At 59.0% G+C, this 45,524-nt stretch carries 37 protein-coding genes and 1 tRNA gene; 28 read left to right on the forward strand and 10 right to left on the reverse strand.

The genetic code is table 11. The annotated features are described in order from the left end of the window. The 6 genes from HDF15_RS24180 to rplK all read left to right on the forward strand — a co-directional run. A partial coding sequence (locus tag HDF15_RS24180; RefSeq protein ID WP_184257641.1) for a hypothetical protein occupies nucleotides 1–94 on the forward strand: 94 nt, incomplete at its 5' end. 282 nt (nucleotides 95–376) lie between these two features. Further along, nucleotides 377–526 (forward strand): 50S ribosomal protein L33, encoded by a 150-nt coding sequence (gene rpmG / locus HDF15_RS24185; protein WP_014263996.1) that lies wholly within the window; start codon nucleotides 377–379, stop codon nucleotides 524–526. An 83-nt stretch (nucleotides 527–609) separates the two neighbouring features. Beyond that, nucleotides 610–685, forward strand: a tRNA-Trp gene (locus HDF15_RS24190). Between the two features lie 81 nt (nucleotides 686–766). Continuing rightward, a complete protein-coding gene (gene secE, locus HDF15_RS24195; protein ID WP_184260595.1) occupies nucleotides 767–1,030 on the forward strand; it encodes a preprotein translocase subunit SecE in 264 nt (87 codons plus the stop codon). 97 nt (nucleotides 1,031–1,127) lie between these two features. Further along, nucleotides 1,128–1,781: a transcription termination/antitermination protein NusG gene (gene nusG, locus HDF15_RS24200; protein WP_184260598.1), complete on the forward strand. Its 654-nt coding sequence runs from the start codon at nucleotides 1,128–1,130 to the stop codon at nucleotides 1,779–1,781. Nucleotides 1,782–1,952: 171 nt separating this feature from the next. After that, nucleotides 1,953–2,390, forward strand: coding sequence for a 50S ribosomal protein L11 (rplK, locus tag HDF15_RS24205; protein WP_014263999.1), 438 nt, complete (start codon nucleotides 1,953–1,955; stop codon nucleotides 2,388–2,390). A gap of 271 nt (nucleotides 2,391–2,661) precedes the next feature. On the opposite strand, the gene HDF15_RS24210 is transcribed toward rplK, so the two are convergent. Next, entirely contained in the window at nucleotides 2,662–3,936 is a 1,275-nt protein-coding gene (locus HDF15_RS24210; protein WP_184260601.1) for a tetratricopeptide repeat protein, read from the reverse strand. Nucleotides 3,937–4,535: 599 nt separating this feature from the next. Here HDF15_RS24210 and HDF15_RS24215 point away from each other — a divergent pair. The 7 genes from HDF15_RS24215 to rbsK all read left to right on the forward strand — a co-directional run bounded on the left by HDF15_RS24215 (nucleotide 4,536) and on the right by rbsK (nucleotide 12,547). Further along, a complete protein-coding gene (locus HDF15_RS24215; protein WP_184260604.1) occupies nucleotides 4,536–6,206 on the forward strand; it encodes a B12-binding domain-containing radical SAM protein in 1,671 nt (556 codons plus the stop codon). Nucleotides 6,207–7,086: 880 nt separating this feature from the next. Further along, on the forward strand, nucleotides 7,087–7,599 hold the full coding sequence (locus HDF15_RS24220) for an RNA polymerase sigma factor (RefSeq protein WP_260331329.1): 513 nt from the start codon (nucleotides 7,087–7,089) through the stop codon (nucleotides 7,597–7,599). Nucleotide 7,600: 1 nt separating this feature from the next. Further along, entirely contained in the window at nucleotides 7,601–8,497 is an 897-nt protein-coding gene (locus HDF15_RS24225; RefSeq protein ID WP_184260607.1) for a hypothetical protein, read from the forward strand. Between the two features lie 33 nt (nucleotides 8,498–8,530). Next, nucleotides 8,531–9,154 carry an OmpH family outer membrane protein gene (locus HDF15_RS24230; protein ID WP_184260610.1) on the forward strand — a complete coding sequence of 208 codons (624 nt, stop codon included), beginning with the start codon at nucleotides 8,531–8,533 and terminating at the stop codon, nucleotides 9,152–9,154. A gap of 108 nt (nucleotides 9,155–9,262) precedes the next feature. Then, nucleotides 9,263–10,483: an acyltransferase family protein gene (locus tag HDF15_RS24235; RefSeq protein WP_184260613.1), complete on the forward strand. Its 1,221-nt coding sequence runs from the start codon at nucleotides 9,263–9,265 to the stop codon at nucleotides 10,481–10,483. Nucleotides 10,484–10,576: 93 nt separating this feature from the next. After that, complete coding sequence (locus HDF15_RS24240; RefSeq protein WP_184260616.1) at nucleotides 10,577–11,557, forward strand: GRP family sugar transporter; 981 nt, start codon at nucleotides 10,577–10,579, stop codon at nucleotides 11,555–11,557. 48 nt (nucleotides 11,558–11,605) lie between these two features. Then, nucleotides 11,606–12,547, forward strand: a complete 942-nt coding sequence (rbsK, locus tag HDF15_RS24245) for a ribokinase (RefSeq protein ID WP_184260619.1) — start codon at nucleotides 11,606–11,608, stop codon at nucleotides 12,545–12,547. A gap of 8 nt (nucleotides 12,548–12,555) precedes the next feature. Here rbsK and HDF15_RS24250 read toward each other — a convergent pair whose 3' ends face one another. Beyond that, nucleotides 12,556–13,275, reverse strand: a complete 720-nt coding sequence (locus tag HDF15_RS24250) for an SDR family oxidoreductase (protein ID WP_014264007.1) — start codon at nucleotides 13,273–13,275, stop codon at nucleotides 12,556–12,558. 81 nt (nucleotides 13,276–13,356) lie between these two features. Here HDF15_RS24250 and HDF15_RS24255 point away from each other — a divergent pair, with 81 nt between their 5' ends. Continuing rightward, nucleotides 13,357–14,295, forward strand: a complete 939-nt coding sequence (locus HDF15_RS24255; protein WP_184260622.1) for a LysR family transcriptional regulator — start codon at nucleotides 13,357–13,359, stop codon at nucleotides 14,293–14,295. Nucleotides 14,296–14,301: 6 nt separating this feature from the next. Here HDF15_RS24255 and HDF15_RS24260 read toward each other — a convergent pair whose 3' ends face one another. Next, the gene (locus tag HDF15_RS24260) at nucleotides 14,302–15,414 is read right to left on the reverse strand and encodes a radical SAM protein (protein WP_184260625.1); all 1,113 of its coding nucleotides are present in this window, start codon (nucleotides 15,412–15,414) and stop codon (nucleotides 14,302–14,304) included. A gap of 186 nt (nucleotides 15,415–15,600) precedes the next feature. On the opposite strand from HDF15_RS24260, the gene HDF15_RS24265 reads away from it, so the two are divergent. Next, nucleotides 15,601–17,682 (forward strand): phosphocholine-specific phospholipase C, encoded by a 2,082-nt coding sequence (locus HDF15_RS24265; RefSeq protein ID WP_184260628.1) that lies wholly within the window; start codon nucleotides 15,601–15,603, stop codon nucleotides 17,680–17,682. 342 nt (nucleotides 17,683–18,024) lie between these two features. On the opposite strand, the gene HDF15_RS24270 is transcribed toward HDF15_RS24265, so the two are convergent. Further along, nucleotides 18,025–18,909: a sugar phosphate isomerase/epimerase gene (locus HDF15_RS24270; RefSeq protein ID WP_184260630.1), complete on the reverse strand. Its 885-nt coding sequence runs from the start codon at nucleotides 18,907–18,909 to the stop codon at nucleotides 18,025–18,027. A gap of 146 nt (nucleotides 18,910–19,055) precedes the next feature. Between HDF15_RS24270 and HDF15_RS24275 the strand changes: the two genes are divergently transcribed. After that, entirely contained in the window at nucleotides 19,056–19,556 is a 501-nt protein-coding gene (locus tag HDF15_RS24275; RefSeq protein WP_184260633.1) for a DUF2062 domain-containing protein, read from the forward strand. 107 nt (nucleotides 19,557–19,663) lie between these two features. Continuing rightward, the gene (locus HDF15_RS24280; RefSeq protein ID WP_184260636.1) at nucleotides 19,664–21,631 is read left to right on the forward strand and encodes a glycoside hydrolase family 88 protein; all 1,968 of its coding nucleotides are present in this window, start codon (nucleotides 19,664–19,666) and stop codon (nucleotides 21,629–21,631) included. Nucleotides 21,632–21,888: 257 nt separating this feature from the next. Here the strand turns inward: HDF15_RS24280 and HDF15_RS24285 are convergent, their stop codons facing one another. Beyond that, nucleotides 21,889–22,647 (reverse strand): 1-acyl-sn-glycerol-3-phosphate acyltransferase, encoded by a 759-nt coding sequence (locus tag HDF15_RS24285; protein ID WP_184260638.1) that lies wholly within the window; start codon nucleotides 22,645–22,647, stop codon nucleotides 21,889–21,891. Between the two features lie 136 nt (nucleotides 22,648–22,783). Between HDF15_RS24285 and HDF15_RS24290 the strand changes: the two genes are divergently transcribed. Continuing rightward, nucleotides 22,784–23,380 carry a Uma2 family endonuclease gene (locus HDF15_RS24290; RefSeq protein WP_184260640.1) on the forward strand — a complete coding sequence of 199 codons (597 nt, stop codon included), beginning with the start codon at nucleotides 22,784–22,786 and terminating at the stop codon, nucleotides 23,378–23,380. Nucleotides 23,381–23,396: 16 nt separating this feature from the next. Here the strand turns inward: HDF15_RS24290 and HDF15_RS24295 are convergent, their stop codons facing one another. Continuing rightward, nucleotides 23,397–24,953 (reverse strand): hypothetical protein, encoded by a 1,557-nt coding sequence (locus HDF15_RS24295; protein WP_184260643.1) that lies wholly within the window; start codon nucleotides 24,951–24,953, stop codon nucleotides 23,397–23,399. A 165-nt stretch (nucleotides 24,954–25,118) separates the two neighbouring features. Here HDF15_RS24295 and rplA point away from each other — a divergent pair, with 165 nt between their 5' ends. From rplA to HDF15_RS24330, 7 genes are all read left to right on the forward strand, one after another. Beyond that, nucleotides 25,119–25,832 (forward strand): 50S ribosomal protein L1, encoded by a 714-nt coding sequence (gene rplA / locus HDF15_RS24300; protein ID WP_014264016.1) that lies wholly within the window; start codon nucleotides 25,119–25,121, stop codon nucleotides 25,830–25,832. Between the two features lie 88 nt (nucleotides 25,833–25,920). Next, a complete protein-coding gene (gene rplJ, locus HDF15_RS24305; protein WP_184260648.1) occupies nucleotides 25,921–26,640 on the forward strand; it encodes a 50S ribosomal protein L10 in 720 nt (239 codons plus the stop codon). Between the two features lie 153 nt (nucleotides 26,641–26,793). Then, nucleotides 26,794–27,168 (forward strand): 50S ribosomal protein L7/L12, encoded by a 375-nt coding sequence (gene rplL / locus HDF15_RS24310; RefSeq protein WP_014264018.1) that lies wholly within the window; start codon nucleotides 26,794–26,796, stop codon nucleotides 27,166–27,168. A 751-nt stretch (nucleotides 27,169–27,919) separates the two neighbouring features. Further along, complete coding sequence (gene rpoB / locus HDF15_RS24315) at nucleotides 27,920–32,416, forward strand: DNA-directed RNA polymerase subunit beta (RefSeq protein ID WP_184260651.1); 4,497 nt, start codon at nucleotides 27,920–27,922, stop codon at nucleotides 32,414–32,416. A 223-nt stretch (nucleotides 32,417–32,639) separates the two neighbouring features. Then, nucleotides 32,640–36,830, forward strand: coding sequence for a DNA-directed RNA polymerase subunit beta' (rpoC, locus tag HDF15_RS24320; protein ID WP_014264020.1), 4,191 nt, complete (start codon nucleotides 32,640–32,642; stop codon nucleotides 36,828–36,830). Nucleotides 36,831–37,206: 376 nt separating this feature from the next. Further along, nucleotides 37,207–37,464 carry a type II toxin-antitoxin system Phd/YefM family antitoxin gene (locus HDF15_RS24325; protein WP_184260653.1) on the forward strand — a complete coding sequence of 86 codons (258 nt, stop codon included), beginning with the start codon at nucleotides 37,207–37,209 and terminating at the stop codon, nucleotides 37,462–37,464. Continuing rightward, nucleotides 37,461–37,850: a type II toxin-antitoxin system VapC family toxin gene (locus HDF15_RS24330; protein ID WP_184260656.1), complete on the forward strand. Its 390-nt coding sequence runs from the start codon at nucleotides 37,461–37,463 to the stop codon at nucleotides 37,848–37,850. Before HDF15_RS24325 ends, HDF15_RS24330 begins: the two co-directional genes overlap by 4 nt. A gap of 287 nt (nucleotides 37,851–38,137) precedes the next feature. Here HDF15_RS24330 and HDF15_RS24335 read toward each other — a convergent pair whose 3' ends face one another. Next, nucleotides 38,138–38,602 carry an REP-associated tyrosine transposase gene (locus HDF15_RS24335; RefSeq protein ID WP_260331327.1) on the reverse strand — a complete coding sequence of 155 codons (465 nt, stop codon included), beginning with the start codon at nucleotides 38,600–38,602 and terminating at the stop codon, nucleotides 38,138–38,140. Between the two features lie 235 nt (nucleotides 38,603–38,837). Between HDF15_RS24335 and HDF15_RS24340 the strand changes: the two genes are divergently transcribed. Beyond that, nucleotides 38,838–39,578 carry an SDR family oxidoreductase gene (locus tag HDF15_RS24340; RefSeq protein WP_184260659.1) on the forward strand — a complete coding sequence of 247 codons (741 nt, stop codon included), beginning with the start codon at nucleotides 38,838–38,840 and terminating at the stop codon, nucleotides 39,576–39,578. Between the two features lie 124 nt (nucleotides 39,579–39,702). On the opposite strand, the gene HDF15_RS24345 is transcribed toward HDF15_RS24340, so the two are convergent. Together HDF15_RS24345 and xseA are read right to left on the reverse strand one after the other, a co-directional pair. After that, entirely contained in the window at nucleotides 39,703–40,191 is a 489-nt protein-coding gene (locus HDF15_RS24345; protein WP_184260663.1) for a VOC family protein, read from the reverse strand. Nucleotides 40,192–40,240: 49 nt separating this feature from the next. Then, complete coding sequence (gene xseA / locus HDF15_RS24350; protein ID WP_260331328.1) at nucleotides 40,241–41,956, reverse strand: exodeoxyribonuclease VII large subunit; 1,716 nt, start codon at nucleotides 41,954–41,956, stop codon at nucleotides 40,241–40,243. Here xseA and HDF15_RS24355 point away from each other — a divergent pair. Further along, nucleotides 41,955–43,172, forward strand: coding sequence for a potassium channel family protein (locus tag HDF15_RS24355; RefSeq protein WP_184260680.1), 1,218 nt, complete (start codon nucleotides 41,955–41,957; stop codon nucleotides 43,170–43,172). The two genes, xseA and HDF15_RS24355, sit on opposite strands and share 2 nt — an antisense overlap. 176 nt (nucleotides 43,173–43,348) lie before the next feature. Here HDF15_RS24355 and HDF15_RS24360 read toward each other — a convergent pair whose 3' ends face one another. Further along, the gene (locus HDF15_RS24360; protein ID WP_311733200.1) at nucleotides 43,349–44,092 is read right to left on the reverse strand and encodes a tetratricopeptide repeat protein; all 744 of its coding nucleotides are present in this window, start codon (nucleotides 44,090–44,092) and stop codon (nucleotides 43,349–43,351) included. A gap of 385 nt (nucleotides 44,093–44,477) precedes the next feature. Between HDF15_RS24360 and HDF15_RS24365 the strand changes: the two genes are divergently transcribed. Further along, nucleotides 44,478–45,227, forward strand: coding sequence for a GvpL/GvpF family gas vesicle protein (locus HDF15_RS24365; RefSeq protein WP_184260670.1), 750 nt, complete (start codon nucleotides 44,478–44,480; stop codon nucleotides 45,225–45,227). The last annotated feature ends 297 nt before the right edge of the window (nucleotides 45,228–45,524 follow it).

Below are 45,524 nucleotides of genomic sequence, written 5' to 3' on the forward strand. Positions count from 1 at the left end.
CACCCCGGTGGCGATGGAGAAGGGCCTGCGCTTCGCAATCCGCGAAGGCGGTCGTACCGTCGGCGCGGGTACCATCTCCGAGATCATCAAGTAAGCAAGTCAGTCGTCAGCGAGTCAGCGAAAATAGAGCTGATGTGAAGCAAGCTGGCTGGCTGATTGGCTAAAAACAAAGGAGGGCTGCCGGATAATCGGCAGCCCTCTTCCACTCTCCAGGCTTTTCGTGGATAATAGATGAGGAAGAGCGTGTGCCTGACCGCTTTGATCCCAGCACCACAATTTCAGGAATAGGGCAGCAGGGGCCCATAAGCCCTGCGTTGCGGCGTGTCATACACGCTGCTTGCCAACCGAGGTGGTTGGCCAAGTTAGGAGAACTCGAATGCGCGAAATCGTAACCCTTCAGTGCCCGGTCTGTAAGAACCGGAACTACTCGACGACCAAGAACAAGAAGACGACCACCGGCCGCCTTGAGTTCTCCAAGTTTTGCAACGCGTGCCGCAAGCACACGGATCACAAGGAAACGAAGTAAAGCTAGCGCGTCAGCAAGTCAGCCGTAAAGCTACAACTGACTTGCTGACGCGAAGCAAGCTGACTCGCTGACTTGCTTTTCACAGGGGCGTAAGCTCAACGGTTAAACTGTCGGTCTCCAAAACCGAACTTCTCGGTTCGAATCCGAGCGCCCCTGCCATCTCTTTCCCGGTTATTTGAAACCGGAGTAGCATAAACTGTGCATCGCCTAGCGGTGCACCAAGGTTCAGGACGAGTAACGATGGCAAAAGCAGCCGTAGTGGAAACAAACGATTCGAGCTCCGGTCTTCAGCGTGTGGCTTCGGGCCCTGAGCGTCTCACTTCCTTTTTGAAGGATGTTCGCGAAGAGATGCGCAAGGTCGTTACGCCTACGCGTGCCGAGGTTCAGTCGACTACGATCGTCGTGATCGCCACGGTCTTTATCTTTGCCGCGTACTTTGAGATTGTCGACCTGATCCTGGGCAGGGGCGTTGATCAGCTCTTCGTCTATCTCACCAAGCACTAAGCGACACACCCGTCGAAAGATTTCGCTCGCAGATTCTTGCGAGCCCGCAGTACCCAGTATTTTAGGCAATCCATAGATGCGCGAAGAAGGCACAGCAATGGCAGATGAGTTGAATCCGGAAGAGCAGATTACCCCGGAAGAGCAGAACGTCGAGCAGAATCTCGAGGCTGCCGCACCCGCGGGCGAGCCGGAAGCTGGTGCCCCTGCGGTGAATGAGAACTTCAAGTGGTACATCATTCACGCCTACTCCGGCTTTGAGCGCAAGGTCAAGGAGTCGCTGCAGAGCCGCGTCGCCGCCTATCACCTTGAGGACCGCGTCGGACGCATCGAGATTCCGACCGAGCCGACCACCGAGCTGCGCAATGGCAAGAAGTACACCATTGATCGCGTTTTCCTTCCCGGCTACGTCTTCGTCGAGATGGCTCTCGACAACGATCTCTGGCACGTGGTGAAGAATACGCCGCGCGTCACCGGATTTTTGCAGACGGGCGATCAGCCCAACGCGCTCTCCGAGGCCGAAGTCAACGCGATGCTGAATCGATCCGACGCGACCAAGGAAAAGCCGAAGCTCAAGATGAAGTTCTCCAAGGGCGAACAGGTACGCATTACCGAAGGCCCCTTCGCGAACTTCAACGGCGCTGTCGACGACATCAACGAAGACAAGCAGACGCTCAAGGTCATGGTCAGCATCTTCGGACGCCCGACACCGACCGAGGTCTCGTTCTCGAACGTTGAGAAGTCCGAGGAATAGCGCACAAGTTTTGCAACAGGTTTTGGGAGCTTTCAGCCCAATCAGTTTTGGGAGTCACAGCCCGGCCGCTTCACCGGACCTTCTAACTCCCCGCAGTACAAAATCATGCGTGGCTAACACCGACCATGATTCAGCTTATATAGCTCATATTTTTTTAGAAGGATTACGAACATGGCACCGAAGAAAATCACTGGATACGTCAAGCTCCAGATCACAGCCGGCAAAGCGACGCCGGCTCCCCCGGTTGGTCCCGCGCTCGGTCAGGCTCAGGTCAACATCATGGAGTTCTGCAAGCAGTTCAACGAGCGCACCAGCAAGGACCCGAATGTCACCGGCATGACTGTTCCGGTCGTCATCACCGTGTACGCCGACCGTACGTTCAGCTTCATCACCAAGACGCCTCCGGCGCCGGTGTTGCTGCTCAAGGCCGCGGGCATTGAGAAGGGTTCGGGCACGCCGAACAAGGACAAGAAGGGCAAAGTCACTGAGAAGCAGATTCTCGACATTGCCAAGGTCAAGATGCCGGACATGAACGCGAACACGGTCGAGGCTGCTGCAAAGACCATTCGTGGCACCGCGCGCTCGATGGGTATCGACGTCGTCGCGTAAGCGGCAGCTTACAACCTGACTCAAGGTTCTCGAAGGAGGACGTGGGAGTAGTTGGTAACGGATCTTCCGTTGCCGATTGCCCCTGCGTCCTCCTTCTCTATTTGAGCCGAAGGACAACGAGTTTCTACCTGTGAGGTTGGGGTGATCCAATGGCGCTCCTAGTGCAAATCTCCTGTAGGTGCATAGCGGAACCACGACATTTATGGCCGTTTTTCTCCAGAAAAACGGTGCTGCACGCCCGATTCAACTTCTGAGTAACAGGAGATTTGCTCTAGTGGATCAGGTAAGCATCGACGTAATCGATGAGGTGCTTTCGATGATGAGCGCGGTACTCGGGATAGTCTGAGCGGATGCCGGCATCCGCGGCGTTGATGGCGACCCAGGCCCCGAGGGCGTTGGCCGCTTCAAGCTTTCGGAGATTACTGATCGAAGGATCGAGATTGGCTTCGAGAAGCGTACCGGCCTTGAGCTTCGAGTCGATGTCGGAGAGCATGGCGCGCAGAGCCGCGTGTTCTTCGGCGACGGTATGTTGATACCCACTGGGGTGAACGACAGCATTCGCATCCGAGGCCCCGGCGACGATGGTCTGGTTGAGAGTGCGAGCGCCATGAGCGACGCGGTATTGCTGGTACACAATCCAGGAAGCTCGGCCATCCTGGGTAGAGGCTGCAAGTTCGGGATCAATCTTGAGAACGCCGTCAGGCGTGGTGAACTCAGGGCGCGTGATAGCGGGCCTGACGATTTGATGGCCCGTACGTTGCGCCCATTGACCGAGTTCGAGGAAGGGCGGCGTTGCATACGGTTCGGCGACGACGGCTTCCACAAACTTCTCGCGTGCACCCATGGGGTCGCCTGTCTGGAATAGTGCATCGCCCCAGTAGCGGTAGGCGGTTTCGCGGTCGGGGTCAATGGCAATAGCTTTGGCAAACCAGATGCCCGCGTCGGGACCGTTCTTCAGGCGAAAGTAAGTGTCTCCGGCGTAGAGCGCGGCGTCGTACCAGGCAGGATCGAGAGCTGAGGCTTGTGTGTAGAGTTTGACGGCACCAGCCCAGTCAGATCGTCCAAAGGCGGCCTCGGCCTGATGAAAGACAGCTTGCGCGTCCGGTTTGCCTGCATAGGTGTAGCCGACGGTGAGAGGGATGCCGGTGATGAGGGCACCCTGAACTGTCTTGGTACCGGCGGAGAGCACCGTGCGAACGTAGGCACTGTTATCACCCAGAGACTGGGCACGTTTGAGCTCATTGATCGCCTGGAGGCGGAGCTTCGACTGGGCGGCAGGGTCCGAGAGGGTGGCTTGTTTGGCAAGAAGGCCAGCACCGTGACGCTCGGCGAAGACAGCCACCGTTGGGTCCTGGCGGCAGAGATCTTCATAGAGGGGAAGGGCTTCCAAAACCTTTTGCGCGAGGAAGAGCTCGTTCGCCTGCCTGCGCTCGGAATCGAAGTTGGGTTCATGGTGTGCTACGGCTATCGTTGGAGCTTGAGGGGCAACCTGGGCCTGAAGGGTTGAAGAGGCCATGGCGAGGAAGATGAGACTGGAACGCATCATGCTTCTGAGAGACTCCTTAGCCGGGATCGGGTGCTGCCGGTTCATTATAGGAGGAGTCTGAGATCGCATCTCTGCTTGAAAGGCTTTCGTCTTTCATCTAACTCCTTCGTCGCCGGCAAACAGGAATCACTGGAATCCATAGAGCCATTTCAAAGAGATCGTCAGCGGGGAGGCACTGTCGCTTCCGAGAAGGCGACTTATCGTAGTAACGACTATCACCTCAAGCAAATCATTCCCCGAGAAAGGTGTTGGATTTTGAAACTCCGGCTAGTAAATTCCATGCCAGCGTTGCATCGACCGGTTGAGACCGCCACGTTTCGCGGGACTTGCAGACTACGTCACCGCGGATCACGGACGTTCGAACCACGTTCAAGGAGCCAGAGACGATTGCGGCGGTCGAGCGGCCAGAGGGCAGGTGGATTGACACGCCCCAGTCTCATTTCAAATCAACACACGGTCTCACAGCTCAACACGTGTTACCTTCAGGGACAAAGAGCACAACGGATACAAGCGCGTTCCTCGTTCCACGACCACGTTGACTGAATTGATCCCCGCCTGCGGTATAAATGGTGGCGGTCACGTTTTGCCGGAGACCACCTATGCTCGCCTCTGTGAAAGACCCGTTTCAGCAGATTTCTTCCTCCACCAACGACATCTCAACGAAGCGGTTTGAGCCACTTGGCAAAGAGGTTAAGGCTTTGATGGTCTGGCCCCGCTTTCCTCCCTCATTCTGGGGATTCGAGGGCGTGCTTGAGATGGTGCCTGAGAAGTCGGTCATGCCTCCTCTTGGTTTGATCACCGTCGCTGCGCTATGTCCGTCCTCGTGGAGTATTCGATTGCTGGACCTATCCTTCGAGGAATTGCGGGAGGAGGACCTGCTTTGGGCCGACCTGGTGATGGTGAGTTCCATGCAGGCGCAACGTGCCGACACGCTGGACGTCCTGTCCCGTGCCCGCGGTCTGGGCCGTAGAACCTTCATCGGCGGCCCATGGGCAAGCAGCGAACCCGAGTTCCTGACGATGCAGGCCGACCATGTATTCGTCGGTGAGGCGGAAGAGGTCTTCGGAGAGATTGCGCATCAACTCGAGCATGGCACGGCACAGGCCGTCTACAAGGTCATCGACAAGCCTGATATGTCGGTGAGTCCCATGCCCCGCTTTGATCTTCTGCACATGAACCAGTACACCTCGATGTCGGTACAGTTCTCTCGCGGTTGCCCTTTCCAATGTGAGTTTTGCGACATCATCACGATCTATGGAAGGCGTCCGCGGGCCAAGCCGCCGGAGAAGCTCATCGCGGAGCTGGACGCTCTGCTGGCACTGGGTTGGCGCAACGAGGTCTTCATTGTTGACGACAACTTCATTGGCAACCACAAGCTTGCCCTGCAACTCACCCATTCGCTCGCGACCTGGCAGGAACGGAGCAAGCGTGTCATCTCGTTCTACACCGAGGCCTCCATCGATCTGGCGGACAAGCCCGAGTTACTCGCCTCCATGGTCGAGGCGAACTTCATGTACGTGTTTCTCGGTATTGAAACACCCTCGGCCGAGGCGTTGAAAGGATCGTCGAAGTTCCAGAATCTTCGTGGTGATCTGGTGACCCAGGTGAACAAAATCCGCGAGAGCGGATTGTGGGTGTTGGCTGGCTTCATCGTTGGCTTCGACTCGGATGACGAGACGATCTTCGAACGACAGCTGCAATTCATCGATAAGACTGCGATCACCTGGGCGATGGCCGGAGTCTTGCAGGCGCCTCCCACAACGGCGCTGTTTGATCGTATGAAGCGTGAGGGAAGGCTGATTGAAGACAGTACGGCCACGACCAACTTCAGCGCGCCAAACTTCAAAACAGTTCTGCCACTTCCGATTCTGCTGCGCGGATTGAGCACTCTGCTGAAAGGCTTATACACGCCGGCAAATTACTTCGGCCGGGCGATGCGTTCGCTCGAATCCTGGCAGCCACGTCCCGCACAAAAGCCCCCTGAGCTACCTCTGCTCTATAACCTCCGTGTCTTTGTTCAGTCGATGTGGCAGCAGGGCGTCTGTTCAAACTACCGTCTGGCCTACTGGCGGTTTCTCCTCACGGCGATTCGGCGATGGGCACTTCAGCCGGCCAAGATGTGGCTCGCCTTCATGGTCCTGCTTTCGGCAAATCACTTCTTGAAGTATGCACGAGAGGTCGCAGAGGATTTGGAGGAGCAATGCCAAGCGCTCGAAGACTCAGAGCTTTACTCTCAGACATTGGCTGTAGGCGTAGAGAGCCGGGGTTGAGAAGTGCAATGCCCGGCTTTGCTCGTACGAGTTGCAAAGCGATCGCATGGTGAATGGGCCGTCCTGGCCGTAACGTCGCGGTTTCTACTGTAGCCGAGCTCATGCGCCACTCGCACAAGCCACAAGCAGAATATTCCGGGCGTCAGGAGTGAGGTGCGAGGACTATGGCGTGTGCCTTCAACAGACCCAAACCCGGCCGGGTCGAAATTCCCTGAAAGTCGTGGCGGTCTCAACTGGTCGATGCAACGCTGGCATGGAGTTTAGTAGCCGGAGTTTCAAAATCCAACGTCTTTCGCGGGCGTTGATTGAGGCGCTCGACGAGGAGCGTCATCGGCGAAACCTGACATGGAAACAGCTTGTGGCTGAGTTGCCGGGATTTACGCAAAGCATGGTCGCAAATCTTGCTGAAGGACCGCTCATCGGTTTCCCGCGGGTGATGATCCTTACGCAATGGCTTCAGCGCCCTGCAGCTACCTTCGTGCGCGCTCGGGGTCGGTAGATCTCTACGGCCGCGCATCAACGGATTCTTGCGCAGGAAACGGTCTTGCCTGAGTTCAGCAAGAAAAATAGTGCCTCGGGTGGGGAAAGGCGATGATCTTCGGTGCATACACTGACAGGAGAGAGTTCTGAGCCATGACAGAGTCCCTGGTTGCACCTCGAACTTTTTTGCGAAGTGGCCTCCTTGAGGGAGCGTCAAAATGACGTGGCGAGTAGCTCGATTGAATTTAGAGGCCGCTCTGTCGCTGGAGGCGGAGGCTGACCTTGGGCGGGTTTCGGTCGCTGCGCCAACAGCCGAAAATCAATTCTGTCTCTGCTCAAGCAGAGGTTTTGCTCCGATGAGGAGCTTGCCGATCAACTGCAAAGTGGAGATGCGGAGGCTCTGGCGGTTTTATTCAAACGGCACAGCTCTCTTTTATTTGGAATCGCAAAACGCATCCTGAGAAGCGATTCAGAGGCTGAGGATGCAGTGCAGCAGATCTTTCTCGATGTGTTCCGTTCGATCCATCAGTTCGACCCGGAGAAGGGAACCTTCAAGACCTGGCTCTTGATGTTCACGTACCACCGGACTTTTAACAGTCGGCGTTCTCAGATAGCAAATCGTTTTTTCGACACCGACCCTCTTGAAGAAGGCTTTGCCGGATCGAGCCTTGCCGACAAGCGTTGCTCGACCACGGAAAACAGCATCCTGGTTGCTCAAGTTCTGAAGTCTTTGCAGCCACGCCAGCGGCGCACGATTGAGCTTATCTACTACGAAGGCTTAACTGCCGAAGAGGTCTCCAGTAAGACGGGAGAGAGTGTTCGTGTGGTTCGCCACAACTTATATCGCGGACTCGACAAACTTCGAAAAGCATTTCGCACCGAAGCAAGTAAACCTCGGTCGAAGGGAGAGTGAGATGATTCGTGGCCACAAGTTTTACGAGATGCAAAGTGCCCTGGCAGCACTGGGTCAACTCTCTGAAGCCGAGCTGCTGGAACTTGAGGAGCACGCAAACGACTGTGTCTCTTGTCACGAGTACATCGCAGACATCGCCGTAGTGAGCCGGGAGTTTTTCCTCCTGCAGTCCGGAAAGGTCAGCGGCAAGGGGATGCCTGCGGGCATGCAGGAAAGATTTCTTGAAAGAGCAGTCCATGCGGGAATACCAATCGGTCGCCCAGCTTCCGCTGGGTTCAATCTCCGATTCGCTCAGACATCTGTGATCGCTTTGCTCCTGGTTGTCTTTCTCTCTTTGAGCGGCAAGATGTTTTTTGTTCCAGGTGCAGAGAGTGTGGCGATGCAGGACGTTCCCGCGCCTGTCATTCGGTCCAACCAGGCTTTAGAGGCAGCCTCTATGCTCGCAAAAGAACATACAGTTCACGGCGTATCAGAAGGCAGTGTCCAATCCAGGCGGAGATCCATTGCGCGACAAAGAGAAGTTTCGATTCCTTCCACTCGGAGTATCTCAGGGGACCGTCAACCTGACCTGGATCTCGGTAAGCCCTTTTTTGCAGTGCAGGGTTTATCGGCAAACTTCTCTGATAGAAAAACACTCTGGTCTGACACGATGCCTGAGCGCTATCGCACGGCTGGAATGCATTCGCCAAAGCCCTCGTCGTTCACAAAAGAATATGTTGCACGTTTCTTCGGCCGCGAAGTGGATACCAAGCCAGACCAGCATGCATTCCATTACGACCTCAAGTTAGCTTCGCTGTCTCTTCAGGAATCATCGTTGGATGCCTACTCGCGACAACTCGCTCATGGCATGAAGTTCAACGCGCCCGCCTTGCAGTTCGACTCTCATCGAACCTGGTAAACCTGCTACTCACAATAGATAAAGGAGGTCGCTATGAAGCGATCAGGATCAGTCACGCTCATTTTAGTGTTGGTTTTCAGCCTCAGTGCTTTGTATGCGCAAAACCCTGGCTCCAATTCAATAGCACCGTCCACATCTTCGAAACCAAGTATCGTGACTCTGAACTTCAATGCTGCCGTACTTGGGACCGCTGAAGCTCAAAGGGCCCTGGGTAGCCTGCAGAAGAAGTATTCGCCTCGGGAACAGCATCTGCAGAAGTTGAACGACGACATCGAAGCCTCGAAGAAAAGCCTGAACGATGGAGCCGCCAAGCTGACGGAAACAGACAAGAGTCAACAACTACGGGAGCTTGATACGAAAGAGAAACAGCTTCAACGGGAAGCGGAGGATTTTAAGAACGACTCGCAAACCGACTCTCAGCAGGTATTCCAGCAGGTCGCGCAGAAGGTGTTCTTGTTTTTGCAGGAGTTTTCAAAGCAGCATGGGTACGCCGCTGTGCTGGAAAGAGGCACCGATGCGGCTCCAGTGGTCTGGTATGCCGCAAGTGATGTAGATATCACAGATCAGATCGTCAAAGGCTACGACGCAAGATCCAGCCTGCCCGACAAGCCTGCGGCAACTCGGTCTTCACCCGGGCTTGTGCCGAAACAGCCCTGATCCTGAAATCATCCCGCCCCCAGTTTTTCTTTCTCGACTGGATGCGTGGAGAGTCTGTATATTGGACAATCGATTGTCTTATACAACTTGCTTGAGATCGAGGCCGCATTGGCGAAGCCTGATTTATCTCGGAATATTTCACAGCATCCAGAAGGTGGAGACGTTCGTCTCGTTTCCCTCGATGCGTTTCGCGGCCTGATTATCGCGGGGATGATCCTCGTTACCGATCCCGGAACGTACAGCGCTGTTTATCCGCAGTTAATGCATGCCCAGTGGAACGGGGCCACGGCGACGGACATGATCTTCCCGTCGTTCCTCGTGATCATCGGCGTTGCGATGACGTTCTCGTTTGCCTCGCGAATAGAGCGCGGCGCAGACCGGAGGCAGCTTCTGCTGCATGTTTTCACCCGCAGCGTCCTCCTTATCTTGCTGGGGCTGCTGGTGAACGGATTCCCCGAGTACAACCTCCATACGATTCGCATTCCGGGAATTCTGCAGCGCATTGCGCTGTGCTACTTTGCGGGTTCTCTCCTCTACCTGGCGGTGTGCGGGAAGAAGGGTGAAAAAGCTGAGAGCCAGAGTCTGCGCAGAGGTACTGTAATTGGAGCTGTGCTGGCTGGGCTGCTCGTTCTCTACTGGGTGTTGTTGAAGGGATATCCGGTTCCCGGCTTCGGGGCGGGAAGACTCGATTCTCTCGGCAACGTCGCAGCCTATTTCGATCGGAAGATCTTTGGAATACAGCACCTCTGGGCCTATGGACTTACGCCGGGTTATGGCGTGACGTTCGACCCTGAAGGACTACTGTCGACATTGCCCGCACTGGCGACTTTGCTGTTCGGTGTGCTTGCCGGGGGATGGCTGCGGACCAGGCAGCCGCGCGGAAGGAAGGCCCTTGTACTCGCAGCCGCAGGTGTTGCGTTGGTGCTGGTTGGCCTGGCGCTTAGCCCGTTGCTGCCGCTCAACAAGAAGATCCTGACCAGTACCTTTGCGATCTTTAGCGGGGGAGTGGCGCTGCTATTGTTCGCGGGTTTTTATTTTGTGCTCGACGTAAAGCGCTGGCGACGGGGCGTAACGCCGCTCCTTGTCTTCGGTACGAATGCGATCTTTGCTTTTGTGATCTCCAGCATCATCACCACGTTGTTGGATCGATGGCATCTGGCACTCGGCGATGGGATGTTCGTAAAGGCCCACCAGTGGTTATATGCCGAAGGATTCGCAACGTGGATGCAGCCCATTCATGCCTCGCTCGCCTATGCCCTGGTGATCGTTCTGGTGAACCTTGCGATCGTGTACCCGCTGTATCGCAAACGCATCTTCCTGCGAGTCTGACATCTCTTCGTCGAATTCGGCATAATGGCTGTTCGTTGCGTGCGAAGGTGCGTGGCGTTACGAGACATTAGATCTGAGCCGGAGCCCTGCCTCATGTTCGTTCCTTCGACCTTCGCCGTCGCGCTGCTGATGACGGTCCTCAGCACGATCTGCTGGGGTTCGTTTGCCAATACCTTCAAGGGCACGCGTAACTATCGCTTCGAGTTGTACTACTGGGACTACGGCCTCGGCATCTTCCTCATCTCGGTGGTGCTTGCGCTTACGATGGGCAGCCATGCCGGAGGGCCGACGGCGTTCTTCGCCAACCTTCATTCCGCCGACCCGCTCAACCTCTTCTACGCTGCGCTTGGCGGCTTCATCTTCAATATCGCGAATGTACTGCTGATTGCAGGCATCGAGATCGTTGGACTGGCGATTGCCTTTCCTATCTCCATCGGCATTGCGCTGGTGGAGGGCGTGGTGATGAGCTACGCGCTACAGCCGCGCGGCAATCTGACGCTGCTCTCCTGCGGGGTGCTGATGGCGCTGATCGCGGTGATCCTCGTTGGCAAAGCCTATGGGGCGTTGCGCTCAGGCGAATCGAAGGTGTCGCGTCGTGGGGTGATTGTCTGCGTTATCTCCGGTTTGCTGATGGGGATCTTCGCGCCGTTCGTGACCCGCGCCATGACGCACGGCAACACGCTCACACCCTATACAACGGCCGTGTTTCTTACCCTCGGCGCGTTCCTGTGCTGCTTCGTCTTCAACCCGATCCTCATGCGCAAGCCTATCGTCGGTACGCCGGTTGCGGCGGGAGATTACTTCCGAGCGCCGATGTCATATCACGCACTGGGTATGCTGGGAGGCGCGATCTGGGGACTTGGCACGGTGTTCAACTTCGTCGCCGCAAGCCTGGTAGGGGTGGCGATTTCGTATGCTATTGGGCAGGCCTCGCCGATGGTCGCGTGCCTGTGGGGAGTGTTTGTGTGGAAGGAGTTTCGCGGTGCGAATGCGCGTGCCAAGGGGTACCTCACCGCAATGTTCGCAGCGTATGTCTTCGCGCTTATCCTGATAGCTCGTGCCTATGCGGCATGAGCCTCTTCTAGTCTGTTCATCGTTTTAGGAAAGAAAGTCGATCTACGAATGAGTCATAACGTTCTTGTGCTTGGAAGCTTTGTTGCCGATGTAGCGTTTCGCATGTCCCGCCTGCCGGCGTGGGGTGAGACGCTGATGGGAGAAACCTTTGCCCTCGGGCCCGGCGGCAAGGGCTCGAACCAGGCCGTTGCGGCTGCGCGTGCTCTTGCCGGTTCGGATGCAAAGGTGCAGTTTTTGTCTCGGGTAGGAGAGGATGCGTTTGGTACGCTGGCGCGCGATACCTGGAAGGAGGCCGGTGTGGACGCCTCGCTGGTCAGTACCGGCAGCACGGCGACCGGAGCAGCGGCGATTCTCATCGACGCTGTGAAGGGTGAGAACGCGATCATCGTTGTGCCGGGCGCCTGCTTCACGCTTGAGCCTGCCGATGTCGAGAGCGCTGCAGCGGAGATCGGCGCAGCCAGTGTCTTCCTCACCCAGCTTGAGCTTCCACTCGATACGGTCGAGCGCGGTCTGCAGATCGCCCGCAAGGCCGGTGTGCCCACGATCTTGAATCCCGCACCCGCACCGGTGACTCCGCTGCCGGCATCGCTGATAGGTCTGGCCGACTACCTGATCCCCAATGAGACTGAAGCCGCGTTGCTGACAGGATTGCCTGTCGAGACGGTCGAACAGGCCGGGCTGGCTGCCGCGGCACTCCTCGCGAGCGGAGCGCGAAACGTGATTCTTACGCTCGGCGCGCGAGGAGCTCTGGTGGCAACAAGCGACGGCCAGACGACGCTTGTTGCTTCTTTCAATGCAGGCCCGGTTCTCGAAACGACGGGCGCGGGCGATGCCTTCTGCGGTGGCTTCGCGACGGCCCTTGCCGAAGGACAACCGCTGCTCGATGCGGTACGTTTTGGTTGTGCGACGGCGGGTATCTCGGTCACGCGAGCAGGCACCGCACCCTCGATGCCGCATCGGCATGAGATTGAGGCCCTGCTCGCGCGTTGACCGCGGCTCTAGGCGATGACGGCGCCACCATCGATGACGATGATCTGCCCGGTGGTGAAGCCCGACTGCATAAGGTAAAGGTAGGCTTCGGCGATGTCCTGCCCTTCGCCTACCCGGCCCACGGGCAGGGCCTTGGCCTGCTGGGCGTAGAAAGCCTCGCGCTCCGACTCGGACATGCCGCTCCAGAGAGCTGTCTTCACCACGCCTGCACAGACCGCGTTGACGCGAATGGGAGCCATCTCAAGCGCCAGAGCGCGAGTCAGTGCCTCCATGGCACCGGCACCTGCGCTGGCGGCACTCCATCCCTTCCAGGGCCTGATGCCGACGATGCCATTGGTGAGCGTGATCGAGCCGCCGGGACGGATATGGGGGAAGGCGAGCTTCGCCGCAATATAAGCACCCCAGAACCGTACCTCAAAGACCTTGCGTGCTGCTGCGGTGGATGAAAGATCCGTGGGCAGGCTGTCGCCTGCGGTGTATACGAGATGGTCGAACTCCCCGAATCCGTCGAAGAAGCTGGTTACAGCGGCCTCATCGCTGACGTCGAGTGCCACGCCTTCCACGCCGGCGGGCAGCTCCTTCAAGGCCTTCTCGATATTCGCTTTGCTCCTGGAACTGATGACTACCGAAGCTCCCTGTTGGGCGGCTGCTTTCGCCGTTGCCAGGCCAAAGCCTGAGGTCCCCCCGAGCACAACAACCTTCTTGTTCTTCAGCTTTCCGATCTCCATGACCATCTCCTTTTCGTTGGGGCCAACGGCCCACACATAGGATGGGCATGCAGTGCATGTGCGTCATGCATAATATGCATCATGGACATGCGATGGAAGCATCTCCGCCAGGCTGATCTCAACCTCCTTGTTGCCTTTGCCATCTTTGCCGAGGAGTTGAGCATTACGGCAGCGGGCGAGCGGCTGTTTCTCAGTCAGCCTGCCGCCAGCCGCACGCTGCAGCGACTGCAGACACTCTTCAATGATGACCTGCTGATTCGCGGCGCTGGGGGGTATCAACTGACGCCCGCAGGGGTTCGGCTGCAGGCGGAGTTGAATCGTCTGTTGCCACAGCTTGATGGCCTGCTGGGGCATCCCAGTTTCGATCCTGCCAGCGAGGAGGCCAGTTTTCGTCTCTCCGGCCCGGACAATGTGTGCAGCGCTCTCTGTCCGCTGCTCTGCCAGGAGTTGCTGCCCTCTGCGCCCCATGTCGATCTGAACTTTGTGCCCTGGAGTGACACGAGAATTGGCGATCTCGATCGCGGTCGTCTGGATATCGTGTTATCGAATGATGATGTGCTGATTCCATCGCATCTGCGCGCTCAGGCTCTCTATCAGGAGCGGTGGCACTGTGTCGTCTGGCGCGGCAACCGATTGCCGGCGCGGCTTTCCCTGGAGCAGTATCTGGCGGCAGAGCACATCCTGGTGTCGACGCTCGATTCCGTGCAGACGATTCCTGATAAACGGCTGGCAGCCCTGGGAAAGCAGCGCCGTTCCGCCCTGCGCCTGCCCTACTTCGGCACAGCGCTTGAGTGTCTTCCGCATACGAAGCTGATTCTGACCGCAACGTCATCAATGGCACGCATCGCACGAGCGAATCCGGAGCTTCGAGTCATCGCAGCGCCCTCTGAGGTGACTCCGTTCTCCTTTCAGGCGATCTGGCATCCGCGGCTGAACTCGGACCCGGCACAACTCTGGCTGCGGCAGCATATATTTCGTCTTGGCGAGAAGCTGCAACGTTCGCTTGGGGCGAAGGGTTAGCGGGTTTCAGGCGAAGAGTTGCTGTTGCAGGTCAACCGTATAGACCGGCGCAGGAGCCTTACGGGACGCAGCCTGTGACGTGTCCGCGTCCTGTTCCGGCAGCGACTCTATCGTGCGTTTGCCCAACCCATGCCTTTCGCAGACGCGCTTCACCATCTGGGCCAGTTGACGGCGATAGGGAGCGGCCGCAAAGTCCATCGTTGCAAAGCGGCGGTCATAGTCGGCTGACAGGTGCGGAAAGTTTTCGCGAACAAAGTTCAAATACGTCGGGCGGGAACAGGACTTTAGAAACAGGGGACCAGCTCCGAGGAAACTGGCGCCAACCTCGGCGGCGCGTTTGGCGACGGCATCCACAGAGAGCTCATGGTCGGTAATGCCCGGCAACAGGGGAGAGCACAGGATGCCGGTCATCACTCCGGCTTCGCGCAGCTTGCGGACGGCCTCGAAGCGCAGATCGGGGCGCGGTGCCCGGGGTTCCAGCATGCGCGCCAGTGCGGCATCCGTTGTCGTAATCGTTACGTGGACGACGAGCCTGTTGTGCTGCGCGATCTCCTGTAACAGGTCGACGTCGCGTTCGATCAGCGTCGACTTCGTAATGATGCCCAGCTCATAGCCCTGGTTCTTGGCGAAGACCTCCAGCAGGCTTCGCGTGATGCCCATGCGGCGTTCGATCGGCTGATACGGATCGGTGGCTGTTCCCAGCGCGATCGCCTCGCGCGGGTCGATGTGCCGAAGCTCCTGCTCGAGCAGCCATGCGGCGTTCTCCTTCAGATAGATCTCGCGCTCGAACGCCAGCGCCCACGGCTGCTGGGGAGCGTCATACGTTCCCGGTGCAACCTGGGACACCGGCGAAGGCTGCAGAAACTCATGCGTGTAGCGGGCGTAGCAGTACTTGCAGCCGAACTCGCAGCCGCGATAGGGATTGATCGAATACCCCATCCAGAGCTGCCGCTTGGAGTTGGAGCGGTTCAGGATCGACCGGGAGTGCATGGCTTTGAACTCGATCAGGTGGCCGTCGTCGGCGTGCTCGGCCTCCGCTGCCAGCCGGGCCATGCCTACGGGCGCCTGCTGCAGGATGGGAAAGAGTTCGGCGGAGTTCTGGGTCTTAGTTTTCGCCATTTATTCGCCTCTTGAGGTCGAGACTATGCTTCCTGAGCCAACGCGTCAAGGGAATAAGGCTATCGAGTGAGGCAACCCTTAACAGGTTGCAGAATTGCAACGCAATCGTCACATCTCCGCAATAAACCGCGCCTATGTTCTGGGGAACGTACCCGCAACAGACTTTTCTGACGAGGTTTTTTTGCTATGCCTACTGACCGCCGTACCTTCCTCCAGTTGTTGAGCACGGGCGCTCTCTCCGCTGCTTTTCCGGCAAGTATTGCCCGGGCACTGGAGATTCCAGCCAATCATAAGACCGGTTCCATCAATGACATCGAACACATCGTCATCCTGATGCAGGAGAACCGCTCCTTCGATCACTACTTCGGTACGCTGCGCGGTGTACGGGGCTATGGCGACCCACGGGCCGTTACGCTCTCTTCGGGCAAGCCGGTCTGGAATCAGCCCAATGGCTCGAGCGAAGTGCTGCCGTTCCATCCTGGCGCGCCCAATCTCGGACTGCAGTTCATTCAGGATCTGGCGCACGACTGGACGACGACGCACGCGGCCTGGAACGAGGGCAATAACGATCAGTGGGTGCCGCAGAAGGGCACCACGACCATGGCGCATCTGAACCGCAGCGATATTCCGTTCCACTACGCGCTGGCCGACGCCTTCACGATCTGCGATGCCTATCACTGCTCGCTGCTTGGCCCCACCGATCCCAATCGTTACTACATGTGGACGGGTTGGGTGGGCAACGATGGCTCGGGCGGCGGTCCGGTCGTCGACAACGCCGAAGCCGGATATGGCTGGTCAACCTTTCCGGAGCGCCTGCAGCAGGCCGGCGTGTCATGGAAGATCTATCAGGACATCGGCCTGGGCCTGACGGCGGCTGAGTCCTGGGGCTTTACCAGCGATGCTTACATCGGCAACTACGGTGACAATTCGCTGCTCTACTTCCACCAGTACCAGAACGCGGTGGCGGGCAGTCCACTGGCGAACGGCGCGAAGACTGGAACGGATATCTCGGCTTCGGGCAAGCTGTTCGACAACCTGCGGAGCGATGTGGCGAGCGGCAAGCTGCCTCAGGTCTCGTGGATCGTTGCGCCGGAAGCGTACACGGAGCATCCGAACTGGCCGGCGAACTATGGAGCCTGGTACGTCTCGCAGATTCTGGATGCGCTGACGTCGAATCCCGAGGTCTGGAGCAAGACTGCATTTCTCCTGACCTACGACGAAAACGACGGATTCTTCGATCACGTTGTGCCGCCGACGGTTCCGCAGACGCGGGAGCAGGGACTCTCCACGGTCAGCATTGCCAACGAGATCTTTGAAGGCAGCTCCGAATATCCTGCCGGTCCTTACGGCATGGGAATGCGCGTTCCGATGATGGTCATCTCGCCCTGGAGCAAGGGCGGTTGGGTCAACTCGGAAGTGTTCGACCACACCTCGATCATCCGTTTCATCGAGCAGCGTTTTGGCAAGCAGTATCCCGGCCTGCAGGAGTCGAACATTACTCCGTGGCGGAGGGCGGTTGCGGGTGACCTTACCTCGGCGTTCAACTTCGAGTCGCCGAACGCTGCCAACGTGCCGCTGCCGAGCACCGTGGCCTACATGCCACCGGACGACCAACGTCATCCGGATTACGTGCCCGCTCCTCCCGCGGTGCAGGCCGTGCCGGTGCAGGAGCCGGGAACGCGTCCAGCCCGTGCGGTTCCGTATGAGCCGAACAGCTATGCGGTGGTGGATTCCAATGGCTCGGTCGAGATCTTCTTCCAAAGCTCCAGCCAGGCTACCGTTGTCTTCCAGGTGCGCTCAGGAAACACGCAGACGGCTCCTCGCACCTACACGGTAGGCGGAGGAAGCACTGTCTCCGATACCTGGACGACCGCGGCAACTGCAGGCGCCTACGACCTTTCTGTCTATGGTCCGAACGGTTTCCTGCGCAGCTACAAAGGCAGCGCTTCCGGCGGCGGCAAGGCGAACTTCGAGGTCAAGAGCACCTTCGATCCAGCTCTCAACCTTGTCCTTCTGACTTTCCGCAACCTGGGAGAGACCTGCAAGCTGAACGTCGAAGACACTTACAGCGGAAAGAGCTATTCGGCGCACTTCGTGCATGGACAGACCGTGACCCAACCCTGGCTGCCGACTGAAACCTTTGGCTGGTACGACTTTATCGTTACGGTCGATACCGACTCGAGCTTCGAGCAGCGCCTCTCGGGTCATATCGAAACAGGCCGGGACAGCATGACCGATCCGGCCATTGCGGCGACTCCGAAGCAGTAGGAATCATTGAAGTGCAAACCGGCCCTCAGCGGGATTCGCTGAGGGCCGGTGTTTTTGGGGCATTCATAAATCAATTGCTGCTACTTATAGCGCACCGACTCTGACGTTTTGCTTTGAAGGGGCAGGGCTTCAGCCCTGCCGTTAGAAGTCATTGGGTACGTGGCTTTAGCCACCGAGGGAATGATGTGTGGCAAGCCTAAACTTTTCCGCCAGATGGATTTGCTGGCTAGACAGGTAGCGTTCCCTCTGCGGCTGAAGCCGCTTTAAGCAGGGCTCCAATGGCGGGGCTGAAGCCCCGCCCCTTCAAAGCAAGAAACATGGAACAAGGTTAGAGGGCTCACTCTAGGCCTTGTATCCCATTCCGGCCAGAACACCGCGCATATACGCAAAGCTCTCGGTCGTGCCGGGAAGGGGATTGTCCGGGAAGATCTCGTATTCGAGATCGACGTTGCCGGGGTACTTGATCTTGATGAGTGCCTCAAAGATCTCGTGCACCGGCATAATGCCCTGGCCCACGGCGACCTGGCTTTCTTTGACGTTCGACTGGGCCAGGTCCTTCATGTGCACATCGAACAGGCGCGGCCCGACCTTGTGGATGGCGGAGACAACATCGGTTCCCGCGCGCATCGTATGTCCTACGTCGATGCAGCATCCCATGCGGGGGTCCATGTTCTTCACGGCATCCAGTACGGTCAGCGGTGAGGGCCATAGCTTGTCTTCCGGTCCGTGGTTGTGAATGGCAAAGCGGATGTCGTACTCCTTCACAAACTTCTCGATCCGCGGCAGCGTAGCCGGGGTCGGGTCTCCGGCAACAATCACTTTTACGCCTGCTGCTTTTGCGTACTCGAAGTTTTTGCGAACGGCGTCATCGTTGTCTTCCCGGAAATAGACCGCGCCGACGGCTGTCACCTTGATCCCTGCCGCAGTGTAATCCGCAAGCGCTGCTTTCTCTTCATCGAGCGATGCCATCGGCAGATGGTCCTTGGCGTCCTTGCAGTTCAACAGCGTTAGTCGCAGGTCTTTCATGGCGGCGATCACCTGCGCGCGTGTCAGCGTGCGGAGCGTATAACTCGCGAGCCCAAGCCGGATGGGTGAGGGCTTACCGGGGGCCTCCGTGGGAGAGGCAAGCGCAAGAGCTGCGCCTGTCGGCAGGCAGCCTGCGGCGGCGATGGCAGCACCAGAGCGTAGAAACGCGCGACGACTCGAAGGCGAGGGGGTGTTCTTCATGCCGGAAATCCTACGCGACTCCTTCCTCAATCGTCTACTGCTGCACCTAGTATTCAAGCGGGTGAGCAGGACCCCGGGTAAAAAATCAATACGGCCCGTGATATTCCTGAACAGATGCGTTGTATGGGTGGTGGTGCCGGTCGAGAATGATGAAGTTAGAGCGATCGGGTTTCTTTCGAAGGCGCGTCGTCGAGCCTGTGCTGCAACTGCTGCGCATGGGGGCGACGCCGCAGCGGCTGGCGTGGTCGATTGCGATGGGTGTCGTCATCGGCATTAATCCGCTCCTGGGCTCGACGACGGTACTCGCCCTGGCGTTTGCTTCAGTGTTTCGGTTGAACGTGGTGGCATCGCAACTCGGCAACCATCTTGTTTATCCATTGGAGTTATTGCTGCTCCCGGTGTTTCTGCGGGTGGGGATCGCGGTCTTTCATTCGCCGGGGCTTCCACTGGAGCGTGAGGCCCTGTTCCACGCGGTCAAGCGGCATCCCTGGGATACGACGCGGCTGCTGTGGCGCTGGGAGTGGCATGCGCTGATCGTGTGGCTGGTTTTTGCCGTTGTCGTTGCGCCTCTGCTGCAGATGGTGTTGCGGCCTGTGCTGGAGCACATGCTGGCGAAGCTCCATGCCGAGCCCACGATGGAGAAGTAGCGGAGGGTGGGCACCAGTTCTGTTGTTGTTCGAACCCTTGACGCAGCGTGTGCCCTTTCCTTTTGGTACTTTCGCTCCGGTATGCTTGTTGGCGTCGAGGTGAATTAATGCGGATGGTAGCAAAGCGGAGTGTGTTGGCAGGAGTTCTTCTGCTGACAAGCGCAGCCTGCACACAGGCCCAAACCAAAGCCAGTGCGGCGCATGCGGCCGGCGAAGCAACGAACCCCGTCGTCGAACGCGTACTGCGTGAGTGGCCCGAGGGCCGCATCACGACCGTTGGGCATCCCGGAGCGTGGGGCTACGAGCAGGGCGTACTGCTCGACGGCATGATCGCCGAGTGGCGCGTGACGGGCGACGGCAGATTGTTCGATTACGTGAAGGCCGCAGTCGACCGCTCCGTGGATAAGGACGGTGTCATTCACTTTGATAACGGCGCGCCGTATCCTGTCGACGGGCACTCGATGGACGATATCGAGATGGGCCGCAGCGCCATCGTGCTGTACCGCGTGCTGCAACAGCCGAAGTATTATCTCGCCGCAAAGTTTCTGCGCGACCAGATGCAGCAGCAACCCAGGAATGCGAGCGGCGGCTACTGGCACAAGCAGATCTATCCCGATCAGATGTGGCTCGACGGCGCTTACATGGCGGAGCCGTTTCTCGCCAACTACGCCCGCACCTTCGATCGGCCGCATGAGATGGATGGCGTAGCCGAGCAGCTTCTCCTGATGGATGAGCATATGCGCGATCGCCAGACGGGCCTTCTGCGTCATGGCTGGGATGAGTCGAAGAAGATGGACTGGGCGGACAAGCGCACGGGCATGAGTCCCGAGATTTGGGCGCGAGCGATGGGCTGGTATGCGATGGCGCTGGTCGACGTGCTGGAACATATGCCCGCGGACGATCCTCAGAGAGCGGCTATCGAGGAGCTGACGCGCCATATGCTCACCTCCATTGCGCGCTATCAGGACCCCGCGACGGGTCTGTGGTGGCAGGTCATGGACAAGGGCGGTACCAAGGGCAACTACCTTGAAGCCTCGGCGAGCTGCATGTTTGTCTACGCCCTTGCCAAGGGCGTGCGCATGGATGTTTTGCCGCTGAACTACGAGACCAATGTAAAGCGTGGCTGGGCGGGTATTCAGTCGCACTTCATGAAGCCGGATGGAACGCTCTCCGGAACGGTTAAGGTTGCGGGGCTGGGTGGAAAGCCCTATCGCAGCGGCACGTATGACTACTACGTCGGCGAGCCGGTGGGAGACAACGATGCCAAGGGCGTAGGTGCTTATCTGCTGGCACTGAGCGAGATTACGCAACATGAGCGCGCGGGCGATCTGCTCGGCAAGGCTCGCGGCAAGACCGTTCTGGTGGACGCGTGGTTCAACTCGCAGCAGCGCAAGGTCGCCGACGGACACATGGAGTTGTTCCACTACAAGTTCTCTGACGATGCGAACAGCGGCTACTCGTTCCTGGGCCGCATGTTCGCCCAATACGGTATGCGCACCGAGTCGCTGGATCACGCCCCACGCGCGGCGGATCTCAAAGGGGTCGCGGTCTATGTCATGCCCTCGCCGGACATCACGCTGTGGAATCCAAATCCGAACTATATGGAGAAGGAGAGCGCCGATGCGATTGAGGCCTGGGTCAAAGCGGGTGGTGTGCTGATGTTGATGGAGAACGATGGCGACCACTCCGAGTTCACCCACTTCAACATCCTGAGCGAGCGCTTCGGCATTCACTACAACCAGGTGGATCGCAATAAAGAGGTTGGGGCCGACTACTCCACGACACTGGTACAGATTCCGGCGGGGACGGGCGGCATCTTCCACGAGGGATACAAGGCGCTGGAGAAAGAGATCTGCACCATCACGGTCTCAGGACCGGCGAAGCCGGTGCTGGTCGATAGCGGGGATGTCCTCATGGCGGTGTCGCACTTTGGCAAGGGATTGGTCTATGCCAACACCGATCCGTGGATCTATAACGAGTACACCGACGGGCGCAAAAATCCGCTGGGCGAACAGAACTTTGCAGCGGGGCAAGAGCTTGTGCACTGGATTGTGGGGCAGGCGGTTATTCGGTAGCGCGGTGAAAGGCTGAGACGGGGCTCTGTCGTTGCTCTTGTTTTTCTGGCTTGTCATTCCGAGCGTAGCGAGTGAATCTGCTTCCTCCCGTTCTTTGCCCGTGCATCGCAATTGTTAGGCGTTCACAACCAGCCTTTTCAGTTTCGTCTGCGTGCTTTCTGGGCAGCATGAACGAAAAACGGGAGGAAGCAGATTCACTCGCTGCGCTCGGAATGACAAAGCAAGAAAGGCAAGAACAACAGCAAAGGCAACTCTCGCTACGTACGGGACTTCAAAGCCACGACAGCTTGTTGCGCCTCAACCGCTGCAATCTTTCTATGCAGAATCGCCTCTTCGGAGAATGCAATCGGTGCTTCGGCAAACTGAATGGTTGCCTTCAGAGCGTGCAGACCGCTGAAGCTCCACAGGTGGGAGATCAGCGACTGTTTTCCCCAATGAACGTTCTCGCGCAGAGTCTTGCCCAGCGCTACATCCTTCGGCGAAAGCTCGTAGTGGATGAACGCCGCGACGATGGGAACCTCAGCCTCCAGCGTCTGCGCAATCAAGCCGCTGCGGAAGGGAAGCGTGGGTTCATCGCCGACTCCGGTGGTGCCTTCGGGAAAGAATACGACGGGCAGGCCATCGCGAAATCCTTTGGCCATGCCCTCGGCAGCCTTGGCGGCGCTGCCTCCCACACCACGTGCGACATAGACCGTTCCGCTCATCATGCTCATCCATCCCAGCAGCGGAGTGGATCGTAGCTCGATCTTCGAGACAAAGACACAGGGCCGTATCGCTGAATGAAGAATGATGTCGATATAGGTGAGATGGTTGGAGACTACTGCCCCCTGCATGGGGACTGGTCCGACGACGGCGAAGCTGACCTCCATCGCGCGCAGCACGCGTCCGCAGAAGTGGCTGAGCCACGCGGCTCGTGCGGCCCGTGTTTTAGGCTGTGTCACGGCGAGTTCAACCGCCGCGTAGCTGAAGTGTGCGATGACCTTCGTTGTTCGATAGAGCTTGCGAAGCAGACTCAACAATTTGTCCCTCGTGCGTGAGTGTACCGAAAAGGGAACCGTTCTCTCTTTTCGAGCTGTGTCGTTCGAAGGATGGAACTGTGATGATTTGGGACGAATCTGCGTTTTTTAAGGATATCCGGAGTAAACTGGCGCTATGAATCTCGCTCTTCCCGAATTCGAACTGCCGGTGTATCTCCACTTTGGTCACCCTGTAACGGATGAGGAGTTGACGCGTTTTTGCGCGAAAAATGAGTTGTTGCGCGTCGAACGCGATGCCACCGGAGACCTGATTGTTATGTCGCCAACAGGGAGCGATACCAGTAGCAAGAATGCCTACCTGAACTACCAGCTCACAAAGTGGTCCGAAGAGACTTCTTCGGGGATATCGTTCGATTCTAACGGTGGGTTTACGCTTCCGGATAGTTCTGTGCGTGCCGCCGATGTCGCCTGGATCTCCTGGCAGCGGTGGAACGCGCTGACAGAGCGGGAGCGGCAGGGCTTTGCCAGAATATGCCCCCAGTTCGTCATCGAGCTGCGTTCGTCCAGCGATCGCCTGGCAGACCTGCAGCAGAAGATGCGTCTCTGGCTCGCGAATGGCTGCGAACTTGCGTGGCTCGTCGATCCTTCACGTAAGGTCGTCGAGATCTATCGCCCCGGTCAAGAGGCGGAGATCCTCGAAGGCGGCAGCGTCGTCGATGGCGATAGCCCCGTGGAGGGGTTTGTGCTGGAGCTTGGAAAAATCTGGGCCTGATTTAGCGCTGATAACCCTACTGGATTGCAGCCGGCTGCAAAGCACGTGGTTTGTAGACGTCGATCAGTTCGGTTCCCGGCACCTGGACATACTTATCCCGCAATTCGTCCTGGATGGCCTGTGGCGTATTGGCTCGAAGGTCATGAACAAAGATCACGGTATCGAACCGATCTTCATCCCAGGCACGGTTGATCTCGGCGAGATGTCCAAGGGGATACGAGGTTCCCGGATGCCACCACAACGGCAGATGCAACGGCGAGACGATGCGGTTGCGAGCGTACATGAACTCGAGGTCAGGGCCGAAGAAGACTCGCTGATCTGCCGGGCCGGAGGCCAGGGTTCGATCCGCCTCCTGCATGACCGAACCAAACACGGCGCAGTTATGAAAGGTGCCGAAGAAGGGATCGTGCAGGGTGATGCGCGCTCCGCAGTCCTCGTTGGCCCAGAGGCCGATCGTCTGCCCGCGCTGGCGGGTGGTGCCAGTCAAAAAGCAGAAGTAGACCAGAGGAAGGGTCGTCCATATCAGACGCCGCCGGATAAGAAGCGCGCGGCTGGCCCCCGTCACGGAGAAGAGAGCGATACCGAGCAGAACCAGCGGGGTATCGGTGAGCTTCAGATCGAAGTTGGTGGCCATGCCGAGAATCCCGGTCGCGCACGCTCCCAGGGCCAGCAGGTCGAGGGGACGCTTCAACAGATCGTGGCGTTCGCGCCAGTAGGTAAGCCCAAAGAGTGTGAGCACCGGGGCGATCATCGCGTAGACGCAGAGGTTCGCCAGTCCGATGATGGCCGGAACTCCGGGACGGTTCAGCAGGATTCCGTAGACAAGCGGGTGGGGAACCAGCCTTCCGGAGAGTCCGCGATAGCCATCGAGCATGCCCAGCAGGGAGATGTGAGCGGTAGACAGCACCACCGAAGCCGCCACCAGGGAGGCAGCCAGCGAACCCCAGACGAGCCACTTGGGAGTGCGGGCCATCGCCAGCAGGACGAGGCAGAGAAGGATGGGCGGATACGCCGTGTTCGGCTTGGAGAGGATCAGGCCGATCAGGCCGAGGGTCAGGTGCAGGAAGAGTTCGACGCGCAGGAGCGTCGAGGGGTTCTCTCTCTTCAGCAGGACAAACGTCGTCAGGATGGCGTAGCAAGCGATGCTCTGGGCGATGGAGGCGTGCCAGGGCATATTAATGCTGATGAGCGGGATCATCTGTCCCACGAAGTAGAAGAGGAAGACGAAGAAGGTGTCCGTGGTACCCAGGACTGACCGCAACAGTCCAGTGAGACGCCAGCCCAACAGGCAGAGCACGGCAAAGAAGAGCGCTTCCCCCAGCGCCAGGCTGTGCCAGGTGACGCCGAAGTGCCGATACATCGTGGCGATGAACAGATAGAAGGAAGGAGGAAAGGTGCAGACAAAGTCACGTCCCGGCACCTGGCCGGAGACGATGCGCCAGCCGCTGTCGATCATCTCGCTGAAGTCGGAGGCGCCGAAGCGATAGGTGCTCAGCTTCAGGCTGAGCAGGATGCACAGAACTCCGAAGAGGAGCAGCCCGGCGCGGCTCACGTGGAAGGTGACAGTGCGCATGGAGAGGGGATGGCAATTTTAGCTTTAGCGGTTGCTTTTGCCTTTCAGGCTTGCACGCCAAACAATTTTCCGTCATACTGGAAAGGTTGTCTGCACTCCCGTGCAGACTGGTCGAGACCACGCCCATGCGGAATAGAGCATGAAGGGGTGGGAGACGAGGATTGAATGGCTAAGAAACTTTCCAAGAATTTGACGAAGGCGCGCGCCCTTGTTGAGCCGCGTCCGTACACCATTGGGGATGCGATTCCCCTGCTGCAGAAGGCCAAGTATGCGAAGTTCGACGAGACCGTCGACCTCACCATGCGCCTTGGTGTCGATACCCGCCACGCCGACCAGATGGTTCGCGGCACGGTGATCCTGCCCCACGGTCTGGGTGGTAAGAGCAAGGTTGTCGCGGTCATCGCTTCGGGCGAGAAGGTTCGCGAAGCTGAGGCTGCCGGCGCTGAGTTCTTCGGCGGCGAAGAGCTGGTCGAGAAGATCCAGAAGGAAAACTGGACGGACTTCGACGCCCTGATCGCTACGCCTGACATGATGCGTTCGGTCGGTCGTCTCGGTAAGGTGCTTGGCCCCCGCGGCCTGATGCCGAACCCCAAGACCGGTACGGTTACCACGGATGTTGCTGCTGCGATCCGCGAGATCAAGGCCGGTAAGGTTGAGTTTCGCGCCGATAAGACCGCGCTGGTGCATGTGCCCGTCGGCAAGCTCTCGTTCGATGTTCAGAAGCTGCAGGAGAATGCGCTGACGGTGATCAACTCGGTCGTCAAGGCGAAGCCTTCGGCTGCCAAGGGCAAGTACATCAAGCGCATCGTGCTCAGCTCCACCATGGGCCCCGGCATCGAGCTTGAAGCTGCTGTTGCCGAGGTTGCTACCAAGGCGTAGTTCTGATCCTCTAGATTTTCCCGCGCGCAGTTCGCGCAATAAGACTTGAGCCGGATTTACAGGCCGGCAGCGAAGGTTAGGTTTCCCCATGGCATTGACCAAGGCGAAGAAGAACGCAAAAGTAAAACAGCTGGCCACCGAGCTTGAAACCTCGACGTCAGCCATCATCGGCACCTTCAAGGGGCTCACGGCGTCGAAGGACTTCGAGCTCCGCAAGGTGATCCGCGCGGCGGGTGGTAACTACCACGTTGTCAAGAACAAGCTGGCGGCGAAGTCGGCCGAGGGCACCAAGGTTGAGGCTGCATTGCAGGGTCTCAAGGGTGTGTCCTCTGTTGCCTACACCTCCGGTGACCCGGTTGCGCTGGCAAAGGCGCTCTCGACCTGGGTAAAGGACAACGCAGAGTTCACCTTCAAGCTCGGCATCGTCGACGGTAAGGTGATCGACGTTGCCCAGATCGACTCGCTGGCAAAGCTTCCTGGCAAGGAAGAGCTCTTCTCGAAGCTCCTCTTCCTCATCCAGTCGCCCGCACAGCGCCTGGCTACGGTCATCAACGCCACCGGTCGCAATCTTGCTGTCGTGGTCAATATGGCCGCGGAGCAGGGCAAGTTTGGCGCACCGGCAGCGCCGGTAGCGGAAGCTGCACCGGTTGCAGAAGCTCCTGCAGCAGAAGCGCCAGTGGCCGAAGTTGCGGCAGCGCATGTTGAGGAGTCAGCGGCAGGCGAGCAGCCCTCGGGTGCGGAACAGCCTGAGAACGGCACGGCTTCACAGGCTGGCGAAGCTGCCAGCTCGGAAGCGGCCGAAGGCTAACAACTTTCGTCGCGATCTTCGACGGGTGCGCAGTCTGGGCGCAACGGAAACCTGAAGAGATTGCGGCAACTCGGGGCGGAAGTCGGTCCCGGGAGATGCAAATCAGCAGTAAAGACTTTAGTTGTAAGAATTTAGCAATAAACGGAGAGAATCATGGCGGACATTCAGCAGTTGGAAGATCAGATCGTTAGCCTCAGCCTGCTTGAGGCTTCAGAGTTGGTGAAGAAGCTCGAAGAGCGCCTCGGCGTTTCGGCAGCAGCAGCAGTGGCAGCAGCCCCCGCGGGCGGCGGCGCAGCAGCAGCGGCACCGGCAGAAGAGAAGACCGAGTTCACCGTCATCCTCAAGGATGCAGGCGCGAACAAGATCAACACCATCAAGGCTGTACGCGAAGTCACCGCTCTTGGCTTGAAGGAAGCCAAGGACCTGGTCGACGGCGCTCCCAAGCCCTTGAAGGAGAACATCTCGAAGGAAGACGCGGCTGCCATCGCCAAGAAGTTCGACGGCGTCGCGACTGTCGAGATCAAGTAACAGCTTTTCGACGAGCTTTGCGGACCTGTATTTTGGGGTTCGCAAAGCCTCGGCTTGCACGCCGGGGCAGATATGCGGTATCCTCATCGGTGGGGATATCCGTAGCTGCCTCGGTGCGCAGCATTTTTGCAAGCGGATCTCTAAAAATTTAGTTTCAGCCCATTTTTAGCAGTTTTCGTGCAATTACTAGCTATACACCGGTTCATCCTGGCAATGCGAAGCAGGTTATGGAGCCGGCCACCTTACGGTTCGAGCGGCGGGCCCGCAAGGTGAAACGTGTGACAAGCGGCAATCTCTTGAGGCCTCGGCCAGGTCTCAAAGGGCGGCGACAATCCACAGCAACTGTACTTATCCAGCACTCAGGAACGCATTTGCGCTCTCCGGGCACACTGCCCCGCAGGGCGTTTTCGTCATTTCTGGAACCCGTTAGTCCCCTGGCCCCATGTTTTCCGCTGAGGCTGGCGGTGCGTGTGGTTGTTTTGTAGCAGCTTTCCGCTTGTGGATTCTCAAGACGAATTCAGAACGGAAGCAACATCGAGTTTTCACCCCGCAGAATGCTTCGCTGGGGTTCGCAACATGCGCTAAAGGAGTGGCCGCTGCGAGGAGCGGCTGCACCGGAATAGGCGCACAAAGAGTCCAACGAGAGGGTGCGCTAAACAGCGCATTTTCTCCCTTCTGAACCGGTTGCCGGTCTGCCCTGTGCAGTGTCGGTGTCTTTTAGAGGGCCTCGAGCCAAGTAATAGGAGAGAGCATGTCGAATTCGACCACCAACGAAATGCGCGCGATCCGCAGCCGTCTCGACTTTTCCAAGATTCCAACCAGCATCCAGATTCCGAATCTCATCGAGGTTCAGCGCCGCAGCTATGAGCGCTTCCTCCAGATGGACAAGCTCCCCCAGGAGCGCGAGGACAACGGCCTCCAGTCTGTCTTTACCTCCGTGTTTCCCATCACCGACTTCCGCAATGTCTCTGAGCTCGAGTTCGTCGATTATTCCATCGGCAACTGGGAGTGCAAGTGCGGCTACCTCAAGGGTCTGAACCACCTGCGTACGGCCTGCACCAACTGCGGCCACATGGTCATCACCGACCCCTTCCACCCGGGCGATGTGCTCTGCAAGTTCTGCGGAACCTACAACAAGAACACCCCTGACTTCTGCACCAAGTGCGGCGATCCCGTCGGTCTGCAGCTGAAGTACGACCAGGCCGAGTGCGAAGAGCGCGGCATGACCTACTCGGCTCCACTGAAGGTCACCATCCGCCTGAAGATCTACGACAAGGACCCTGAGACGGGCGTCAAGAGCCTGCGCGACATGAAGGAGCAGGAAGTCTTCTTCGGCGACATCCCCCTGATGTCGGCGAACGGCACCTTCATCGTCAACGGTACCGAGCGCGTTATCGTCAGCCAGTTGCACCGTTCGCCCGGCGTCTTCTTTGAGACGGCGAACAACCGCACCTACTTCCTGGGCAAGATCATTCCGTACCGCGGTTCGTGGGTCGAGTTCGAGTACGACCAGAAGAACACCCTCTACGTCCGCATCGATCGTAAGCGCAAGTTCCTGGGCACCATCTTCCTTCGCGCGCTCGGTCTGCGTACGGACGAAGAGATCCTCAAGACCTTCTACACGGTCGACACCATCAACGTGAAGGACGGCAAGCTGTCGTGGACGGTTGGTGCGGAAGAGAAGCCGAGCCACCTCGTCGGCACTCGCTCGACTGTCGCCCTCACCGGTGCGGACGGTAAGGAACTCGTCTCCTCCGGCAAGAAGATCGGCGCCTCCGCGCTGAAGCATCTTCGCGCTGCTGGCGTCACCTCGGTTGAGGTTGAGACCAGCGAGTTCGACGGCGCCATGATCGCTGCCGATGTCATCGACATGGGCACCGGCGAGCTACTGTACGAAGCCAACGCCGAGCTCACCGCCGACAAGCTGCACAAGATTCTGCAGTCCGGCGTTGCCACGTTCGAGGTCTTCTTCCCCGAGCGCGACGATGTAGGCAACATCATCTCGAACACCCTTCGCCGCGACTCCGTGCGCAAGCCGGAAGAGGCGTTGATCGAGATCTACCGCAAGCTGCGTCCCGGCGACCCACCGACGCTCGACACCGCGACCGCGCTCTTCGAAGGCATGTTCTTCGATCCGCGCAAGTACGACTTCTCGCGCGTCGGCCGTCTCAAGTTCAACATCAAGCTGTATGAGGACCAGGACCCCAGCGGGCTCGACAAGCGCACGCTGACCCCTGAGGACTTCTACGGCACCATCCGTTACCTCCTCAAGCTGCGCAAGAACATCGGCGTAGTGGATGATATCGATCACCTTGGCAACCGTCGCGTCCGCGCGGTCGGTGAGCTCATGGAGAACCAGTTCCGTATCGGCCTGGTTCGCATGGAGCGCGCGATCAAGGAAAAGATGTCGGTCTACCAGGAGATGTCGACGGCGATGCCGCACGACCTCATCAACGCCAAGCCCGTCATGGCCGCGATCCGCGAGTTCTTCGGTTCCTCGCAGCTCTCGCAGTTCATGGATCAGACCAACCCTCTGTCCGAGATCACGCACAAGCGCCGCCTGTCGGCCCTTGGGCCTGGTGGTCTGTCCCGTGAGCGCGCCGGCTTCGAAGTCCGCGACGTTCACCCGACCCACTACGGCCGCATCTGCCCGATTGAGACGCCTGAAGGCCCGAACATCGGCCTGATCTCGTCGCTGTCGTGCTTTGCGCGCATCAACGAGTACGGCTTCATTGAGAGCCCGTACCGCCGCGTCAAGGATGGCCGCGTACTCGACTACGTCGCCGTCACCAACGCCGGTGAGTCCGGTCTGCGTCAGGGCGACTTCCTCGAGATCTCCGAGTCGATCAAGCAGAACAAGGAGCTCAAGAAGAACGGCAAGCGCACGATGGACCTGGAGCCCTTCAGCTTCTATCTGTCGGCGTGGGAAGAGGATCGCCATACGATCGCTCAGGCCAACATCGAACTCGATGCTGAACTGAACATCGTGGAGGACCTGGTCAACGCGCGTAAGCAGGGCAACTTCGTACTCGTGCCCAAGGCCGAGGTCGACTACGTCGACGTCTCGCCGAAGCAGCTCGTGTCGGTGGCCGCCTCGCTCGTTCCGTTCCTCGAGCATGACGATGCGAACCGCGCCCTGATGGGTGCGAACATGCAGCGCCAGTCCGTTCCGTTGCTCGTTGCCGAAGCTCCTTTCGTCGGCACCGGCATGGAAGGCGTTACCGCGCGCGACTCCGGCGCTGTGATCCTGGCCAAGCGTAACGGCATCATCGACTCGGTTGACTCCGAGCGCATCATCGTGCGCGTAGAAGGCGAGCACCACCCCACGCAGCTCTCGCGTGAGGTTGGCTCGGACATCTATCAGCTCACGAAGTTCAAGCGCTCCAACCAGAACACCTGCATCAACCAGAAGCCGATCGTTCGCAAGGGCGACCGCGTTCTCAAGGGTCAGGTGATCGCGGACGGTCCGTGCACGGAGCAGGGCGAGCTTGGTCTCGGCCGCAACGTTCTCGTGGCCTTCATGCCGTGGCGTGGTTACAACTTCGAGGACGCGATCCTCATCTCGGAAAAGCTGGTCCGCGAGGACTACTACACCTCGATCCACATCGAGGAGTTCGAGATCGAAGCGCGCGACACGAAGCTGGGGCCGGAAGAGATCACGCGTGATATCCCCAACGTCTCCGAGCACGCTCTGCGTGACTTGGACGAGTCGGGCATCATCCGCATCGGCGCCAAGATCGGCCATAACGACATCCTCGTCGGCAAGGTCACGCCCAAGGGCGAGACCCAGCTCACGCCGGAAGAGAAGCTGCTCCGCGCCATCTTCGGTGAAAAGGCCGGCGATGTTCGCGACGCTTCGCTGACGTGCCCTCCGGGTATCGAAGGCACGGTCGTTGACGTTCGCATCTTCTCGCGTAAGGGTCAGGAAAAGGACCAGCGCGCGTTGCAGATCGAACAGGAGATGGTCGAGAAGCTGGAGCGCAACCTCGCCGATGAGATTCGTATTCTCACCGACGAGCGCCTCAAGCGTCTCGAAGGCATCTTGGGCAGCAAGGAAGTTCTTGCCGACCTGCACGACGAGCGCACCAACAAGAAGCTGTTGAGCAAGGGCGACATTCTGACCCGCGACATCATCGAGCTGATCTCCACGCGCAACCTGAAGCGTATTCGCTACGCCGACAAGGACCCCCGCGTGAACGAGCAGATCGACGAGATCGAGGAGATGACCTCGCGCCAGATCGACGTGCTGCGCAAGATCACCAACGAGAAGATCGGCAAGATGCAGAAGGGCGATGAACTCTCGCCCGGTGTCATCAAGATGGTCAAGGTCTATATCGCGATGAAGCGCAAGCTTTCGGTCGGCGATAAGATGGCCGGACGCCACGGTAACAAGGGTGTTATCGCACGTATCCTCCCTGAGGAAGACATGCCGTACCTGCCCGATGGAACCCCGGTCGAGATCGTTCTGAATCCGCTCGGCGTGCCTTCGCGTATGAACGTCGGTCAGATTCTCGAAACGCACCTCGGATGGGCAGCACACGAGCTCGGCGCGAAGGTTGCCGCTCTCGCTGCGCAGCATCAGGAGGCCGGTGAAGTTCGCGAGATCTTCAAGGAAGCGTTCAAGAACACGGCAGCGCTCAACCAGCTTCTGACCCTCGACGACGAGCAGACCATGCGCGTTGCCGCCGGTATGAAGCGCGGTATCTGGTTCGGCACAGCAGTGTTCGACGGCGCACGCGAGACGGAGATCAAGGCGCTGCTCGCAGCGGCCGGTCTCCCCAGCTCCGGCAAGAGCATGATGTTTGACGGCATGACGGGCGATCAGTTCGAACAGCCCGTTACGGTCGGCTACATCTACATGCTCAAGCTGTCTCACCTTGTCGACGACAAGATCCACGCTCGCTCGATCGGGCCGTACTCGCTCATCACCCAGCAGCCGCTCGGTGGTAAGGCGCAGTTCGGCGGACAGCGCTTCGGTGAGATGGAAGTGTGGGCGCTTGAAGCTTATGGCGCCGCTTACATCCTGCAGGAGCTGCTCACCGCGAAGTCTGATGACGTCTATGGCCGTACCAAGATCTACGAGGCCATCGTCAAGGGTGAGGCCGCGATCGAACCGGGCGTGCCCGAGTCGTTCAACGTTCTCATCCGCGAGCTGCAGTCGCTTTGCCTCGATGTCGAGTTGGTCAAGAAGACCAGCACCGATGAATCAGAGGTCATCGCACTGCCTGAGCTTGCGGTCGCCGACTAGCTTCTATAAGTCACCGCCTTTGGCTGTCAGCTCCGAGCTTGTGTAACGGCAGGAGCTGGCAGCAAGGGCGCCAGTACTAAGTGATGAGCGCGGAACACGGCCTTCATCGCGAAAGCAATAGCAGCAGAAACAGCAGCGAAGCTCGCAACACAGGCTCTCAGTAGATTGAGAGTGAAGCGCAAAGTTGGTATCGAGCTAAGTACTGCATACGGAGAGAAAAAATATGTTCCGCTCCAGCCCTTTTGAACTAACCGGACCGATCACCGACTTCGACTCCATCAAGATCCAGCTCGCCAGCCCCGAGAAGATCCGCTCATGGTCGCACGGTGAAGTCACCAAGCCTGAAACCATCAACTACCGCACGTTCAAGCCCGAACGTGACGGCCTCTTCTGCGCGCGCATCTTTGGACCGATCACCGACTGGGAGTGCCTCTGCGGCAAGTACAAGCGCATGAAGCACCGCGGCGTGATCTGCGACAAGTGCGGCGTTGAAGTCACCCTGTCCAAGGTCCGCCGTGAGCGCCTCGGCCACATCGAGCTCGCCTCGCCCTGCTCGCACGTCTGGTTCTTCAAGGGCCTGCCGTCGCGTATCGGCCACCTGCTCGACATCTCGCTGCGTGAGCTCGAAGCCGTGCTGTACTTCGAGTCCTACGTTGTCGTCGATCCAGGCGACGCGCCCGTCAAGGAGCGCGAGGTCATCAAGGACGAGAACCGCTTCCGCGAGCTCGACCAGCAGTACCGCCCCTCCGGCTTCAAGGCCATGATGGGCGCTGAGGCGATCAAGGAACTGCTCAAGCGCGTCGAGATCACGGAACTCGCGATCGAACTGCGCGAGCGCATGAAGACCGAGACCTCGCTGCAGAAGAAGCTCAAGTATGCCAAGCGTCTCAAGGTCGTTGAGGCCTTCCGCCGCTCGGACAACAAGCCCCAGTGGATGATTCTCGACGTGATCCCCGTCATCCCGCCCGAGCTGCGCCCCCTGGTGCCGCTGGACGGTGGCCGCTTCGCGACCTCGGATCTCAACGATCTGTATCGCCGCGTGATCAACCGTAACAACCGCCTCAAGAAGCTCATGGATCTCCATGCGCCTGAGGTCATCGTGCGCAACGAAAAGCGCATGCTGCAGGAGGCCGTCGACGCTCTGTTCGATAACGGCCGCCGTGGCCGCGTGCTGCGTGGTGCGAACAACCGTCCGCTGAAGTCGCTCTCCGACACCCTCAAGGGCAAGCAGGGTCGCTTCCGTCAGAACCTGCTCGGCAAGCGCGTCGATTACTCGGGCCGTTCCGTAATCGTCGTTGGTCCAGAGCTCAAGCTGCACCAGTGCGGCTTGCCCAAGAAGATGGCGCTCGAGCTCTTCAAGCCGTTCATCTATCATCGTCTCGAACAGACGGGCCACTGCACGACCATCAAGCAAGCGAAGGAAATGGTTGAACAGCAGGACCCGATCGTTTGGGACATCCTCGAAGAGGTCATCAAGGATCACCCGGTCCTTCTGAACCGCGCACCGACCCTCCATCGTCTGGGTATCCAGGCGTTTGAGCCGGTGCTCGTCGAAGGCAAGGCGATCAAGATCCACCCGCTCGTCTGCACCGCCTTCAACGCGGACTTCGACGGCGATCAGATGGCCGTGCATATCCCGCTCTCGCCCGAAGCCCAGATTGAGGCCTCGGTCCTGATGCTGGCTTCGCACAACATTCTCTCGCCCGCCAGCGGTCAGCCGATCACGGTGCCGACGCAGGATCTCGTCCTCGGTCTCTACTACCTGACGAAGGCCAAGGTCGGCGCTCAGGGTGAAGGCCGCGTGTTCGCCAACATCGAAGAAGTGCTGATGGCCCTCGAAGCCAAGCAGGTTGAGACGCTGACGCCCATTCGTCTGCGCTACACCGGCCCTGTGCTCGACATGACCACCGCCTACGACGATCAGGACCTCACGCACACCGAGCCGGTCGAGTTCACCAGGCAGTTCATCAACACGACCGTCGGCCGCGCCATCCTGAACGACCGTCTGCCGGAGGGCATGCCCTACGTCAATGGCCTGCTCAAGAAGAAGGGCATCGGCCAACTGATCAACTACCTGTACCTGAACCTCGGTCTTGAGGTCACGGTGCATGCGCTGGATCGCATCAAGGAACTGGGCTTCCAGTACGCGACCAAGTCCGGCCTCTCGGTCGGTCTGGACGACATGGTTATCCCGGACTCGAAGTACACCGTTGTGCATGAGGCTGAGAAGCAGGTCATCGCGATGCAGCAGCAGTACCTCGACGGTTCGATCACCAACCTGGAGCGCTCGAACAAGGTCACGCAGATGTGGTCCGGCGTTACCGAGCGTGTTGCCGACGACATGTTCAACAACATGAAGCGGGCGGACAAGGAAGGAGCCATGAACCCGATCTACATCATGGCCGATTCCGGTGCTCGTGGTTCGAAGCAGCAGATTCGTCAGCTCTCCGGTATGCGCGGACTGATGGCTAAGCCCTCGGGCGAAATCATCGAGACCCCCATCACGGCGAACTTCCGTGAAGGCCTCACCGTGCTGCAGTACTTCATCTCGACGCACGGCGCTCGTAAGGGTCTGGCGGATACCGCGCTGAAGACGGCCGACTCGGGTTATCTCACGCGTCGTCTCGTCGACGTCGCGCAGGATGTCATCATCTCCGAGCTCGACTGCGGTACGGTCGAAGGCATCTACGTGATGCCGATCATCGAAGCCGGCGAGACCATCGAGCCGTTGCGCGACCGTATCATCGGCCGCGTCTCGCTCGAGCGCCTCAAGGACTTCGAGGGCAAGACCATCGTCGAGATCAATGAAGAGATCGATGAGGACAAGGCTTCCGCGGTTCAGGCAGCGGGTATCGAGCGCGTCAAGATTCGCTCGGTTCTCACCTGCGAGTCCAAGCGCGGCTGCTGCATCCTCTGCTACGGCCGTAACCTCGGCTCGGGCAAGATGGTCGAGATGGGCGAAGCCGTCGGTGTTATCGCGGCGCAGTCCATCGGCGAGCCTGGTACTCAGCTCACCATGCGTACCTTCCACATCGGCGGAACAGCGTCGCGTGTGCAGGATGCTTCGCACCTCGAAGCCAAGAACGCCGGTAAGGTCCACTTCATCAACCTCGTCACTGTCCGTTCCAAGGACGGCGGCCTGGTAGCGTTCAACCGTAACGGTTCGATCGCGATCATCGATGAGAAGGGCCGTGAGAAGGAGCGCTACGCGATCGTCTACGGCGCGAAGCTGAAGGTCGAAGACGGAACGCAGGTCAAGCTCGGCGACGTCATCGGCGAATGGGACCCCTACACGTTCTCCATCCTCACGGAGATCGCCGGCACGGTCCAGTTCAAGGACCTGCAGGAAGGTGTCACGCTGAACGAAGAGATCGACGAAGTTACCGGGCTCTCGCGCCTGGTGGTCGGCGACTCCTCGGACGAAAAGCGCCAACCCGCGATCATCATCAAGTCCGCGAAGGGCAACAAGCGTTACCTGATGCCCTCACGCGCCCACTTGATGCTGCAGGACGGCGATGAAGTCACCCCGGGTGACATCCTCGCGAAGATCCCGCGTGAAACGACTCGTACGAAGGACATCACGGGCGGTCTGCCGCGCGTGGTCGAACTCTTCGAGGCCCGCAAGCCCCGCGATCCGGCGATCATCTCCAAGATCGACGGTGTGGTTCGCTTCGGCGATGTTTCCAAGGGTCAGCGCAAGGTCTACGTCACGGCGGACAACGGCCAGGAAGAGGAGTACAGCGTTCCTCGCGGTGTCTACGTCAACGTGCAGGAAGGTGAACGCCTGCGCGCCGGCGACGCTCTGATCGACGGCCCCCGCAACCCGCACGACATCCTCGAGGTGTTGGGCGAGCGCGAGCTGCAGCAGTATCTCGTCAACGAGATCCAGGAAGTCTATCGTCTGCAGGGCGTGTCCATCTCGGACAAGCACATCGAGACGATCGTCCGCCAGATGCTGCGCTGGGTCAAGATCGAAGAGGTTGGCGACAGCAACTTCCTTCTGGAACAGCAGATCGACCGCTTCCGCTTCAACGCCGAGAATCAGCGCGTGCTGATGGAGGGTGGCCGTCCGGCCATCGGCCGTCCGCTGCTGCTGGGCATCACGAAGGCGTCGCTCTCGACCGATAGCTTCATCTCGGCCGCGAGCTTCCAGGAGACCACCCGCGTCCTCACCGAAGCCAGCATCAACGGCTCGGTAGACACGCTGCGCGGCCTCAAGGAAAACGTCATCGTCGGTCGCTTGATCCCCGCCGGTACGGGTATGGCGTACTACCGCAACGTTCAGCTCTCTCCGGAGCTGGAAGAAGCGGCAGCCCAGGTCCAGCAGGAAGTTACTGCGGCGATCGAAGCCGAAGAGCGCGAGCTCGAGCAGATGCGCATGGAAGGCGAACAGGAAGAACTGGCCGCCGAATAGGACTACGCGTCCAGCAAGACGCGCTACGCGTAAAAGCAACAAAGAAGGGCGGACTCGAAAGAGTCCGCCCTTCTTTGTTAAGGACGAAACCGACTACGGGTGCCCCATCCTCGACGCGCGGCCTTATGCGCGGCAGGGTGGGGTATCGTTCGTGGTAGCGAACGACCGCTCTCCTCTATTCGGGCACGGTCGCCGCTACAAGCTAAAGGCAGTCGTGCTTTGCACGATACCCCCGACGCAGAGCGCGCTTCGAAGATCTGTGGGATTCGCTTAGCGTCTATACCCCACCCTGCCGCGCATAAAGCCGCGCGTCGAGGATGGGGATGGGGCACCCGTCAGACTTGCATTAGCTATGCACCCTAGCTAAGATTCCCTCATGGAAGTCAACGTCCATCACGCCAAGACCCACCTTTCCAAGCTCATCTCGGCAGCCGAGAGCGGGGAAGAGGTCATCATCGCGCGTAATGGTGCTCCTGCCGTCAAGTTGGTTCCTGTTCATGCGGCGGCGAAGAGGTCCAGAAAGCAGATGTGGGGAGCAGGCATCGGAAAAATCTGGATTGCCTCTGACTTTGACTCGAAGGAGACCAACGACGAGATCGCTGACCTCTTCGAGAACACGAAGGACTTCGAGTGAGAGTTCTGGTCGACGGTCACGCCTTTGTCTGGGCGCTTCTGCAAGACCCCAGAGTCTCGAAGAAAGCGCGCAGCATCCTGTTTTCAGAAGAGCATGAACTCTTCTTCTCTTTGGCGACCCTTTGGGAGCTCAGCCTGAAGATCCGGCTGGGCAAACTCCGCAACCTCACCTCGTCCATCGCCTATCTAAATGATGACTTGGCAGAGTATCGGATCACCGTGCTTCCTGTTACCTATCAGGACATCCTCACGGTCGAACATCTCGAGTATCACCATCGAGACCCGTTCGACCGCGTCCTCATCGCACAGGCCATCAATAACAACCTGACGTTGCTCACCAACGACGCCAACATCAAGCTCTACTCGAATGTAACGACCCTCTGGTAGACCACAGCGGGTGCCCCATCCTCGACGCGTGGCTTTATGCGCGGCAGGGTGGGGTATCGTTCGTGGTAGCGAACGACCGCTCTCCCTCTATTAGGGCACGATCGCCGCTACGAGCCAAAGGCGGTCGTGCTTCGCACGATACCCCCGACGCAGAGCGCGCTTCGAAGATCTGTGGGATTCGCTTAGCGTCTATACTCCACCCTGCCGCGCATAAAGCCGCGCGTCGAGGATGGGGCACCCGGTTTGGCGGATGGGTTCGCGTTTCCGTGAGCCTCAGGTGATATGGATTAGGGACGAGCTAAGGTTACAGGCCCGGGTTCCAGATATCTATAGGATCGAAAGCTGCTCCATAGCCATTCATCAGGCTCTTTTACGAGCCCATCTCTTACGGGGTTTCGGTGGATGTACTTCAACTTCTCTATCCTCTTTGCTTCTGTCCGCACGTTGAAGTCGTAGTATCGCGTCTCCCACACGTCCTCTTCGGGGCGAGTCTTTGAGAACCGCTGCTTCAGAATCTGCATCGCCACAGACAGTGGAGCTTTGTCTGGTTCTGCGACCAGCATATGAACATGGGTCGGCATGACGACGTAGCCGAAGACGTTCATGTCGTAGATCTCGCGTGTTCGTTCGAGCAACCTGAGAAAGATGTCCCGAGCCTCTGGTGTGCCGAGGATTGGGCGATGGCGAACGCAACTGACAGTGATGTGGTGTAAATCGCCGGCTTGTTGGTAGCGTCTCAAACCTGTTGGCATAGGAAAGAGTGTAGCCGAGGAGATAACGCGACCGCCCTTGTTTTATCGCGATTCGTTTCGCAATAAAACTCTGGGGCACGGTATCCTCACAGCCCTTCATTCAGGGCAAATGATGGAAGATGGCATTTCATCACAGCACATGACCGACGCAAAGCAAAAACAGTAAACATCGGATTCCCCCTGATTTCGACATAATGCGACAAATCGGGATGGCTCGAGGGTCTATCCTTCTGTCATGTCTCGTACAGCACTTGTTACCGGAGCCTCTCGCGGTCTTGGAGCCGCGATGGCTGTGTCTCTTGCAGAAGCTGGCCATGGCGTCGCGGTGAACTACTTCGCTAATGCTGCTCGTGCACAGCAACTCTGCGAGGAACTGCACGCGCGTGGCTTTCAAGCCCAGGCCTTCCACGCCGATGTTCGCGAAGAGGACGATGTTGTCCGCCTAGTACGTGAGGTCGAGTCGGCGCTGGGGCCTATCGATATCGCCGTCGTCAACGCGACAGGGCATCAGCCGATGCTCTCCATCGAGCAGCAGACCTGGCGCGCGTATCTCGATCAGCTTGAGTTCTTCGTGAAGTCTCCGCTGTTGATCGCGCAGGCAGTACTGCCCGGGATGAAGCAGCGCGGCTTTGGCCGGATTATCCAGATCGGCAGTGAGGTCGTGGAACTCGGTAATCCGTGTTTTGCCAATTATGTTGCTGCCAAGGGCGCACAGCTTGGCCAGACGCGCTCGTGGGCGCGCGAACTGGCTCCTGCCGGAATCACGGTCAACCTGGTCGCTCCCGGATGGATTCCCACGGAACGCGCCCTCGATGCCACCGAAGAAGAAAAACAAGCCTATACGCAGCGTGTGCCGATGCTTCGCATGGGAGTGCCGGAAGAGGTCGGCCGAGTCGTTGCCTTTCTTGCAAGCGATGCCTCGGCTTTTATTACCGGGCAGAAGATCTCCGTGAATGGCGGCAATACGCTCGAATAAGCTGGGCTACGATTACTTCGCAACAAGAGCCGCCGCGAACGCCGCGTTGATTAGCTTCGCCAATCGCAAACGACCTTGCTCCAGCCGCTGGTTCACGGTTGCGAATGTTCACCTAGCGTCGCTCTCAGGTTGCAGCTGTCTCCAGCAGTCCTTGCAGATCAAGTTGCCGCGAATACATCGCGAGTTTATCGTTGACATCCTTCGGCCACTCACTGCGCGGGCGATCCCAGTAGAGTTCAACTCCGTTGTTGTCGGGATCGCGAAGATAGAGCGCTTCGCTGACACCGTGATCGGCGGTCCCGTCGAGAGGGATCCTGGCTGCGATCAACCTCTGTAGAGCATTGCCCAGTTCGCGCCGTGTGGGATACAGAATCGCCAGATGATAGAGCCCGGTCGTTCCCAAAGGAGGAGCGGAGCCGCCGAGGCTCTCCCAGGTATTCAGGCCGATGTGGTGGTGATATCCGCCCGCGGACAGAAACGCAGCGGAGCTTCCCATACGCTGCATTACCTCGAAGCCAAGTACACCATGGTAGAAGGCGAGGGAGCGCTCAAGGTCGGCAACGCGCAGATGCACATGACCGATGCGGGTTTCGGGATGGATGGTTTCGCTCATACAGGAGTGGATGCCTGGGAGAGGGAAAAGAAGCTGGGTAGGTTAGGGGTTATTCTTTGCCGGTGACCCGGGCCCGAAGGCTGCCGTCCGCGAGCCGAGCGACGATAGTGTCATAGGCCACGACATTTGCTGTAGAGCGCAGCAGCTTGCCATCTGGCCCGTACACCAGCGCATAGCCGCGTTCCAGCACGCGTAGCGGACTAAGCGCTTCCAGTCGCGATACACAGCGTTCTACCCGTTGGTTTCGCCTCATGGTCGCGGTCGAGCCAACGTTCTGCAGACGTACCTGCAACCGCTCCAGGCGGCGTTTATCTTCGGCGAGACGCAACGCGACATCCTGCCGCTGCAATCGAGTCGTAAGCCGTGCAAGTCGGTCCTCCTGCGACCGCAGGGTGCGGGCTGCCGCAGATTCCGCGCGAAAGCTGAGTTCGTCCAGGCGCTGCTCGCGCCGTCCCAGGGCATCGCGCAAGCGACGCAGAGCAGACTCCGCACTCAGGCGAGAGAATCGCTGCCGCGCGCGCAGGATCTCGTAGTTGCCTGCACGAAAGACGCGTGAATGCAGCCGTTCCACACGCTCTTCGATGCGATACTGCGCAGCGGTCACCAGTTCCGCTGCTGCCGAAGGGGTTGGAGCGCAGACGTCCGCCGCCGCGTCGGCGATGGTCGTGTCGGTCGCATGGCCGATGCCTGCGATGACAGGGATCGCGCAGGCCGCAATCGCACGGGCCACGCCTTCGTCGTCAAAGCCGTGCAGGTCTTCCCAGCTTCCGCCGCCCCGCGCAACGATCAGGACATCTGCTAGCTGAGGATGGGCGCTGAACCACTCCACTCCGGCGATGACCTCCTCCGCGCAGCGCGGTCCTTGCACTGCCGCCGGATAGATCAGCAGGTTTACTGCCGCATGGCGGCGACGGCAGACCTTTACGATGTCGCGCAGCGCGGCTCCCTGCAGGCTGGTGACGACGCCGATGCACTTGGGGAACGCCGGCAGTGGGCGCTCGTTATCGAAGAGGCCTTCGCGGCGCAGGCGCTCTTTGAGGCGTTGTACGGCGGCGAGCAGGGCTCCCTGGCCGACCTCTTCCATCGCCTCGGCGATGAGCTGCATCTGGCCGCGGCTCTCGTAGACGCTGACCTGTCCGTGCAGCCGGACGGCATCGCCGTCCTTGGGGCGGAAGCGCAAGAGGGACGCCTGACGGCGGAACATCACGACGGAGAGCTGCGCGTTGCCGTCCTTCAGGGTGAAGTAGCAGTGTCCGCTGGCGGCGGGCCTCCAGTTGGAGATCTCGCCATCTACCGTGATCTGCCCATAGCTGCGTTCGACGAGTCCCCGCACCTCGCGCACGAGGTCGCCGACGGTCCAGACGCGGGCCTCGGCCTGCGGGGCGCTGGGGGTTGGTAGCAGTTCAGGGCGTGCTATTCGGATCGTTGTGTTCAGGCTGCGGGACTGTTCGGCTATGACGTCCGCTGCCGTTACAGCTTGTTCCTGCTGCGGTTCGGTCGTTTCGTCTGGGACGTCGTTGAATGCTGGTAGCGTGTCGAACAGCGAGAGGGCTTGTTCAGGCTGCGGGGCCTTCGCGCGAGCGGGGCGGCGGCCGGCGCCGCGGCGCAGACTGGCAAAGCTCGGCATGTCGTCGGAATCGGACATCGTGAAGATGAGTTTACTCCGCCAGGCGAGAGCGCTCACTTGTGGAGAGCGCGATGAAAACCGATAAAGTTTCGTAATCCCTTTGCCGTCATGCGCTGGAGCCGTTAGAGTGAAATCCATGCACCCCACCGCAATTGTCTTCGGCTGCCTGTTTCTGGCTGGCGTCCTGCTGGATGCCTTCCAGACCATCATCCTGCCGCGTCGTCCGGTGGGCCGTTTCCGTATCACGAGTCTCTTTATCGTCCTCACCTGGCGCCCCTGGGAATACCTGATCGAACACTTTGCCTCGCGCCGGAATCGCGATCAGCTTTACAGCTTCTACGGCCCGCTTTCGCTGCTGATGCTGTTCGTCGTCTGGGCGTTGCTGCTCGTGACGGCTTACATGTTGATCTACTTCGGCCTGCATGTGCCGTTCTCCGATCCTACCCACCCGGTCACGGCCTTTGAGCATCTGCGCAGTTGTTTCTATGTCAGCGGAACGACCCTGTTTACCCTGGGTCTCGGCGATGTTCAACCCGCAACGCATGTCGCCCGGATGCTGATCGTGCTCGAATCCGGAACAGGTCTCGGCTTCGTGGCGTTGGTCATCGGCTATGTGCCGGTGCTGTATACCGCGTTTTCGCAGCGTGAGATCGCGGTTGCCCTGCTGGACGCACGGGCTGGTTCGCCTCCCGCCGCCGGAGAGTTATTGCAGCGGCACAACTTCAGCGGTGGGCACCACGCGCTCACGCTTTTGCTCGCCGACTGGGAGCGTTGGTGTGCGGAGATACTCGAGACGCATATCTCGTACCCAATCCTTTGCTACTACCGGTCGCAGCATGACAATCAAAGCTGGTTGTCCGCGCTGACGGCTGTGCTCGATACCTGCGCCCTGTTGATCACTACGATCGAAGGCCCCAGCACGCGCCAGGCGCAGCTCACCTTCGCTATCGGACGGCATGCGCTGGTCGATCTCGGGCACGTCTTTCACCTGGAGAAGAATGAGCAGCGCTATCGCGAGGCTCCCCCGGTGCGTCTGCACGATGACGAGTTTGCGCGCCTCTGCGAGATGCTCGCCGGAGCCGGTTTCTCGCTCTGCGGGGACGTCGAGTCTCATGAGCGGCTCAGCGCGATTCGCAAGCTTTACGAGCCTCATGCCTGCGCGATGGCAGACTACCTCCATCTACAGCTTCCGCTCTGGGCACCACCGCCACCTGATCCTCTGCGTAAGCGCGATGGATGGACGATGGTAGCCAGCCTCCGCACACCCTCAGCCCTCGCAGACCGCCTGGCAACGCATGTCAGTGTGCGCTCGACAGCGTCGCATTTGCACGACAATGAGTCGCATCCGTTGTAGGAGCAGGAAACAGGAAGTAGGAAACAGCTAAAGGGGCTATCTTCGGGTGGCCCCTCTAGCTTGCTTATGACGGGAAGAAAAGGCAGACGTTTGCGGTGTTACCCAGACGGCAAAGGCCGCCCGAAGGCGGCCTCTGCTTTTAGCTGTTTCCTGTTTCCTAATCCCTGTTTCCTGCTTTACTGCGGTCCACTTGGCTGAGGGTTCAGCTTCTCAGCGGCGAGTGCGCCGGCGGGGCCAGGATTGCCCTTGGCGTCCTTGTCTTTGTCCTTCAGCTTGGCGTAGATCTCTTTTGCCTTATCGGCCTTGCCTTCGGCGCTGTACAGCTCGGCCAGCTGGATCTGGGCGAGGCCCGGAGGGACAGTAGAAGCCTTGCCGTTCGAAAGCTCGTTGTAGAGGTCGACAGCCTGGGCATCGCGGTTGGTCTGCTCATAGATCTGTGCGAGCGACATCTTCGCAAGAGCGGCGAGGTCGTGGTTCCAGCTTCCGGCAACCTTCTTGAAGGTGTCTTCAGCGGGACCGTTCTGGCCCTCTTCCATGTAGGTCAGGCCGGAGAAGTAGAGCGCGAGCTTGCCGGACTCTGTCAGGCCGTAGTGCTGGGCAACGCTCTGGAACTGGGCGTTGGCAGCGGCTGCGCGCTCACTGATCGAGGCATAGCTCTTGGTGCCTGGAGGCAAGGGCTGGCCGGGCATGGCCACGGGGGTCTGATAGGTCTGCATGGCATCGCCGAAGGCCGTAGCGGCTGCCGTCGAGTGATGCTGGAACAGGACATAACCGCCGACGATGGCAAGGATCACCACTACGGCTGCAACGCCAGCGCCGATGGCTGTCTGACGATTGTTCTTGGCCCACTCGGCGCCGTGCTCGGTGAGGGTAATGAACTGGTCTGGCTGCTTCAATTCACGCTTGGTCGCGTTATCCACTTGAATTCCGTCCTTCGAAACATCTGCAAGAGATCGCGGGCCCACCGTCCACGCATCCATCCAGTCTAGCAGTTCGCGGAGCCTGGAGCCCCAAATTGGCGCAAAAGTAGGAAAACAGGGGAGGATAGGCGTTTGCTGCCGGCCGGGTGCTATTGACACATTCGTTAATAAGTTTTTTATTCCCTGGGTAACCGTTTTCCCGCTCTTGCCAATCGTATGAATGAGGGCATAGTATCTGCTCGCAATCGGTTCAGTGCACAATTCCCAGGGCACGCGCCAGGTTGCGCTCGTTCATATGCTTTTTGCTGTTTTGACGTTTGAAAACAACAAATTACCTGACAGGGCACTTGACCCCCTCAGCGTTTTCAGGAGCGACATAAATTTTATGGCATGGTATGCCTACTGCATCGCCGAACGTAGTGCGTTTCCCGAACTGGCACGTCATCGCCGTCCGACCCCATTGACTGGAACTACCGGTCTTTTTGGAAACCAAACCTTCCTTTTCCCAGCAGCCGATCTTGCGGTCGTCGTCTCCGAGCATCAGCCCGAAGACGCTGCTCGCATGGTGGGGGCCGATGCCCAGTTGGCGGCCCGCGACCACTGTCGTGTGATCTCCAGTTGTTTCGCCAAATCCACGGTTCTGCCGTTCCGGTTTGGAACCACGTTTGAGGATGACGACGCCCTGCGCCGCTCCGTCCGCTCCAATCAGCGGCATTTCCTGGCTAACGTCGAGCGTCTGCGCGGCAAGGCCGAGATGCACATCAAGCTCCTGGTGGACGATATCTGTCCGGAGACCAAGGGTATGGGGCATCAGCCTGCGACGGTCGGCCAGCAGTACCTGTCGCACCTGCGCGAGTCGGCGAGCCGCCAGCGCGAGCGTCAGTCGCGCGCACGGGCGCTCTCGGTGCAGATGCACCGCATGTTCCTCCCGCTCGCCGAAGAGGTCACCTGCAAGCGCATGGACTCGGGCAAGATGCTGCTGGACATCGCGCACCTGGTGGACAAGAAGACCGTGGAGCGCTATCAGAACAAGTACAGCACCGCTACGCAGCAGATGAAGGACTGCAACATGCAACTCTCAGGCCCCTGGCCGCCGTATCACTTTGTGCATCGCGATCAGCGGACGAACGCGTAGGCTACGGTTCGACGTATAAGCAAAGGCCCCAGCGATGCTGGGGCCTTTGCTTTTCGTCGTTGAACTGTAGGCGTGGCATCCTGATTCTGAGGTCGAGTGCCGACCTGTTTCGCCGGGACAGAAGAAAGCAATTCAGTCGTTACGGCTACGCCTCCACTTCGGCCTTCGGCAGAGCGGTGCGGGCCTTTGGCCCGGCGTTTCCGGCATGGCTGAAGCCATGCCCTTGTATCTTGCGATGTGAGGCGTAACGATGGGTTACGTTTTGGCGGAGAGGCCGTCATGCCCTGAGGCCAGCGA

The organism is Granulicella mallensis (genome assembly GCF_014203225.1).
GTDB lineage: Bacteria > Acidobacteriota > Terriglobia > Terriglobales > Acidobacteriaceae > Granulicella > Granulicella mallensis_A.

Bases quoted from the DNA above. Each gene is read 5' to 3' on its own strand.
- HDF15_RS24340 (WP_184260659.1), top strand. From the start codon at position 38,838: ATGTCTCGTACAGCACTTGTTACCGGAGCCTCTCGCGGTCTTGGAGCC.
- HDF15_RS24270 (WP_184260630.1), bottom strand. From the start codon at position 18,909: ATGAAGAACACCCCCTCGCCTTCGAGTCGTCGCGCGTTTCTACGCTCT.
- HDF15_RS24355 (WP_184260680.1), top strand. From the start codon at position 41,955: ATGCACCCCACCGCAATTGTCTTCGGCTGCCTGTTTCTGGCTGGCGTC.
- rplA (WP_014264016.1), top strand. From the start codon at position 25,119: ATGGCTAAGAAACTTTCCAAGAATTTGACGAAGGCGCGCGCCCTTGTT.
- rplL (WP_014264018.1), top strand. From the start codon at position 26,794: ATGGCGGACATTCAGCAGTTGGAAGATCAGATCGTTAGCCTCAGCCTG.
- HDF15_RS24215 (WP_184260604.1), top strand. From the start codon at position 4,536: ATGCTCGCCTCTGTGAAAGACCCGTTTCAGCAGATTTCTTCCTCCACC.
- xseA (WP_260331328.1), bottom strand. From the start codon at position 41,956: ATGGATTTCACTCTAACGGCTCCAGCGCATGACGGCAAAGGGATTACG.
- HDF15_RS24290 (WP_184260640.1), top strand. From the start codon at position 22,784: ATGAATCTCGCTCTTCCCGAATTCGAACTGCCGGTGTATCTCCACTTT.
- rplK (WP_014263999.1), top strand. From the start codon at position 1,953: ATGGCACCGAAGAAAATCACTGGATACGTCAAGCTCCAGATCACAGCC.
- HDF15_RS24240 (WP_184260616.1), top strand. From the start codon at position 10,577: ATGTTCGTTCCTTCGACCTTCGCCGTCGCGCTGCTGATGACGGTCCTC.
- HDF15_RS24250 (WP_014264007.1), bottom strand. From the start codon at position 13,275: ATGGAGATCGGAAAGCTGAAGAACAAGAAGGTTGTTGTGCTCGGGGGG.
- rbsK (WP_184260619.1), top strand. From the start codon at position 11,606: ATGAGTCATAACGTTCTTGTGCTTGGAAGCTTTGTTGCCGATGTAGCG.
- HDF15_RS24265 (WP_184260628.1), top strand. From the start codon at position 15,601: ATGCCTACTGACCGCCGTACCTTCCTCCAGTTGTTGAGCACGGGCGCT.
- rpoC (WP_014264020.1), top strand. From the start codon at position 32,640: ATGTTCCGCTCCAGCCCTTTTGAACTAACCGGACCGATCACCGACTTC.
- HDF15_RS24255 (WP_184260622.1), top strand. From the start codon at position 13,357: ATGGACATGCGATGGAAGCATCTCCGCCAGGCTGATCTCAACCTCCTT.
- HDF15_RS24275 (WP_184260633.1), top strand. From the start codon at position 19,056: ATGATGAAGTTAGAGCGATCGGGTTTCTTTCGAAGGCGCGTCGTCGAG.
- rplJ (WP_184260648.1), top strand. From the start codon at position 25,921: ATGGCATTGACCAAGGCGAAGAAGAACGCAAAAGTAAAACAGCTGGCC.
- HDF15_RS24210 (WP_184260601.1), bottom strand. From the start codon at position 3,936: ATGATGCGTTCCAGTCTCATCTTCCTCGCCATGGCCTCTTCAACCCTT.
- HDF15_RS24280 (WP_184260636.1), top strand. From the start codon at position 19,664: ATGCGGATGGTAGCAAAGCGGAGTGTGTTGGCAGGAGTTCTTCTGCTG.
- HDF15_RS24225 (WP_184260607.1), top strand. From the start codon at position 7,601: ATGATTCGTGGCCACAAGTTTTACGAGATGCAAAGTGCCCTGGCAGCA.
- HDF15_RS24365 (WP_184260670.1), top strand. From the start codon at position 44,478: ATGGCATGGTATGCCTACTGCATCGCCGAACGTAGTGCGTTTCCCGAA.
- HDF15_RS24260 (WP_184260625.1), bottom strand. From the start codon at position 15,414: ATGGCGAAAACTAAGACCCAGAACTCCGCCGAACTCTTTCCCATCCTG.
- nusG (WP_184260598.1), top strand. From the start codon at position 1,128: ATGGCAGATGAGTTGAATCCGGAAGAGCAGATTACCCCGGAAGAGCAG.
- HDF15_RS24335 (WP_260331327.1), bottom strand. From the start codon at position 38,602: ATGCCAACAGGTTTGAGACGCTACCAACAAGCCGGCGATTTACACCAC.
- rpmG (WP_014263996.1), top strand. From the start codon at position 377: ATGCGCGAAATCGTAACCCTTCAGTGCCCGGTCTGTAAGAACCGGAAC.
- secE (WP_184260595.1), top strand. From the start codon at position 767: ATGGCAAAAGCAGCCGTAGTGGAAACAAACGATTCGAGCTCCGGTCTT.
- HDF15_RS24295 (WP_184260643.1), bottom strand. From the start codon at position 24,953: ATGCGCACTGTCACCTTCCACGTGAGCCGCGCCGGGCTGCTCCTCTTC.
- HDF15_RS24325 (WP_184260653.1), top strand. From the start codon at position 37,207: ATGGAAGTCAACGTCCATCACGCCAAGACCCACCTTTCCAAGCTCATC.
- rpoB (WP_184260651.1), top strand. From the start codon at position 27,920: ATGTCGAATTCGACCACCAACGAAATGCGCGCGATCCGCAGCCGTCTC.
- HDF15_RS24345 (WP_184260663.1), bottom strand. From the start codon at position 40,191: ATGAGCGAAACCATCCATCCCGAAACCCGCATCGGTCATGTGCATCTG.
- HDF15_RS24230 (WP_184260610.1), top strand. From the start codon at position 8,531: ATGAAGCGATCAGGATCAGTCACGCTCATTTTAGTGTTGGTTTTCAGC.